The organism is Capnocytophaga sp. oral taxon 878 (assembly GCF_002999135.1).
Taxonomy (GTDB): domain Bacteria; phylum Bacteroidota; class Bacteroidia; order Flavobacteriales; family Flavobacteriaceae; genus Capnocytophaga.
This window is the reverse complement of the sequence record NZ_CP027229.1, coordinates 1,490,687-1,548,357: the sequence shown is the minus strand read 5'-3', so window position 1 is coordinate 1,548,357 and position 57,671 is coordinate 1,490,687. Positions and strand designations below refer to the sequence as shown.

Here is a 57,671-nt window from a genome sequence, read left to right as displayed (position 1 = left end):
GATGATCCTCGCCGTAGTCATCGTTGTAACCCTATCAATCCCAACTTTATGAGTGATATTTCTGATGCTTATGAATCTGCTTATACGATTATGCTCAATCTCAACCGCTCGTGGATTCAAAAGCAAGGTGATTTCTTTGTAGAGTCGCCTATCATTCTATTGGCTGCTATTATTTGGTTTTTGAAGATTTACAAAGGTGGTAAGTACTGTACTTTTCCACACGCCATCGAGCTATTGAACAAGCCTTATGCTGATGTTTTTACTATTCTCACCTCGTATCCTGAACTTGAGAATTACCTATCGCCTTTTATGGATGCTTGGCAAGGTGGCGCACAAGACCAGCTACAAGGGCAGATAGCCAGTGCTAAAATTCCTCTCTCCCGAATGATTTCGCCTCAGCTCTATTGGGTGATGACAGGTGATGATTTTTCGTTGGATATCAATAACCCCAAAGAACCTAAAATCCTCTGTGTAGGCAACAATCCTGATAGGCAGAATATCTATTCGGCAGCTTTGGGTTTGTACAATTCACGTATTGTAAAGCTCATCAACAAGAAAGGACAGCTCAAATCCTCTGTGATTATTGACGAGTTGCCTACCATTTATTTCAGAGGCTTAGACAACTTGATAGCCACAGCCCGAAGCAATAAAGTAGCCGTTTGTTTGGGCTTTCAGGATTTCTCACAGCTTACCCGCGATTACGGAGATAAAGAGAGTAAAGTAATACAAAACACTGTAGGGAATATCTTTAGCGGACAAGTAGTAGGGGAAACTGCTAAAACTCTTTCTGAACGTTTTGGAAAGGTATTGCAGAAAAGGCAATCTACTACGATTAACCGCAATGATACTTCTACTTCTATATCTACGCAGTTGGATAGTCTTATCCCTGCCAGCAAGATTGCCAACCTCACCCAAGGGATGTTTGTAGGAGCTGTTTCTGATAATTTTGATGAGCGTATCGAGCAGAAGATATTCCACGCTCAGATAATAGTGGATAATGAGAAAGTAGCCGTTGAGACCAAAGCCTACCAAAAGATTCCCGAAGTTCTCTCCTTCACCGATGCCAACGGCAACGACACCACCAAAGAACAGGTAGAAGCCAATTACCGCCAAATAAAGTTAGATATCATTGAAATTATTGAACGCGAAAAAGAACGCATCACCAACGACCCTGAGCTAAGGCATTTGGTGGAGAAGGAGGGAGAATAAACAAAAAAGGCTATCCACTTAAATTTTTGGATAGCCTTTCTATATCTTACTTAGTTATATCTACACTCTCTAAGGTTATTCTTGCTGTTGGTACTGACTTTCCCAAACTGCCTCTTCTTCTCCCTCTCCCTTGCGACCTTCTAATTGTATCACAAAACTCTTTGATGGGAAGTAAGGAGTAATATGAATATCCAACCATACTCTGTCTTTCTGTTTTTTATCCTGCTGGATACGAATCACCTTGAACTTCTCTATCAGCCTTGTTGGTCCCTGTATGCTATCAAGGAACTTTACAATCTGTCTACGCAAATCATCCTCTGTCTTTGAAGAAAAGTTCTCAAATGCTCTGCGGTTCAAAAAGTCTATCAGTACTTTGGCGATATAGTCAAATACCCTTACTACTGAATAGGTCTGTAAGCCTAAATTATCTCCATTGAACAAGGTCTTTCCTGAGAAAGCCATTACCTTGCTGTACTCATTGACCATTGGTATCAAACCTATTTTCTCTAATTCTGAAATCTCACTCTTCTTTAAATCAAAGCGTACACTCTCTACTTCATTAATGCTGCCGAACTTCTTTCCTGCAACGACTTGTGCCATCAGTGTGTTGTAAATCTTTCCTGCTAAGGCTGATGATCCTGGTACATATAAGTGCTCATCTTCTCCTACTCTTGCATTCATCTCTCTACCCAAAAGCCAATTACAAGTCATCAGTGTATTAGACTTGTATACATCACCTCCTGAGTGATTCGCATTGAAGAATATATCAATCACATCATCTGCACTTTCCAAGTCTGCAAAGTCAGTAACCAACATCACTTTATTCTTATAGGCTATCTTTGACCATTTGTCCAAAACTGCGTTAGAACCTAAATAACCTGGCACTACCAAGATGGAATAGTTATTACGCAAGTCCAAGCGATCGTAATTTCTATCTAACTCACTGCTGATATGGTCAATAAATAGGGTGTTATCCAAATCCTTAAGCTGGCTTATATCGGCATTTACAATAGATATATTCTTTACTTTAGGACTTTCTGTATTCTTGTAGAACAGTGCTACTGAACGGTAAGACCGTTCTAATTCTTTTACTCTTTCAAGTGACTTTTTAAGGTTAAAGTTTAGCAACTGTTCCATCTGTTCTGCTTTGCTATTAGCAGCATCGCGCATTTGCTCTACATTATTACTGTTCTTAAGCAAGTCTAACCAAACACTTAATCTATTGATAAGGTTTTTTCTCTCTGATGACCATTGTTCATCAGTAAGGAATATATTACGGCGTGCCTTTCTGGCGGGATTAAGGTTTGAGTAACCATCAATGAGGTTCTCTAAAAAAGCAAAACCTCCAAACTCTTTGAGAGCATCTAAAGCAGATGCTGAGGTGGCGGTTTCTTGTTTTACTACGGTTGTGGTAGCAGTACTTCTCTGTGCTTGTAACTTATTATCTGCCATAATTATCCTATTTTATTATTGCCTTCAGACTTTTCTAATTCTTCTAACGACCCTTCTAATACCTTCATAAGAGCTTCTTTACTCTCTGGGTTAGCTAATATTTTAGCTAACAATTTATTAGAGGCTGCTTGTTTAGCAATTTTAATGTTCTGCTCTTTTTCTGTATTTAGGCGGTTCATAAGTTCACTGCCTTCTTGAAGTGATTTAGCGGCAAAGTCAGCGAGATTCTTAAACTCAACTTTCTCTTTTATCTCATTGCCTGCTTCATCTTGGAGTTCTAATTCCACAGAGGGTTTGAAGTGCTCAAACACTTCTTCCACTGTCTGCAAACCTTCTACTGTCTCAGGAGTTACAGGAGCTTCATCTGTGAGTTTCTGAACCATAAGGGTTCTGTTGGAGGGAATGTCTGCAATGGATTCATTTGCATCGACTTCTACCTCATTGCCACCGATACCATAGTTGTATAATGCCATAGATTTTCGCTTTTAATTGTTTAGGAGCAAAAGTAGTAAAATTTCTCTGTCCCACAAAATTATTTTTGAAATATTTTGCGGGGTGTTTTGTTAGTGGTTGATTTTTAGAGGGTTATGGTTATTTTTTTGTGATTAGTTTGATGAGTGGTGAGATATTAACAAACTTATGGGTATTCTAAACAATATAAATATCTTGAGGAGTATTTATGGGAACTCTTATAATTAAATTATTTGCATTTTTAGCTTCGATAAAATCATCTATAATTGTGATATTAATAATTGGATCTATATTATCCATAAATAGAAACCATATTAAATTACCAATGTTATCTTCTAATAAAATTATCCCATCGCCTCCCCAACTTCCTTCACCTCCCCCTACAGTATATTTATTATTACTGTTCCTTACTAATATTTCAAATTTTGTAACATAATCTACCGAGTTGTATAAAAAATAGCTCTCAACAGTTGTTTTACAAACAACTCTTATTGATACATTATTTTTTTCAATGACCAAAATATCCCCATTTGGAAAAAATATACCATTTATTAAAGGACATTTAAAATTATTTATTAGTTTAACAATATCCATACATTATTCTTATTTATCTTTATAAGTATTTTTTTTATTAGAAATAGATGATTTAAGAACAGGTTTTTCTTTTAATCCTTTATCAGGTACAATACCTCCTGCTGCAATATTTCTATCATCTTTGTATCTTTCTTTAAATTTATCCCACCAAGTATTTTTTTCAGAAAGAGGAAATAGTTCATCCGCTTCGACAGTGTTTATTTCAAGTGTATTAAGTCCAGCATTCTGAGCAGCTAATAATCTCCTGTTATCATAAGTAACCATCTGTCCATCAACAATGATTACATTTATTGGTTTATATTTAGAAGGATCAAACACTCTTATTTCAGATACTGTTCGCTGTGAATAATTAATGTCATTTGGATTAACGAATATAAGTTCCAACCCCAGCAAATCCACCCAAGCATTGGTATCCCCAACATACGCGAAAAAGTTAGGTTCTCCAGATAAGAATCCTATTGGGTCTTCACTTATATACCTCCCCGTCTCAGGGTGATAATACCTAAACCTATTGTAGCAAAGTTCTATCTCAGGATCGTAATATTGCCCTTGATACTTGAACGGACATCTAAAGTTTTCTTTAGCAAAACCTTGACGAGAGTTGCCATAGAGGTCTTGTTCGCGTTCCCATATTAGCGCGCCTTCTTGGTTGTAGGCTTCTATGGGGGTACCTAAGTGGTCGGTGATGATGGAGTAATGTTTGCCGTTGGTGATTTTTCCACAAGGCACAAAAGAGCCTGCTTCAAAAATCCAAGTGATGGGACTGTGCTCAGTACCTAAATCATATAAGCCCGTGCTATAATTGAACTCAAAGGTTTCTTTCCATTCGTGCAAGGGCACATTGCCACTCCACAAAAAGTGGGTGGTGGTGCGGCTAAAATGCTTGGTAAGGCGTCTGCCAAGAGCATCGTAGGTAAAGGTTACTTTTTGCTTGTCAGGGCGTTTTACCTCCTTGAGCATTCCAAAAGCATCCCACTTGTACTGCCAACACTCCTCCTTAGCACTAAACCAACCCCCGCCACCTTTGTACTTCTCTATAAGTTTGCCATCGTCATCGTATTTAAACGTCCAGCCGTGCCATTTCTTTAAGCGATTGCCTTTCCCGTATTCTATTCCTTGCCTGTCTTCTGTATTGAAGAGGTTGCCTGTCTTATCGCTCTTGCGCCATTGCTGGGTGTGGTCGCCAAAGGTAGCGTGCTGAAGGTGTCCCACAAGGTCGTAGTTGTAATGGGTAGTTCCAAACTTACTGTCGTTAGTTTGTTGCAGGCGATTGCCCACGCCCCAAGTATAACGCCGTTGGTGGCGTATCTTGTAGTCGGTGAGTGTCTGTTGGTCTATAAGCCTGCCTATATCATCATACTTAAAGGTCTGTCGTATCTTCCCTGGCAGGTGGCGTTCCAACTCAAAACCTAAGCTGTCGTACTGGTGGGTACTCTCCCATTGCACGCCCTCTTGCTCTACGCTCATCCTGCTGAGCTGTCCAAAGCTGTCGTGCTCGTATTGCAAGTTCGCTCCCTTGCTACTCTCAGTGCTGATGCGCTGCCCTAAGTTGTTATAACTATGGGTGATTTGCTCCCCATTGCAGTATTCCTTGGTGAGCAGTCCTAAGTTGTTGTAAGAGAATTTAAGCTCACTGTTGATATTCACTGCACGGGCGAGTTTTCCTGAGGGGTAGTACTCAAAGAACTGCGATAGCTCCTCATCGCTGCCGCGCATCCCTGAGACCATCTCCACTTTGGTTACACGCCCTACTTTGTCGTAGTTATAAGCTCTTTGTTTGCCACTGGGCAGCGTTTCTTCAATAACCCTACCTGCAAGGTCGCGTTTGTAGCGTCTTAGCTTTTCAGCAAAGTTCGTTTCCTCAATAACATTCCCTACCTTGTCAAGTTCAAAGTAATGCCGCTCTCTCTTTTCATTGAAGATAGCTGTGAGCTGTTCTTCAGTGTTGTAGTCGAACTTCATCGTACCTCTGTAGTCGGTACGCTTGCCGAGCTTCCACATCCCCTTGTAGCTGTAGCTTACCTCGTTGATATTGTCGCGGTAGTAGGTCAGGTTGTCAATAGGGTCGTAAGCGAGTTTGATTTCATTGCCGTCAAAGTCCTTTACCCGAATGACCCTATTAAGCGCGTCAAAGGTTCGCTCTTGCTTCACTCCTTTGGGGTTGGTAATAGCGGTGCATCGCCCCCATTTATCATACTCAAAATAACTGCGGTTGCCTCTGTTGTCGCTCACCTCTGTGATGTTGTGCTCGCTATCGTATTTGAGGGAGGTGGTATTGCCCAGCGGATCGGTGATGGTCTTCAAAAGTCCCTCTTGGTATTCCATTGTGGTAATAGCCCCCTCGGGATTGATGCGGGTAATGACATTCCCGTGCTTGTCGTACTTCCAACGCCATACCCCTCCGTTTAAGTCTTTAAACTTCGTAGGTAAGTGCCCTAATGGCAGTATTGGGTGCGGGTATTCGGTTTGGGTATTACCACCCTCGGGGTCGGTTGCCCTTAGCGTATTGCCGCGCTCGTCATAGTCGTAAAAGTAGGTACTGCCTAATTGGTCGGTATAGGCGATGAGCTGATTGTTGGCATCGTAACGCCAATGCTGTTCGCCTCCCTCAGCATCTACCTGCTTGTATACCAGCCCGCCTTTGTGATAATAGGTGGTGTCGTGTCCTAAGCTGTTGGTAACGATGGTTTTTCCCTCTAAGAAAGTCAGGCGGTGGTTGTAGAGGTCTTTATCACCCCACGTATGCACGCAGCGCGCACCCGTCTTATTACCATCATAAACAAAGTGCCACGTAAGCCCTGTACGCCATACCTCTTTGGTGAGCAGGTGATTGTCGTACTCAAAGTGCATACTATCGCCCGCAGCGTTGGTCTCTTTGATAAGGTTGCCCTCAGTATCGTACTCATAAATAGCGACTGTCAGTGCATTATCTTCTGGTTTGCTTTGGTACTCAGGGTGAGGGGCGATAATTTTGGTGATATGCCCCTTGCTATCGTTTTCAATCCGCAGGGTACGCTTGCAGCTATCGATGATCTTTTCAAGATGCCCACTGCGGTTGTAGAAGAAGTCAATGCTAAAATCGTTGTTGTCTACAATACGGCTTAGCAGTTGTTGTTGTTTGTATTTTTCTTTGGTAAAGTAGTAATATAGGTCTTCTTTGCGGTTCCAGATATAGTACTCTCCCTCAGCGGTGCAACGCGCTTCCATTTGCTCAGCGATATTAAGCACAGGGTGGTCGGCAGTGGGCAGCACAAAGGCAATAGGGCGACCATCACTCATTCTAAAAGTGAGGCTGTGCTCGTCTACCACGATAGCCATATCATAACTGTGATGCCAGCCATAGCCCAAAGGACCGCGATAGTCGCTTTGGCTGTAATAGATACGCTGCCACGAGAAGGGAATTACCCCTGAGAGGAAGAAGTCTTCCTCATCAGTAAAGAAAGTGCCATCTGCCACGTCCACAGGGTGCCCTGTAACGGTACAGATAGCCGTATGTAGTCTGTCTTTGAGTTTATCAGATTGGATATGCTTATTGACTATCCCGTGAAGTTTATCTGAGAGTTTTTTCTTTGCTTTCTTAAACAAACGCCCAAAAGAGGATTTTATCTTCCCACTAAAAAAAGAGATAGGGTTAAGAGGGATAGGCACGGGGTTGGTAAGCACCTGTTTGCTCATTGGTATGGGGTTAATCACTCCTGTGGGCAAATACACAGGAATTCCTGTAGGTACTTCCTTGTGTTTGGCTACTTGTCCAGCGGTATGGGGAGAGGGGATGCCTACATCACAGCAGTTCATATGCAAGTGTGCACCGCCACCCGAGAGCGGGTCGCCATCTGCCAGCACGTTGAGGCTACCCATATAGGCGTGTCCTTTGTTCTTTTGAATGCCTGCTGCCACAGCGTGAAAGCCTGCTCCCATAGGAACGTGAGGGATATTTATCGTTGGGGTACCTGCCACCACACGCGGTAGCCCTCCGATGAGCACGGATGCCCCCAGATTGCCCAGCTTCATCGTGAGCAGGGTATGGGCTAAGTTCACTGCTTTATTGAGGTTTAAGGCTTGTTGCTCCGCCTCTGTGGGGTTGTCAGGGTCTTCAACATCAGGTGCTTCTGGTGGGGGAGGAATAAGCGACAAGATTGCCGCCGAGAGAAAGTCCTTAGGACGCAAGAGGATACCCATATAGGGATGAGGCATCGGCACAGGGGCGGGTGATGGCGGAATATTGACAAAGTGGATGTCTATACCCAGCACAGGGCTTAGCTGTATTGCCACAGGCAGACATGCCATTCCTTTAAGTCCTAAACCGCTAAGGGCAGTTACCAAGGCAGATTCTACCACCCCGTCCACAGCTCCTGTTACCAGCCCAAAAGCCTGCACACCTGCATCCACAGCGTCCAACACATTTGCCACAGTCTTGGTCTCTCCACTAAGGTTCTTATTGGAGTTCATCTTGGCATTCTCTATCTTCAACTGGGATAGCCCTTCCACCTGCTGTCCAACAGTGGACTGCAAGTGGTCGCTGAAGTTATCGAAAAAACTGTGTGAGGTGTCGGACATAGTACTTTATTAAGGTGATTTACGAGGCAAAAGTACTAATTATTTTCTGATTATACAAAAAAATAGCTCATTTTATTTGCGAAGCTGTTTAAACTTTTTAGAGAAGTAAAAGTTCCCGAAAATTAGTAATTTTGTGTTTGAAAAAAAAGAACACCAAAATTCAGGAACTTTGGGCAAAGATACAATAAATAATTGGATTATTCCCTTTTTAAGTGTAGAAAATTTAATAAAGGAGAGCAACCAGATGTTTATTTTGATGAAGAATTGTACAAAAATAGGTTTAAAATTGAACAAGCAAATGGTTGGCTTGACGGATATAAAGGTTTGATAATGAGATATGAGTATCTTGATGTAACTTGGATTGGAATACTCCTATTAGGATTTATATCCAAGTTCCTCAAAAAAGTTTAAACACGTTTAACGTCTATTATTTTTATAGTTTTCAGCTATACATATTTTCAACAACTCAATATGGTCTATTACGTAACATCTCTATAATTTCCTGTTCAGTTACTTCATATATGTTCATAGGAATAGATATAGATATCTTATAAGAAGCTATTTGTTTTAAAAAATCACTATCAAATAACTCTAAGCTGAGAAAACTTTTTGTATAGTATATGTTTGTAACAAAACAAGCCTTTTCCATCCCCAAAGTATAGAAAATATCAAAATACTCTTTTATGAAATCAGAGAACCAAGAAAGATAACCTACTAATTTATCGTCATCTATATAAACTTTAGGATACGATAAACCAATACAACCAAAGCTATATTTTAATTCATCGTCATCTATATAAACTTTAGGATGCAATAAACGAATCAAACCAAAGTCATATTTTTCACCTGTTTTAGGGTTCTTATCATTTGGATGGATGATTTTCCCTATCTTAATCTTATTACCTAATATTTTAAGTATTTCATCTATTAATAACTCTGTTCCTAATATTTCTATGTTGATATAATAAGCAATCATATTTATTCTAATTTATCTCCTGTGTTTATCCATATATTTTTTTATTAGTCCTATGGTCTATTACGTAACATCTCTATAATTTCCTGTTCAGTTTCTTTATATATGTCCATAGGAATAGATATAGATATCTTATAAGAAGCTATTTGTTTTAAAAAATCACTATCAAATAAATCTAAGCTGAGAAAACTATCTGTATAGTATATGTTTGTAAAAAAACAAGCCTTTTCCATCCCCAAAGTATAGAAAATATCAAAATACTCTTTTATGAAATCAGATAACCAAGAAAGATAATCTACTAATTCATCGTCAGCTATATAAACTTTAGGATGCGATAAAGAAATACAACCAAAGCCATATTTTTCATCTCTTTTAGGCTTCTTATCATTTGGATGGATGATATACTCTATCTTAATCTTATTACCTAATATTTTAAGTATTTCATCTATTAATAACTCTGTTCCAAATATATCTATGCTGATATAATAAGCAATCATATTTATTCTAATTTATCTCCTGTGTTTATCTATATATTTTTTTTATTAGTCCTATGGTCTATTACGTAACATCTCTATAATTTCCTGTTCAGTTTCTTTATATATGTTCATAGGAATAGATATAGATATCTTATAAGAAGCTATTTGTTTTAAAAAATCACTATCAAATAACTCTAAGCTGAGAAAACTATCTGTATAGTATATGTTTGTATAAAACCAAACCTCTTCCATCCCCAAAGTATAGAAAATATCAAAATACTCTTTTATGAAATCAGATAACCAAGAAAGATAATCTACTAATTCATCGTCAGCTATATAAACTTTAGGATGCGATAAAGAAATACAACCAAAGCCATATTTTTCATCTCTTTTAGGGTTCTTATCATTTGGATGGATGATATTCCCTATCTTAATCTTATTACCTAATATTTTAAGTATTTCATCTATTAATAACTCTGTTCCAAATATTTCTATGTTGATATAATAAGCAATCATATTTATTCTAATTTATCTCCTGTGTTTATCCATATTTTTTTTTGATTAGTCTTTAAGTAAATATCATTTGTATCTTTATCTATGTGAAAATCTGCATTAGTATCTCCTTTCATTTCTTTCTTAAAATTTCCTAAATAATCTGATTTTGCATTAGTTTTGTGCCATTTTTCATCACCAAAAAAACGAGCTATTTCTTCATCAGTCATTTCTCTAGTGTTTGCATAAATACTCCCCCCCAATCCCAGCACATCCACCCACGCATTGGTATCACTTACATACGCGAAAAAGTTAGGCTCCCCAGATAAGAATCTTATCGGGTCTTCACTTATATACCTACCCGTTTCAGGGTGATAATACCTAAACCTATTGTAGCAAAGTTCTATCTCAGGATCGTAATATTGTCCTTGGTACTTGAATGGACACCTGAAGTTTTCTTTTGCAAAACCTTGTCGGGAGTTGCCATAGAGGTCTTGTTCGCGTTCCCATATTAGCGCGCCTTCTTGGTTGTAGGCTTCTATGGGGGTACCTAAGTGGTCGGTGATGATGGAGTAATGTTTGCCGTTGGTGATTTTTCCACAAGGCACAAAAGAGCCTGCTTCAAAAATCCAAGTGATGGGACTGTGCTCAGTACCTAAATCATATAAGCCCGTGCTATAATTGAACTCAAAGGTTTCTTTCCATTCGTGCAAGGGCACATTGCCACTCCACAAAAAGTGGGTGGTGGTGCGGCTAAAATGCTTGGTAAGGCGTCTGCCAAGAGCATCGTAGGTAAAGGTTACTTTTTGCTTGTCAGGGCGTTTTACCTCCTTGAGCATTCCAAAAGCATCCCACTTGTACTGCCAACACTCCTCCTTAGCACTAAACCAACCCCCGCCACCTTTGTACTTCTCTATAAGTTTGCCATCGTCATCGTATTTAAACGTCCAGCCGTGCCATTTCTTTAAGCGATTGCCTTTCCCGTATTCTATTCCTTGCCTGTCTTCTGTATTGAAGAGGTTGCCTGTCTTATCGCTCTTGCGCCATTGCTGGGTGTGGTCGCCAAAGGTAGCGTGCTGAAGGTGTCCCACAAGGTCGTAGTTGTAATGGGTAGTTCCAAACTTACTGTCGTTAGTTTGTTGCAGGCGATTGCCCACGCCCCAAGTATAACGCCGTTGGTGGCGTATCTTGTAGTCGGTGAGTGTCTGTTGGTCTATAAGCCTGCCTATATCATCATACTTAAAGGTCTGTCGTATCTTCCCTGGCAGGTGGCGTTCCAACTCAAAACCTAAGCTGTCGTACTGGTGGGTACTCTCCCATTGCACGCCCTCTTGCTCTACGCTCATCCTGCTGAGCTGTCCAAAGCTGTCGTGCTCGTATTGCAAGTTCGCTCCCTTGCTACTCTCAGTGCTGATGCGCTGCCCTAAGTTGTTATAACTATGGGTGATTTGCTCCCCATTGCAGTATTCCTTGGTGAGCAGTCCTAAGTTGTTGTAAGAGAATTTAAGCTCACTGTTGATATTCACTGCACGGGCGAGTTTTCCTGAGGGGTAGTACTCAAAGAACTGCGATAGCTCCTCATCGCTGCCGCGCATCCCTGAGACCATCTCCACTTTGGTTACACGCCCTACTTTGTCGTAGTTATAAGCTCTTTGTTTGCCACTGGGCAGCGTTTCTTCAATAACCCTACCTGCAAGGTCGCGTTTGTAGCGTCTTAGCTTTTCAGCAAAGTTCGTTTCCTCAATAACATTCCCTACCTTGTCAAGTTCAAAGTAATGCCGCTCTCTCTTTTCATTGAAGATAGCTGTGAGCTGTTCTTCAGTGTTGTAGTCGAACTTCATCGTACCTCTGTAGTCGGTACGCTTGCCGAGCTTCCACATCCCCTTGTAGCTGTAGCTTACCTCGTTGATATTGTCGCGGTAGTAGGTCAGGTTGTCAATAGGGTCGTAAGCGAGTTTGATTTCATTGCCGTCAAAGTCCTTTACCCGAATGACCCTATTAAGCGCGTCAAAGGTTCGCTCTTGCTTCGCTCCTTTGGGGTTGGTAATAGCGGTGCATCGCCCCCATTTATCATACTCAAAATAACTGCGGTTGCCTCTGTTGTCGCTCACCTCTGTGATGTTGTGCTCGCTATCGTATTTGAGGGAGGTGGTATTGCCCAGCGGATCGGTGATGGTCTTCAAAAGTCCCTCTTGGTATTCCATTGTGGTAATAGCCCCCTCGGGATTGATGCGGGTAATGACATTCCCGTGCTTGTCGTACTTCCAACGCCATACCCCTCCGTTTAAGTCTTTAAACTTCGTAGGTAAGTGCCCTAATGGCAGTATTGGGTGCGGGTATTCGGTTTGGGTATTACCACCCTCGGGGTCGGTTGCCCTTAGCGTATTGCCGCGCTCGTCATAGTCGTAAAAGTAGGTACTGCCTAATTGGTCGGTATAGGCGATGAGCTGATTGTTGGCATCGTAACGCCAATGCTGTTCGCCTCCCTCAGCATCTACCTGCTTGTATACCAGCCCGCCTTTGTGATAATAGGTGGTGTCGTGTCCTAAGCTGTTGGTAACGATGGTTTTTCCCTCTAAGAAAGTCAGGCGGTGGTTGTAGAGGTCTTTATCACCCCACGTATGCACGCAGCGCGCACCCGTCTTATTACCATCATAAACAAAGTGCCACGTAAGCCCTGTACGCCATACCTCTTTGGTGAGCAGGTGATTGTCGTACTCAAAGTGCATACTATCGCCCGCAGCGTTGGTCTCTTTGATAAGGTTGCCCTCAGTATCGTACTCATAAATAGCGACTGTCAGTGCATTATCTTCTGGTTTGCTTTGGTACTCAGGGTGAGGGGCGATAATTTTGGTGATATGCCCCTTGCTATCGTTTTCAATCCGCAGGGTACGCTTGCAGCTATCGATGATCTTTTCAAGATGCCCACTGCGGTTGTAGAAGAAGTCAATGCTAAAATCGTTGTTGTCTACAATACGGCTTAGCAGTTGTTGTTGTTTGTATTTTTCTTTGGTAAAGTAGTAATATAGGTCTTCTTTGCGGTTCCAGATATAGTACTCTCCCTCAGCGGTGCAACGCGCTTCCATTTGCTCAGCGATATTAAGCACAGGGTGGTCGGCAGTGGGCAGCACAAAGGCAATAGGGCGACCATCACTCATTCTAAAAGTGAGGCTGTGCTCGTCTACCACGATAGCCATATCATAACTGTGATGCCAGCCATAGCCCAAAGGACCGCGATAGTCGCTTTGGCTGTAATAGATACGCTGCCACGAGAAGGGAATTACCCCTGAGAGGAAGAAGTCTTCCTCATCAGTAAAGAAAGTGCCATCTGCCACGTCCACAGGGTGCCCTGTAACGGTACAGATAGCCGTATGTAGTCTGTCTTTGAGTTTATCAGATTGGATATGCTTATTGACTATCCCGTGAAGTTTATCTGAGAGTTTTTTCTTTGCTTTCTTAAACAAACGCCCAAAAGAGGATTTTATCTTCCCACTAAAAAAAGAGATAGGGTTAAGAGGGATAGGCACGGGGTTGGTAAGCACCTGTTTGCTCATTGGTATGGGGTTAATCACTCCTGTGGGCAAATACACAGGAATTCCTGTAGGTACTTCCTTGTGTTTGGCTACTTGTCCAGCGGTATGGGGAGAGGGGATGCCTACATCACAGCAGTTCATATGCAAGTGTGCACCGCCACCCGAGAGCGGGTCGCCATCTGCCAGCACGTTGAGGCTACCCATATAGGCGTGTCCTTTGTTCTTTTGAATGCCTGCTGCCACAGCGTGAAAGCCTGCTCCCATAGGAACGTGAGGGATATTTATCGTTGGGGTACCTGCCACCACACGCGGTAGCCCTCCGATGAGCACGGATGCCCCCAGATTGCCCAGCTTCATCGTGAGCAGGGTATGGGCTAAGTTCACTGCTTTATTGAGGTTTAAGGCTTGTTGCTCCGCCTCTGTGGGGTTGTCAGGGTCTTCAACATCAGGTGCTTCTGGTGGGGGAGGAATAAGCGACAAGATTGCCGCCGAGAGAAAGTCCTTAGGACGCAAGAGGATACCCATATAGGGATGAGGCATCGGCACAGGGGCGGGTGATGGCGGAATATTGACAAAGTGGATGTCTATACCCAGCACAGGGCTTAGCTGTATTGCCACAGGCAGACATGCCATTCCTTTAAGTCCTAAACCGCTAAGGGCAGTTACCAAGGCAGATTCTACCACCCCGTCCACAGCTCCTGTTACCAGCCCAAAAGCCTGCACACCTGCATCCACAGCGTCCAACACATTTGCCACAGTCTTGGTCTCTCCACTAAGGTTCTTATTGGAGTTCATCTTGGCATTCTCTATCTTCAGCTGGGAAAGCCCCTGCGCCTGCTGTCCAAGAGTGGATTGCAAGTGGTCGCTGAAGTTATCGAAAAAACTGTGGTCTGTCTCTGCCATTGGTGCGTTATTTGTTAAAATATCCTGAATAATAAGCAAATAGAAATAAAGCTGCAATAGCACCTATGGTAAAACCAATCCCTTGATAGAGGCGCACGGCATTTCTACCTAACGAGGCAATGTAAAAGGTAAATCCTGATTTTCTTATAATAAAAACTGCCCAATCCTTATCTAAGATAATACCTATTACAAAGATAATAAGTACAATCGCTGCAATAAGGAAAATAGTAGCTGGATTTTCAAAAAATTTTGGTGTTAGATTTTCCATAACGTAATATGTTTCTATCTTTTAGTATATAGTATATCTTAGTTCTTTCTGTATTCTTTCACATAACTTCTCCATTCTTCTCCTAAAATTGGAGACAATACATTGTCCATTTCCTTATCAGATAGCTTGTCTAATCTAATAGTACTATCTAATAGCTTCTGAACAATTAGAGGATATGTTGAGTGTTTTGCTATCTCAGGTGTCATCTTATTTACTAAATAAAATGCCTTTGTATAATCATCTATAGCATCACTTTTCTGATTGTTTTGTTCTTTTACCCAAGCAGAGAGTCGGAGTGTTTCACACTGCATTAAATAATCACCACAACTTTCATAAGCCTTAGTAGCTTGTTCATATACCTTAACAGCTTTTTCCCATTGTTTTTGGATACACAAAATTGCTCCATTTCCTGTAAGTGTTTGCCCCATCAAACGATAGGACAATGTAGGGTCGATTTTTCCTTCAGATAAAGTAGCTGCTTCAACCGCTTTATCAGAGAAATATAAAGCCTCTTTATAATCTTTTAGACGCAATTTATCACCATAAATTACGGTATAAACAGTTACTATTTGTGAAATCCAATTGACATCATTCTCAATTTCTTTGCTGATTATATCTAAACAATTTTTAGCCTCTTGCATTATTCCCTCAGAATCTTTTGCTTTTGCCTTATTAAATAAACGCATCAAATACATTCTATAAAGGCTATCTGCACTTCCTTCATTGACTTCTTGCGATGCAAGTTGTTCTGCAAGACCAGCTATATCCATTGAAGGAATGATGGTTTTAACCTCTGTTGAATATTGTGATGATAGTTTATCATACAAAGTACCCTCTTTATAATCTGCTACCGTAAAACGCAAATTACTCACTAAATCTTGTTTTAGAATCTCTGAAAAAAACTCAGTAGCCTCTTTTTTAGTAAAAGCAGGTTGCTTTAAGACCAAACATATTTTTTGCTTTTCATCTGGTGAGACGTATCTACTAAAACTATTTAGGTTCTGTGTCAATAGTGTTATAGGATCTTCAATTGTAAGATCTGCTTTCCAATTGATTTCTGAATGAGGTATATCCTCTGGGATATTTGCTGTATTCCAAATCTGTACTTCTTCCTCTATTTCTTTGACAATAGAGTGACAAAAAGCATTTGTATCTGTATATTCCGTTTCACTACAGAATACAAAAGTATCACTTTCTATATCTATCGCTAAAAGATAATCAAAAAAAGTATCTATCAGACTTTGGTTTTCATATTCTGATAAAATTCTAACAAGTCTTACATCAGCTTGTTCAACAGCTAATGACCAGTCCTCAGTTAGTTGTTCTATACTATTTTCAATAGGATTACTTGCCATATTAGTTTATTTTTACAATAGTACCATCAATAACAGTCGTTCCTGAAGAACTTACATTTGTAGTGGCATTTCCTGATACATTAACACTTGCTCCATTAATGTTTGTAGAATTTTTACCATTGATAGCGACTTCTTCTCCTCCTGATATTGCGACCTTAGGAGATGTATTACTTATAGAGCCAGAACTTTTTACTTCAATCTCAACTCCTTCTATTGTAATTTTCCCTTCCTTATTTATTGTTATAGAGCTACTACCTACCGTCAAATTAATTGAAGTCTTAGAGGACATTAAAATATTCTCCTTTCCATCTAATAAAACCTGACTTCCACTGGGGTCTGATATTGTTATGCTCTTATCAGCATCATTAAGAGATACTGTATTTCCACTGCGAGTTGTGATACTTTTTGTTTTGTTATCACTACCACCGCCGCCACCGCTTTTTCCATTGAAGAGGCTTCCTAATACAAAGGGACGATTAGGGTTGTTATGCCTAAAACCTACTAATACTTGGTCGCCTTTTTCAGGAATAAACACCATACCTCTATTAGAACTTACTGAATCACTGCTTCCTGCATCAGGGGTCATTACTCGTATCCACGAAGTTTTCATATCCCCACTCTGCCAATTCATCTTTACTTGTACACGGCCTTTCTTTTTAGGATCATCATTACTCACCACTGTTGCCATTTGTACTTGTGCTATAGGCATTTCTACTTCTGGTTCAGGAAGTACAGCAATCTCAGCAGGCAAGGCTTTAAATTCATTTTGATAATACTTATCAAAGTCTACTTCGTGTTTTATCTCTGTTATAATATATTTCCCTTTGGTTTCAATATTATCCCTTTTTAAAGGGTCTGCTGAGGCTATTTCGATAACACTCCCTATAGTCAGTCCTTTACAGGTTGATGTTACCTCTATATAATGTGTTTGAGAAGCTATACTCTGTTGTCTACGCTTCATCAATTTGTCTAATGTTGATTGGTCAGGAATACGAGCTAAGGGAAACTCATTGTGTCCTTCAGGATAAATCTGCAACGAAGTTTTAAAGGCAAAATCTCCTAAATCATTTAATCCTGATACATTATCTGGACTTTGTGCTGAATAAGTGTTATTATTTGAGGAACTAAATGAAGTCGATTTTGATTTCCTTGCATCTGTTGTAATATGTGTCTTGATTTTAGAAATATCTATACCTATCAGTAATTGTTTTGCCTCTGGCTTTTCAGGCTTACCCAGCATAAGAGTTTCTCCATCATAAAACATCCATTCATAATACTGTTTACAAAGGCGTTGTATAAAATGAAAATTGCTCTCTGTATATTGAGCTTCATATTCTATAGAGCTTGTATACTCTGGGGTTATTTTCACATTTAAGCGTCCATTATTAGTAAGCGCCTTAAAAATATCCGCTAACGTTTTTCCTAACCATGATTGTGATTTGTTACCATCTTCTAATAGAATTGTCGGAGAGAAGCCTTTTACTACTATATATTTATCCTCATTATAAGAGTCTTCAAAAGAAATATCAGTAACAACCCCTACAAAATCCTTCCCTGTAGTGCTAATAACAATTGTTTTTCCTAACCATTCCTTAGCCTTATTTATAGCATCTGTATTGAGCTTATCAGATACACCACTATCTAAATGAAGTGTGAATTTATGATGATCATTAATAGTCTGTTCAAGTTTCAATTTTTTATAGCTATCAATAAACTTACCATCTATACTGATCTGTTTGCTGTCAAATATATCTAAAATCATAAAAAATTACTTTTATATTTTAAGGTATTAGTTCGTCTATTTTTGAAAAAAGCTCTCGAATGAAAGATACACCCGAGAGCTCATTGTCTTTTACCATAGTTGAGACAAAAATATCCAACTATGCCTTTGGCCAACGATTGTCTAATGACGCATCTCCGATGATGATTTCTTCAGCAGAGAATGTTACATCAATGGTCATCGGTACATCATTGTTAACATCCAAAGTCTCTTTGTAATTAACAACATAAGCGTTCTTGAACTCAACCTCTTTCATCTTGGCATCCTCGTCTGTCTTTTTGAAGACGATTTTACCCTCAACAGGTTTGAATTGTCCATTGAGCATAGACTCAACAACAGCGGTGTCTTCTGTTGACTCTATGATTAAACGCACTCTGCCTCCTAATACATTAGAAGAAGGCTTACCCTTTGAGTCTGTATTTCTACTAAACTCAAAATTAGAAAACAATACATCGTATTCTTTTCCAGAAAATTCGAATGAAGCTCTAAAAGATCCCATACGCAATTTAAATTAATTGTTATTAAAAAAATCCCAAAAAGAGACTCGACTTAATTCGCTATAATACCAAAAGAAGCGAAGTCTCCTCAGACAAAACCCTGAAATACTTCCTCCTTTTGTAGACAACTATTCTATTTTGGAAAAAAGAGAAAGATTCTAAAATATTGTCTATGGCGCAAAGCTAGCACTATTTTGTGAACCTACCAAATGTTTTTCACTCTTTCTGCTAAAATATTTTACAAAACACTGATTTTCAAATTATTACTAAATGTTAAATAAAACCTAAAAAGGCTATCCACTTAAATTTTTGGATAGCCTTTCTATATCTTACTTAGTTATATCTACACTCTCTAAGGTTATTCTTGCTGTTGGTACTGACTTTCCCAAACTGCCTCTTCTTCTCCCTCTCCCTTGCGACCTTCTAATTGTATCACAAAACTCTTTGATGGGAAGTAAGGAGTAATATGAATATCCAACCATACTCTGTCTTTCTGTTTTTTATCCTGCTGGATACGAATCACCTTGAACTTCTCTATCAGCCTTGTTGGTCCCTGTATGCTATCAAGGAACTTTACAATCTGTCTACGCAAATCATCCTCTGTCTTTGAAGAAAAGTTCTCAAATGCTCTACGGTTTAAGAAGTCTATCAGTACTTTGGCAATATAGTCAAATACCCTCACCACTGAATAGGTCTGTAAGCCTAAATTATCACCATTGAATAACGTCTTTCCTGAGAATGCCATTACCTTGCTGAACTCATTGACCATCGGTATCAATCCAACTCTTTCTAATTCTGAGATTTCACTCTTCTTTAAATCAAAACGTACACTCTCTACCTCATTGATACTACCAAATTTTTTACCAGCTACCACCTGTGCCATTAGGGTGTTGTAAATCTTCCCTGCCAAAGCTGATGAGCCTGGCACATATAGGCTTTCTTCTTCTCCTACTTTTACATTCTTATCTCTTCCTAAAAGCCAATTGCAGGTCATTAGTGTGTTTGACTTGTATACATCTCCTCCTGAGTGGTTCGCATTGAAGAATATATCAATCACATCATCGGCACTTTCTAAGTCTGCAAAGTCAGTAACCAACATCGCTTTATTCTTATAGGCTATCTTTGACCATTTGTCCAAAACTGCGTTAGAACCCAAATAACCTGGCACTACCAAGATAGAATAGTTATTACGCAAGTCCAAACGATCGTAATTTCTATCTAACTCACTGCTGATATGGTCAATAAATAGGGTGTTATCCAAATCCTTAAGCTGGCTTATATCGGCATTTACAATAGATATATTCTTTACTTTAGGACTTTCTGTATTCTTGTAGAACAGTGCTACTGAACGGTAAGACCGTTCTAATTCTTTTACTCTTTCAAGTGACTTTTTAAGGTTAAAGTTTAGCAACTGTTCTATCTGTTCAGCCTTGTTATTGGCTATATCTCGCATTTGCTCTACATTATTACTGTTCTTAAGCAGGTCTAACCAAACACTTAATCTATTGATAAGGTTTTTTCTCTCTGATGACCATTGTTCATCAGTAAGAAATATATTACGGCGTGCCTTTCTGGCGGGATTAAGGTTTGAGTAACCATCAATGAGGTTCTCTAAAAAAGCAAAACCTCCAAACTCTTTGAGAGCATCTAAAGCAGATGCTGAGGTGGCGGTTTCTTGTTTTACTACGGTTGTGGTAGCAGTGCTTCTCTGTGCTTGTAACTTATTATCTGCCATAATTATCCTATTTTATTATTGCCTTCAGACTTTTCTAATTCTTCTAACGACCCTTCTAATACCTTCATAAGAGCTTCTTTACTCTCTGGGTTAGCTAATATTTTAGCTAACAATTTATTAGAGGCTGCTTGTTTAGCAATTTTAATGTTCTGCTCTTTTTCTGTATTTAGGCGGTTCATAAGTTCACTGCCTTCTTGAAGTGATTTGGCTCCAAAGTCAGCAAGGTTCTTAAACTCAACTTTCTCTTTGATCTCATTACCTTCTTCATCTTGGAGTTCTAATTCCACAGAGGGTCTGAAGTGCTCAAACACTTCTTCTACTGTCTGCAAACCTTCTACTGTCTCAGGAGTTACAGGAGCTTCATCTGTGAGCTTCTGAACCATAAGGGTTCTGTTTGAGGGAATGTCTGCAATAGATTCATTTGCATCGACTTCTACCTCATTACCACCGATACCATAGTTGTATAACGCCATAGATTTTTGCTTTTAATTGTTTAGCTGCAAAAATACTATAATTCTTCTATTCCACAAAATTATTTTTAAAATATTTTGCGGAGTATTTTGTTATTTACTGATTGTTAGAGGGTTATGGTTGATATTTTTTTGTGATTAGTCTGTTAAATGATAAGATGTTGGTAGTGTTACAACAAATTATCCTTAATGTTTAAGCTGTCTATTTTTCTTTATTACTACCTCAGTTGAAGCTATTTCTGACATTTATGTAATCTCCATCTAATATTCTATAAAAATAGATTTTTTATTTGTTACGAATGATAATTCATCAAGTAAATCGAACCCAATATTTTTACTATATTCTATTAAAATATCTTTATTCAAACGATTTTTAATTTCTTTTCGCCTATAATATTCTGTTTTTTCAAATTTTAAAGGTTTTCCTTTAGAGAAAAATTCCCATTTTTCCTTTTCATTAATAATATTTTGTATAATTCTACTATGATCATCTTTTTCAAATTTAAAAAAACAATTTCTTTGTATAGGAGATTTATCTGTATTAAATTCTATAAAATAATTATCTTTATTTTGTTTTTTACAAAAATAATTTATTAATGTAATCCAACCACCAAGAGCTATACTTTTACCTAAAAAAGTTATAGATTCAAAAATAAGGAGCTTAGATGTAGGATTTAAACTTATATTATTTTTAAAAAAATTATCTATATTAATTGTCTTATATTTAAATTCACGATTTTTTGTAAAATCATCATTTTTTATAAAATTTAAAATATCTTCTAAAGGTGAGTTAATAATTGTTATATAAAAACTATCTAATTTATTTATTTCCATATTATTAGTTTTTAAATTTTTGAATAACTTCCATGCCCAGAAGAGTCTTGTCTTACATTTCCATTCATATCAATAAGCCAAAAAGTATTTCTTGCATTGGGATCATTTACTGGTATGACACTTGAATGATTAAGCCGCCCATTATCAGTTGTATCAACTTCTATATTATAGTGATTACCAAAAATATCATTATATTGTAAATCTGGCCTATTAGAACCAACTTTATTTCCATTAAAATCTACTTGTTCTTGATTTTTTCTTACAGAACTTTGATCTACCGTTGGATCTGACTTTAGATCTTTTACTATATCATCTATAAAAGCATTATGTGCGGAATTTCCATGTTGAGCACTAATTCCATTATTATTTGGTGCTACCAACCCCAACACATCTAACCACGCATTCGTATCACTTACGTAAGCAAAGAAATTCGGCTCCCCAGATAAGAACCCAATAGGGTCTTCACTTATATACCTCCCCGTTTCAGGGTGATAATACCTAAACCTATTGTAGCAGAGTTCTATTTCAGGATCATAATACTGTCCTTGGTACTTGAACGGACATCTAAAGTTTTCTTTGGCAAAGCCTTGACGGGAGTTGCCGTAGAGGTCTTGTTCGCGTTCCCATATCAGCTCACCTTCTTGGTTGTAGGCTTCTATGGGCGTACCTAAGTGGTCGGTGATGATGGAGTAATGCTTGCCATTGGTGATCTTTCCACAGGGCACAAAAGAGCCTGCTTCAAAAATCCAAGTGGTGGGGCTGTGCTCAGTACCTAAATCATATAAGCCTGTGCTGTAATTGAGCTCAAAGGTCTCTTTCCATTCGTGCAAGGGCACATTGCCACTCCACAAAAAGTGAGTAGTGGTGCGGCTAAAATGCTTGGTGTGTTTTGAGCAGCTGAAAACCTTTTAAGCAGCTCAAAACTACTTGTGCGCAAGGGAGCGCAGAATGCAGAACTCCGAAGTCGTTAAGATAAGCAATTTAACCATTTTTATAAACAAGACAGCTTTACTAATTAAACATCTATTTACCTATAAAATAAGAAAGGCCAATATTAGTTATGGATAACTCTTAATATTTGGTCGTTTTTAGACAAAGTAATATACATCAGATAGAATAGTCTTTAAAATGTGATTTTATAATAGGTGTTTTATGATATTCTTTTTAAATATATGTAATTCTCTTCAGGTTCAATGCTATATCTAAAAGTGAATGATTTTTCCTCAACTACTTGAGGAAATGGAAATCCTTTATTTATTGTATTTTCAATATTTTTATTCAAAGATTTTTCTAAATAACAATTTATATAGGTAGCTACTCCCTCTCTTGAAATACAAAGAATTTTATTATCAACTATATACGAGAAAATATAGATTTCATCTTTGTTATAAATAGATTTTACTGTATTATTTATTAAGTCGATTAGCATTACTTCTCCTCCACTATATGGATAAAGAAGATAATTATTACCAAATAAGCAACAAGTTATATTGAATGATTCACTTATATTAACACCAAAGACATCATTAGTGTAATCTTCATTTAACACTAATTCTTTATTAAACTCTAAGTTAGAGTACTTATGTATTTGGATATTAAGCGGTGGATACCCTCCATAAATAATAAGTTTATCAGATGTTTTATCTATTATGATTCCACTTATGGCAAAAAAAGTTTTTATTTGTATATTGTATGGAATAATATTTATTCCTTCAACTTTATAAAATAATAGAAAACCTGTATCTTCTGATTCACAAATACAAATAATAAGGAGATTAAGTTCTCTGTCAAAATAGAGTTGTTTAACACCATATCCTACTCTAAAATGATAAACATAACTAAAATGTTTATTATATATTTTGATAGTTTCAGAAATATCATCTGCTATCAGAAAGTAATCATTTAGTATTAAAATTGCAGATCCTTCTATTTTATTTGTATGAGATAAAACTATTTTAGAATATTGATTTGTTTCTAAATTGTAAATTAGAAAATCGATACCCATACCTACTATATAGAGTTTATTATCTACTAACAATATATCAGATATATATTGAAAAGGTAAGTCCCTAATAGTTTTTATTACTTTAGCTTCAATAACATCTAAAATAGTAATAGTATTGTTATTAATATTGGCAACGAGATGTTCATTAAGGAATTTTGCTTTAGTAATATCTGTAATTCCTAATTCTATTTTTTCACACTTCATTTTAAAATAAATAATTATGAGTTACGATATTGATTTGCTTTTTTACTTTTCTCCCTTACATTATCACGTCGTGCTTTTTTGTTCTCTTGAGTTTTGTCTGATATAGGATAAGGATAACTAAACATTACAATTTGATCTTTAGGTAATTTATCATCTAATTTACCATAACAATTAGGCATTCCATGACCAGAACATGGCTCCAATTCTGTATAAAGATGCCTTACATCATTTAAAGCATTTCTTTTTTCTAATTCCTCTAATAAATATTTTTCAGAATGCCCATGTTTATCAGAGTGAGTTATAATGATATCTCCATTATTTAATTCAGCTATAGCAACATTTCTTCCTCCTGAAATATCAGGATTTTTTCTTCTAAAATCTTCTACCCTATCAGATAAAGGATGGTTGTCATATGGGACTTGCTGCAAAATTATTAACCCCAGCACATCCAACCACGCATTGGTATCACTTACATAAGCAAAGAAGTTAGCCTCACCAGATAAGAATCTTATCGGGTCTTCACTTATATACCTACCCGTTTCAGGGTGATAATACCTAAATCGGTTGTAGCAGAGTTCTATTTCAGGGTCGTAATACTGTCCTTGATATTTGAAGGGGCATCTGAAGTTTTCTTTTGCAAAACCTTGTCGGGAGTTGCCATAGAGGTCTTGTTCGCGTTCCCATATCAGTTCGCCTTCTTGGTTGTAGGCTTCTATGGGGGTACCTAAGTGGTCGGTGATGATGGAGTAATGTTTGCCGTTGGTGATTTTTCCACAAGGCACAAAAGAGCCTGCTTCAAAAATCCAAGTGATGGGACTGTGCTCAGTACCTAAATCATATAAGCCCGTGCTATAATTGAACTCAAAGGTTTCTTTCCATTCGTGCAAGGGCACATTGCCACTCCACAAAAAGTGGGTGGTGGTGCGGCTAAAATGCTTGGTAAGGCGTCTGCCAAGAGCATCGTAGGTAAAGGTTACTTTTTGCTTGTCAGGACGTTTTACCTCCTTGAGCATTCCAAAAGCATCCCACTTATACTGCCAACACTCCTCCTTAGCACTAAACCAACCCCCGCCACCTTTGTACTTCTCTATAAGTTTGCCATCGTCATCGTATTTAAACGTCCAGCCGTGCCATTTCTTTAAGCGATTGCCTTTCCCGTATTCTATTCCTTGCCTGTCTTCTGTATTGAAGAGGTTGCCTGTCTTATCGCTCTTGCGCCATTGCTGGGTGTGGTCGCCAAAGGTAGCGTGCTGAAGGTGTCCCACAAGGTCGTAGTTGTAATGGGTAGTTCCAAACTTACTGTCGTTAGTTTGTTGCAGGCGATTGCCCACGCCCCAAGTATAACGCCGTTGGTGGCGTATCTTGTAGTCGGTGAGTGTCTGTTGGTCTATAAGCCTGCCTATATCATCATACTTAAAGGTCTGTCGTATCTTCCCTGGCAGGTGGCGTTCCAACTCAAAACCTAAGCTGTCGTACTGGTGGGTACTCTCCCATTGCACGCCCTCTTGCTCTACGCTCATCCTGCTGAGCTGTCCAAAGCTGTCGTGCTCGTATTGCAAGTTCGCTCCCTTGCTACTCTCAGTGCTGATGCGCTGCCCTAAGTTGTTATAACTATGGGTGATTTGCTCCCCATTGCAGTATTCCTTGGTGAGCAGTCCTAAGTTGTTGTAAGAGAATTTAAGCTCACTGTTGATATTCACTGCACGGGCGAGTTTTCCTGAGGGGTAGTACTCAAAGAACTGCGATAGCTCCTCATCGCTGCCGCGCATCCCTGAGACCATCTCCACTTTGGTTACACGCCCTACTTTGTCGTAGTTATAAGCTCTTTGTTTGCCACTGGGCAGCGTTTCTTCAATAACCCTACCTGCAAGGTCGCGTTTGTAGCGTCTTAGCTTTTCAGCAAAGTTCGTTTCCTCAATAACATTCCCTACCTTGTCAAGTTCAAAGTAATGCCGCTCTCTCTTTTCATTGAAGATAGCTGTGAGCTGTTCTTCAGTGTTGTAGTCGAACTTCATCGTACCTCTGTAGTCGGTACGCTTGCCGAGCTTCCACATCCCCTTGTAGCTGTAGCTTACCTCGTTGATATTGTCGCGGTAGTAGGTCAGGTTGTCAATAGGGTCGTAAGCGAGTTTGATTTCATTGCCGTCAAAGTCCTTTACCCGAATGACCCTATTAAGCGCGTCAAAGGTTCGCTCTTGCTTCACTCCTTTGGGGTTGGTAATAGCGGTGCATCGCCCCCATTTATCATACTCAAAATAACTGCGGTTGCCTCTGTTGTCGCTCACCTCTGTGATGTTGTGCTCGCTATCGTATTTGAGGGAGGTGGTATTGCCCAGCGGATCGGTGATGGTCTTCAAAAGTCCCTCTTGGTATTCCATTGTGGTAATAGCCCCCTCGGGATTGATGCGGGTAATGACATTCCCGTGCTTGTCGTACTTCCAACGCCATACCCCTCCGTTTAAGTCTTTAAACTTCGTAGGTAAGTGCCCTAATGGCAGTATTGGGTGCGGGTATTCGGTTTGGGTATTACCACCCTCGGGGTCGGTTGCCCTTAGCGTATTGCCGCGCTCGTCATAGTCGTAAAAGTAGGTACTGCCTAATTGGTCGGTATAGGCGATGAGCTGATTGTTGGCATCGTAACGCCAATGCTGTTCGCCTCCCTCAGCATCTACCTGCTTGTATACCAGCCCGCCTTTGTGATAATAGGTGGTGTCGTGTCCTAAGCTGTTGGTAACGATGGTTTTTCCCTCTAAGAAAGTCAGGCGGTGGTTGTAGAGGTCTTTATCACCCCACGTATGCACGCAGCGCGCACCCGTCTTATTACCATCATAAACAAAGTGCCACGTAAGCCCTGTACGCCATACCTCTTTGGTGAGCAGGTGATTGTCGTACTCAAAGTGCATACTATCGCCCGCAGCGTTGGTCTCTTTGATAAGGTTGCCCTCAGTATCGTACTCATAAATAGCGACTGTCAGTGCATTATCTTCTGGTTTGCTTTGGTACTCAGGGTGAGGGGCGATAATTTTGGTGATATGCCCCTTGCTATCGTTTTCAATCCGCAGGGTACGCTTGCAGCTATCGATGATCTTTTCAAGATGCCCACTGCGGTTGTAGAAGAAGTCAATGCTAAAATCGTTGTTGTCTACAATACGGCTTAGCAGTTGTTGTTGTTTGTATTTTTCTTTGGTAAAGTAGTAATATAGGTCTTCTTTGCGGTTCCAGATATAGTACTCTCCCTCAGCGGTGCAACGCGCTTCCATTTGCTCAGCGATATTAAGCACAGGGTGGTCGGCAGTGGGCAGCACAAAGGCAATAGGGCGACCATCACTCATTCTAAAAGTGAGGCTGTGCTCGTCTACCACGATAGCCATATCATAACTGTGATGCCAGCCATAGCCCAAAGGACCGCGATAGTCGCTTTGGCTGTAATAGATACGCTGCCACGAGAAGGGAATTACCCCTGAGAGGAAGAAGTCTTCCTCATCAGTAAAGAAAGTGCCATCTGCCACGTCCACAGGGTGCCCTGTAACGGTACAGATAGCCGTATGTAGTCTGTCTTTGAGTTTATCAGATTGGATATGCTTATTGACTATCCCGTGAAGTTTATCTGAGAGTTTTTTCTTTGCTTTCTTAAACAAACGCCCAAAAGAGGATTTTATCTTCCCACTAAAAAAAGAGATAGGGTTAAGAGGGATAGGCACGGGGTTGGTAAGCACCTGTTTGCTCATTGGTATGGGGTTAATCACTCCTGTGGGCAAATACACAGGAATTCCTGTAGGTACTTCCTTGTGTTTGGCTACTTGTCCAGCGGTATGGGGAGAGGGGATGCCTACATCACAGCAGTTCATATGCAAGTGTGCACCGCCACCCGAGAGCGGGTCGCCATCTGCCAGCACGTTGAGGCTACCCATATAGGCGTGTCCTTTGTTCTTTTGAATGCCTGCTGCCACAGCGTGAAAGCCTGCTCCCATAGGAACGTGAGGGATATTTATCGTTGGGGTACCTGCCACCACACGCGGTAGCCCTCCGATGAGCACGGATGCCCCCAGATTGCCCAGCTTCATCGTGAGCAGGGTATGGGCTAAGTTCACTGCTTTATTGAGGTTTAAGGCTTGTTGCTCCGCCTCTGTGGGGTTGTCAGGGTCTTCAACATCAGGTGCTTCTGGTGGGGGAGGAATAAGCGACAAGATTGCCGCCGAGAGAAAGTCCTTAGGACGCAAGAGGATACCCATATAGGGATGAGGCATCGGCACAGGGGCGGGTGATGGGGGTATATTGACAAAGTGGATGTCTATACCCAGCACAGGGCTTAGCTGTATTGCCACAGGCAGACACGCCATTCCTTTGAGTCCTAAACCGCTAAGGGCAGTTACCAAGGCAGATTCTACCACCCCGTCCACTGCTCCTGTTACCAGCCCAAAAGCCTGCACTCCCGCATCCACAGCGTCCAACACATTTGCCACAGTCTTGGTCTCTCCACTAAGGTTCTTATTGGAGTTCATCTTGGCATTCTCTATCTTCAGCTGGGAAAGCCCCTGCGCCTGCTGTCCAAGAGTGGATTGCAAGTGGTCGCTGAAGTTATCGAAAAAACTGTGTGAGGTGTCGGACATAGTACTTTATTAAGGTGATTTACGAGGCAAAAGTACTAATTATTTTCTGATTATACAAAAAAATAGCTCATTTTATTTGCTATAACAGCAACTTATTAGGTAGGAAATAGGTGTTATTCTCTGTCTTTTCTATCTTATTTTCTAAGAATAGCTTTTCAAGTTGATTCACTTTATCAATGAGTTTGTGATAGAAAGTATCAAAACCTTGCTTCTGTGCTTTTTTAGTATTCACTTCGTTACTATTGTAGCTATTAAATTCCTTTGCGTCATTTACAAAGATACTTGTCTTTCGCGAGAAGAGTTCTGATAAAGGAGCCCCTCTGCGAATCACCTTGCGATTGTAAATGCGATTGATATTGCGTATTTGCTGCATATAAAGTCGTTTGAGTAGCTTTTTGTTTGTACTATTAAGCTCGTTAAAATCAGGTAGCAAACTTCTGTAATTGTCAATAAGGTCGGTGATTTCCTCTTTGGTAAGTTCTAAACCTGCGTCTAAATAAAGGTTTTTATCTGTCTGAAAGCGATCAAAGAATATCTCATTGATATTGTCTTTCTTAATCTGAGAGAGTTTAGTTCTATCTCCCTTTAAAAAGCATTTAGCAGCTACTGAGGGTTCAGAGTAAATCACTCCTAAGTTATTTTTGTAATTCTCCAATGAAGTGATAAGTTTCTCTTGGGTGAGTTTGCTATGCACTAAAATAGAATCCATAGCTGTATTGAGTGCCGCTGGTGTTAATCGCTGGTAGAGTTGAGGAAAGACAAGTCCACCGTTAAACAAGCTATTTTTAGGGGCATCATACACATAGATGTTCATCTGTTCATCTGCAATGTTTTTGAGGCTATTATCCTCTGTTATCAGCTGGTTATCTACTATATAGTTCTCTAAATGTGCTGTGCGATATTTGCCAATCTTAGAGAGAATTTCTTTGGCATATAACAAAAAGTTCTGAGAAGCACCATCAGGGTTGTTTTCTATCTGAGCAAATAAAACAATGGCTGAGTTTTGCGCCATCTTAGAGAGTAGAGGATTTTGTTCGCTTATCTTATGTAGCTCATTGGTGCCCACAATAATATAAAAGTTACTCTCAAAACTATTGGGACCGTAGTTAGGTAAGGTCTTTAATAGTGCTTCTGCAAGGTCTGTTTTTGACTGTGTAGTAGTGCCACTAATAGTTTTTGTAGGGTTTTCAATAAAGTAAAGCCACTCTTCAAAAGAAGTGGTTTTAAGCAGACTATAAGAGGTGTTCTTCCCTATGCAAACCGCAGAGAAGGTAGGAGTTATATCCTTCATTTCTGAGAGAGAAAGCCAAGTGTTTTGTAGGGCGTTGAGCAGTGGTTTTACGCGCTGTACATCTTCTGCATCAAAGAAAAAATGAAAGTTTATTTTTTTTCTTTCTTTATCCATTCGTGCAATTTCAGTAATAGGAAAATAATCTCCTTTTACATTGATGAGTTTACCCTTGGTGTGATCCCATACGTAGAAAGGCACACTTAGGGGATTCGTTTTCTGATGCCCTATAAGGCTGTTGGAAGTGTTATATACGTAATTTGACCGCACTGTTTGCTTTCCCAAAGAAAGAGAATCACACTCATCCGATGAGATGGTATGCTGATAGTCATTGACAAGTTTGTATACTTTGCCTTGTCCTACAGGGCTAATAGCCTTTGCAGAGACCCAGCCTATCAGTTGAGAGATCGTATCTCTTACTATAGGTTTATTGGAGATAAGTACCGCTTCCTTGTTTTGACTGTATTTAAAAGCATATACAGTTTCATTTATTTTGATTTTTTGCTTACTCTTTCCCTTTAGGGTAGGGTCTTTAAAGAGCCACAGCGAATCATTTGCAAAATAGAGTTGCTTTTCAAGTAATCCCTCTGGGCTACTGACACCAACTTTGTATTTAATGGGCTTGTTATTGCTAAAATCTGTAAAAGCAGAGTGGTGTAATAAGAGTTGCTGCACTGGTATCCAACCGATATATTCCACAGATTTAGCATCCTTAAAATGGCGTTTGCGCCCCATAAGAGGCGAAAAGAACCCTTTGGGCTTACCTACCTTTGAAGAGTCAGCCTTGACAAGTTCAAAGCAGCCATTCTTACGACCTATTACAAAGTAAGGAGTGAGTAGTTTTTGACTGCTGAGCTTCTTTTGAAAATAAGCATTGGTATACGCCTTATTATCATTCCTATCAGAGTAGACTACAAAAACATCCTTGTCTTTTTTCCAGCGTCTCTCAGGGGCTACGTAATTGAAATTATAAGCTCCCGTCTTTTCTATCTTTTGGTATTTAGCAATTTGAGAAAAAGCCTCTGATGTGATCAAAAAAGCACCTATTAAAATCAGAAGGTATGTAGTTTTATTGTAACGCATTATTCTACTCCGTTTGTGATACATTAATCCGCTTTACACAGTTGAAAGTGTCTATTTCCACTTTGGTGATATTTACTTTCTGTTTTTTCTTAGCTTCAAGGTAGTGCAATCCTTGACAATAACTATACAGGTCGTTGTACTTATTCTGATTGATAACCACAACTACTTCACTGAGGTCATGGCATATATAGCGTTGTTTGATATAATTGAGTTGTTTATAAAAGTTATTTCTGTCGCCCACCTCTGTGTTGGCAATACTTTGTAGGTGTTTCTTTATATCATCTTCTGCCAAAGCCAATGAATCAACAGTGATAAGGTCATTTACTTTTTCAAATTGGGGCAAAATTTCTATTTCGTGAAAGATAGGAAAGGCAGTGGTGTTAGTGGAGAGTTTTACTTTATAGGTACCTGGCTCAGAGTAAGCATATACGGTTTGCTGTTCGTAGGCGTCTACCGTGCCTGATTCTCCAAACTCCCAATACCAAATCTTAGCTCCTGGACCCTCAGCGTAGAAAACGAGTTCTTCCCCTACATAACCAATATCAGGACCTAAAAGGCGAGGAATAGAGTCCAAAGCCTGTTTTTGTTCAGTAGGGATAACCTTGATATACTTAGAGACTTTATTGTTTTTGCCAACCTCTAAAGTGATGAGGTATTTGCCAGCAGATTTATAGTCGTATTTTACACTATTTTTGCCCTTTGCCATATCACCGTTGCCGAACTTCCAGACAATCTGATGGTTTTTTACCATAGTGCTGTCACTTATGGTAAACTCTAAAGGTTCTCCTACTTCATAGTGATTGTTGTTATTGGAGTCAAAGATATAGAAATCCAAATTCTCTGATTTTGAGGAAGGAGTGAAGAAAACATACCCTAAAATGAGTAAAATCAACAATAGGGAACCTCCAACGATAATAGCGGTCTTTTGATTCATCGTATTTATATGTTAAATATTGGCTTTACACTCATCTAAGTTGCTTTTGAGTTTTTTGTTGTTTGTCTGAATTTTATTGAATGATTCTCGCGCTTCAAAATAAATTCTCAGTACCCTTGCCGATTGCAGACCAAAAATGTACTTTGCATCTTTGTTTTCCTTGTAAACATCTTCAAGGGATTGTATTTCTCTTTTTATCTCCTCTAAACGCTGTTGCTGATTGATTTGAAAGTCAATTCCTTTAATAGTATCGCAAAGTATACGCACCTTGTGAGTGTATTCTTTCTGCTCTTTGAGGATTTTCTCTGAGTTTTGAATCTCCTTCATTACCTCATTGCCTTCAATAAAAGGAATAGGTCGTATGAGTTTGACTAACACCAAAAGTAGGAGTGAAGCCAAGAGTACGAATATCATTGCAAAGCGTATTTTCTTCCAAAATGTTTCATTCATAGTTATTATTTTCCTGTTGCTTTGTTATTACTACTTCTCTGACGGCTCAGGTCTTGATAAATCTGCTTGCATTTCTCTAACTGCTCTATATAGTAAGACCTTTTGTTGTCCTCTATTTCATAGAGATCCATTACAGTTTGTATTTCTCTCACTTGAGAGAGCAGTTGGCTATAGATGGTATAGTGTTCATTTCCTACCTTAGTGGTGTCAATATCTTTTTCCAATTCCTCTCGTGCCTCTGAGATGATCTTTTGTAGCTGCTTGTGCTCACCAGCATTACGTTTTTTACTGCGCAAAGCAAAGAGTTTTTTGTTTAAGTCATCCAACATAAAATTAAGCTCTGCTTGCTGTTTGAAAACTTGTTCATACTTATTCCTCTTTTCCTCTAACAAGTTAATTCCCTCCTCAGCTATGGATATGGTAATGTAACAGCACAGAAAGAACATCACTATCAGCATAGTGAACGAAATAGAGAAATCTCTAATATTTTTAGCTCTTACCTCTTGAGATACTGATTTCATAGAATAAACTGTTGTGCCTTAAGATTAAAAAATCGAGTACAAAAATAGAAAATAATTTCTAAATAGCACTGATTTTGTTGTAAGTTTTTTTTGTCTTAATTCAATTAGAATGCTATTTATCAATATATTAATCAAACATAGACCATATAGAACTATTTTTACCTTTTTCCTTTTGAGTAGGTAATTCTTGGCTCACTACAATATTGTCTCTTCTTTGCCCAATGTATTCTAAACCACTCATCTTTTCAAACAGTTTATGTATCATTGAGATGAATAGTTGGAGTGTGTTTAAAGTGGGAGCTATATTCATATGATTATAGTGCAGATTAATAACATTCTCTATAGTAGCTGTAAACTCAGAGGGTTTTACATCTATCCATTCGTAGTAATACTGCAATAGTTCTTCTTGTGCTCTATCTTCCATAAGGTTTATAGAAATAGAGAGTTGATGTGCCCAATGCGTTATTCGCTCTACAAGAGCAATTGGAGGATATTCAGAGGCTATATTGTTAAAGAAGAAGCTATTTTGAGTGTAAAAATCATTGCTATTTTGGCATAATAAACAAGTGTTTGTCCCTAAGTGATTGGTGCGTTCATTACCCTTGTTCTTCTTTATAATTCCAATAGCATTTTTGTTAATATCACCAATAGTCTTACAGAGATCCGCCCTGAATTTTTCAGTCTCAGTATGATAAGCTACTTTTTTCACTGCTGGTATGTAAGTCTTATTTTCTGCTAAAATCTTTTCCTTAAGGTGTATTTCCCCTACCACTAAAAAATAGTTATCAAGAAAACTCGTATTTATTTGCTGATAAGGAATGATTTCTAATTTTATTTTTGGTAGAATATAAGGGTGATGTAAGGGTACTTCTTCAGGATTCGGGACTCCTACAGGTATCCCCTCATAAGGATTAACAGAGAGAATGATAAAAAAACCTTCTGTGTTAGCGTCTACATCGGCAAGATTTACAATAGCAAAAGGGCGCTGTTCGGCTCCATAGAGTTCATCGTAAAACAAAATACGATAACCCAATTTAGTAATAAGATGGCACGATTTGAGTGTTACTCTCAGTGTATTAGATTCGTTTGAAAATTCTAAATCCAAATTGCCATTATTGGTATCAATAGGCTCTAATAAGCCGTACTCAAAACTATTCTGATTGGTAGCGTTGTAATCTTTTATAAGTTCAATGGTATGGAAATAATCATCACAAAAATCTTTTTGAGTGATTTTCATCCCATCTTCCCAATTCACTGGCAAATACTGTATTTTCTTCATTTTTATTATATTTTTTATGTATTAAATACCTTTTTCTAATTTCACCCTACGGATATAAATTATCTGTCGGTTCTTAATCCTATTGTCATAAGCCTCATTCTCTGGATCTAAAAACCTTACAAAAAGTGGTATAGTAAACCACTTAGGAGTGTAAAATACCCAGCCAATATCCTCGTCTTCATCTTTGGTGAGTATAGGACTTTCTGGAAAGCGTACATTCTGGTCTTCAATAAAACGATCAAACCATTTTCCTATCGGAACTTCCATAGGTAACTTTACAACATAAGAAGAATAATTCTCAGCATCAGGGGTTTTCTTGATGCGAACAGTAACTTGTATAAGGTTAAAGGTATCTACACGCTCCCAATAAGAACTATCCGTAGCATCAGACTTAACCACCCAAGGAGTACGAAAAACAGGAGCAAATTTTAGATAGTAATCCCTTGCTATTACGTATAGCAAAGGCATTACAAACCACAGGACAATAAACATTGCAGTGCTTGCATAAGGAAGCGTGCTTAACAAGTTAAAGAAGAGGTAATAGGCCCAACCTGAGACTAACATTGCAATACACAGCACTAAAAAGAAAATTGCCTTATCTTGTAAATCATCTTCAAAACCCAGTGTTTTAGCGTAATAACTGCTCTTTACATAGTACACCAAACCTATTCCTAAGATGAGGTAGGAGATGATACTAAGTACCAAACCACCCCACACAAACTCATTTTTGAGCAGTGCAAAAAGTGAAGGTAGCGTTAAGATAAGCACCACAATAAGCACAAAGATGATGACTTTTTTAACCTGTATCTTCTTTTTTATACCTGCTAATTTATTAACCACAAAAAGCATTACCACTGCCAAGAGCGGTACAAGTAAGTATTTTACAAAAAATGAAATTAACGCTTCCATATCTTCTTAATTTTCTTATCTCTATTTACAAAATCACAGAAAAGTATCCAACCCCAAATGTCCTTTTCCTATTACTAAATCTATCTTTTGTTGTTTCTCATAAGAGAAAATAACTTCTCTTGCTGCCAATAGCAAAAAACTGAGTATTTTTCTGATATTGTCTGTATGCTGAGTATATAGTTCATAATCTATTGCTTTACTTAAAAATAAGGTTATTTTTACATCTTCTATTTCACTCTCCATACTACCATCTAAACCGAAATTCACGCCTATACGCGCCTCACCTAATGGGATAAAAGGCAGTTTTTCGAACTTTTTAGGTATGTAACAGAGTTTTAGAGGTAGTTCTAATACAAGCTCTAACAGACGCTCAATAACAGGGAGATTTTCTTTGAGTTGCTCACTATGGCATAGCTCCAAAAATAGTATCTCTAACTTCTTTTTAGGAATGGTAAGCCCTACATTTAACAACTGTTTAGCAATATTTAAAAAATTCTCTTTGGCTTTATCATCAGTAAGCAGGTTTAAATGTCTGCTGAAAATATGTGCGCGTTCTTTAAACAGCTGTGTATCAAAAGCAGAAAAGAAATACAGATTGTTTTTCTCCCGTTTGCGATTCTTGCGTACCGCCTCTACAATCTCTCTATTGCTCATTGAAGGGCGGCTGACTACCAAAGGATGAAAGAGTGCTTCTGGCAACTGGTGGTACATACTGTTCCTGCTGAGGTGTAAGACCAAAAATTCCCTATATCCCAATCGGGTAGCTTGGTAATCAGTAGAGATATTGAGCACATCCTTTGAGTGTACACGAGCGTTCATACCGTATAGCTTTAGTTTGAGTAGGGTGTCAAGCTCCTCTCCTAAGATGAATTTAAGCTCATCATAGAATACCTCTGCGATAAAATCAGCAGCTTCACTTTGCTTTAGTTCTGATATGTTGTACTTGTCTTCTAACATTCTTAAAAAAATCCCTTACTCAACACTCCATATAAGTTGGTTATCTTTATAATCTACCTTTAAGGTTTCACCTTCTTTTACCTGCTGCGCCACGATAAACTTGGAGATCGCTTTTTTCAGGTAATTCCTGATAATCCCTGCAATGGGGCGTGCGCCATATTTTTGTGAGTAACCCTTGTTAGAAAGGTAATGCAATGCTTCTTCTGTAAGGGATAAGGATATGTTCTTTTGCACTTGTAATTGCTGTTGTAATTTTGAGAGGTGCAATAAGAAAATATCCTGAGCTACCGCTTCTGTAATAGGTGAAAAAGGCACTACCTCTGTAAGGCGTCCTAAAAACTCAGGTCTGAAATACTCACTCATCACCTCAATAAGCTCATTAGAGGTAGGCGTATGCCCCTTGCTAATTTCTTCTGCTATCCAACTGCTGGCAATGTTTGAGGTAAAGATAATAATTGCATTAGAGAAATCACCACTGCGCCCTAACTTATCGTGAATAGTACCCTCATCCATTATTTGCAAAAAGACGTCATACACAGAGCTGTGGGCTTTTTCTATCTCATCAAAGAGCACTACTGAATAAGGTTTCTGTCGTATTTTAGTTACAAGCATACCGCCCTCTTCATAACCTACGTAACCTGGTGGCGCTCCATAGAGCAAAGCTGCTGAATGTTCTTCCTTGAACTCAGACATATCAAAGCGTATCATCGCATTTTCATCGTCAAAGAGCAGCTCTGCCAGCGATTTGGTAAGCTCTGTCTTTCCTGTCCCTGTAGGACCTAAGAAGAAAAACGAGCCAATAGGTTGCTTGGGATTGCTCAGTCCACTACGCGATTCTATAATGGCATCGGCAAGGGTTTGTATAGCCCTATTCTGACCTTTTACCCGTTCTTGCAAACGGTTTTCTATGTTGAGCAAACGATCCTTTTCATCGGCTTGTATCTTACCGATGGGAATACCTGTAATCACCGCAATGATAGCTTCTATCTCAGTAGGCTCTATACAAGTGATCTTATGAGCTGATAGTGCTTCAAGTTCTACAAGAAGGGCTTCCATTTTAGCAATACCCTCCTCATAAGGAGTTTCCTCAGTAAGTACATAGCTACCGATAAGCCTGCTACTGATAATAGCACTTAACTTGCTTAAAAGAGTATTTTGCCAGAGTTGTAGTTTTGAAAAGTCTTTTTCTTCACTGGTTTTAAGTTTTTCTAATTTCTTTTTAAAAACTGTTATCGTTGTAGAGGTATTGGCATTGCTCATCTTCACTGCTGCCAAGGTGCGATCAATAAGGTCAATAGCCCCATAAGGGAGTTTACTCTCCTTAAAATAACGCCGTGATAGGTAAATTGCCTCAGCAAGTGTAGCCTGAGAAATCTCAATCTGATAGGCTTTCTGAAAGTGTTCTTGGTGTCGCTCTAAGCATTTGAGCAGGTGAAAATGGTCTAATTCTTCTAATTGTAGTACCTCTAACTTAGTATGGATAGGGTGTTTTTCTAAATACTTGTGGTAAGCATCTGAAGAAATACACATTATCAGGTTGGTAGCTCCTTCACTAAGCTGGGAGTTAAGCACATTGATCATCAAATTGGATTTACCTGTGGCATTCTCTAATAGCACTTGCAGATCATCAATAACTAAGATAGATGTATTTTGCAGTTTGTTTAGTTTTTCAAAGAGTTCAACCGTTTTCTTAGAGAGTTCATTCTCAGAGGTGCTACCTGATAGCAATTTGGACACATTTAGCCCAAAAACCAAGGTGTTTTGCAGTTGGTGATCTCTATTTTCATTCAGTTCTTTTACAAAGGCTTTTACAATGGCTGTTTTACCTATACCAGAATCACCCACCAATAAAGTGGCTTTGTTCTGGGTACGCTCTAAGTTCTCCAAGATATTTCGTACTTCTTCTTCACGACCTATCACAAGACTGCCCTCTGTGATAATCTTATCGGTTTTAAGGTTTACAGCAAAAGCAAATCCAGAGGTCATTTCCTCTATTGCCTGGCTATCGGATGCGCTTAGCTCAAAGGAGGAGATACTAAACTGATTTAAAAACTCTTTTTCTTCTACGCCCAATAGCTCTATTTGCGCAGCAGAATATATCACGCCTTCTCTTACAATTGCCATAAACACACATACGGCATCTATCGTATCCGCTCCTAATTTGATTTTGGAACGGACAGCCTCTTCCCACAGCTTTTTGATCTCTCTATCCTCAAAGGAATCGTCAAAGGGTATTTCTTCTGACTGATAGGACTCTTTGCGCATCTCAAACCACTCTATCATATAGGCGATATCCTTACCCAAGCCTTCCAAGACCTCACGAAGTCCTGAGGGTTCATAAAGCATTGCCAATGCCAGATGTGCCACTCCAAAGCTCGTGTGGTGCTCGGCTATTGCCATATTTTTAGCCAACTTCAACGCGGCGTTTAATCCTGTGCTAAACGTATCTTCCATAGTATTATGCGTTATTTGATAAATACCCTATAGGGAATATTACTGATTGATTTTTCGGTAAGTTGCTGCTGCAAAAACAAAGCCAAACGCCCTGCATTTTCTTCTGTAGGGCGATGGGAAAAGCTCAGATGTACCTCTGTGGTACGAATAATACCCCTCCGTTTTTCTTTGGCAATCTCTGCTCCTGAACAAATCTTAATCTCTATGAGTTCCTCTCCAAATCGCTGTTGTAGGTAACTTCGGATATCTTGCTCTGAGACGATACGCTCCTTAGAGAGTAAGCCGTAACGCAGGTTGTTGATTTGAGCGCGCTCCGTGTGACGGGTAGCCCCTCCTATGGTAGGGGTAATAAGCCTGCTGCGTTGCATATCAAACTCATTGGTAGTGTGTTGATGGAATACAGAGTGCTCATCAAACCCATTGCCTTCTTCTGCATTGGTAGTCCAATAGCTAAGCTCATAGGTTGTCGCTTTGGGGTATGGAGTTGTCAAAAGAAATGTTTTATCGTTAAACTCATCGTTATTACCCCATTCGGAGATCATCTTACGCTCTAAGGTATCCAAACGGCGCATTAGTTCCTCTAAATCGGTGTTGAGCTTCTCTGGGTTCATCGCTGCAAACGCGCTGCCTTCTTCTCTTACTAAGTACATCGTCTTTTGAAGAATGGTCTTGGCGTTGCGCACATCGAATTTCTCTAAATCACCAAAATACAATGAGTAAGTACCTTCTGGGTGCTCTTTGTAGTTGTTCAGGATATTTTGGTATATATGTCCGTTGTTATCCCATATAGAATTCAGATTCAAAAGGTAATTCTTACCTTCACACGGCAAAGAAGCGATGCGCCCATTGCGTTTTACATTGTGCTGCTTGTAAACCTGCTGGCGATTGACCACAGGAATGGTATTGAGGGTAAAACGGATGTTTTGCAGCTCAGCAGTGGTAAAGAAATTAGGGAAGACTATTTTTATCCATAATAGCTTTGTGTCGTAGTCAATACCTTCTAATTCAAGGTTTATTTCAGGTGAAAATTCTCTAAGGGATAGAAGTTTTTGACTGCTAAAATCAGTGCTAAGACTGTAAAAATGGTCTTGGTAGTAGCTGATAATATCGGGATAATAGTGTTCTTCTGTGATTAGTTGCTTTTTAAAAACATCTCTGCGCACATTTATCTCATTGCTATCAATATCGTAAAAACGAATCAGATGAGCATAACTGTAAAGAGATGAATGCTTTATGAGAATGGTAAGCAATAGCTCATCCATAGCGGCATAAACAGCAGGAGTGGCTTCAATACCTATCCAACATGCATTTTCGTTGCTAATAGGTGATAAGGAAGATATTACTTGCTCTTGCCTAATGAAATTCTCATAGTAACTAATATGATTGCCAGATAGGGTGTATTTTACAGAAGCGTTATAAAGAGTTTGTGTAACTAATGGGGTGAAATAGATAGGCGTAGGGCTTAATCCCAAACCTCTTTTAGTGGTATAAAAATGATTAGTAGGCTGTACCGTTTCTACTTCTTCGTTAGGAAAGATGCGAAAAAGTCCGTGTGAGGGTAACGGCAGTGTCCATTTGTTATCTACTAAGATAGAGGACAGCCTATGTAGCAATTGGGCGTTAGAGACCTCTACCTCTTGGTAGAGTTTAGAGAGTTCATAAGCAAAGATGTCGGTTAGTAGGTCTAATACAGGATCTGCATTTTGTAGGTCTTTTACGCCCCATAGATCCATCGCATTGTGCAGTATCCTATTTTTCAGCGTATAGAAAAAATCGTCTCTCATAAAGTATTGCTATGCTTGTTGTTGAGAAAGGGGACTAATGTAAATGGCAGTTGTAAAGTAAAACGGCAATTGATTGGTAACAAGCTGTCCTTTTACAGTTATATCAGCCTTGCGCCTTATGTGTACTTTGCTATGGTGCGAATAATCCTCAATTTCAGAGAGGGTAACCTTTACCTCTACCTGCTTCAAACGCGGTTCGTATTTGTTAATAGTTGCCAGCAAAGAGGCACTGACCTCATCCTCCCATACATCTGCTCTCACTAATTGATGAAATTCTAACTCCCATATAGCAGAACCATAATCCTCACGTGAGACCACCTCCCCATAATGAGAAGTGACTATCATCATTATATGCTGGGCGATGGACTCCTGTGTGCTACAACGCGCCAGTTGCCTACCTTGAAGCAACTGAGAGAAATCAATAGAGGTTTTTAGGTACTCCATACATTCATAATGGCTATAATTGCGCAAATGTACTGCTTTTTTTTTAAAACGACATACTTTTTAAAGCCTTTTTTTTTGACAGAATTGTAAAAGTTTGATAATAAGAATTTTAAAAGAGTAAAATAATCATACATAATGAGTTATATTTTAAATTTCACCCCTGATTTCACCTCCTGCTTCTCAGGAGTATCGTGCTGCTCCTGTGCCATTGGTGTTACCTGCTCTACCGCCTCTCCTTCCTCAGTAGCACCACTCTCAGGAGTAATAGACAAGAGTATTCTTCGGTCAATAGCGGCAAGATCGGTTTTAAGCTGGGTAAGTTCTGCTTCTTTGTTCCAAGTACCAGAGAGGATCTCTTGAAGTACAGGTAGGTCTTTTTGGATGTCAGCGATTTTTTGTTGTTCTTTATCAATGAGGGTAGGGAGCTTCTCTAAAGCACGGATAAAGTAAGAGGCTGCCTTTAAAAATAAAGAAAACCAGCAAAACATCAGTTCTGCTGATTTTCAAAATGGAGATATACAGGTTCTTTAAGGAATAAATGCTACATTTTAAACCCTCGTGAGTTTCTGTTAAGAGTCTCTCTTACAAACTCCTTCGTGGGAGTTGGGACTTCTTGAGTTTCGCTTTTTTGACTCTCTTGTGATAGCTCTTTATTGAGTTCTTCTGCCTCTTGTGAAGTATCGGAGGAGAGCGAAAGTTGTATTTTCCTATCGAGGGCTGAGAGCTCAGTTTTAAGTTCGGAGAGCTGTGTTTCTTTACCCCATACTTTCTCGATGATTTCCTTTAGAAGAGGAATGTCCTTTTGGATAAGGGCAATCTCTTTTTCTTCCTTTTCCATCATTGCAGGGATTTTCTCAATGGCATTGACAAAATTCATCACAGCCAAGTTAGGGTCACTTGCCAATCGTCCGTTGTTATAGGTGTACTTGATACCACCTTCTCCTTGTACAAAAAAGCGGTTTTCTTTTAGGTCAAGTTCGTCTTTTTTGGAGACTTCAGTCTTTACCAATATCTGAAAACCATAGATACTTCCTATTTCTTGATATTCGCCTTTGGTACGGGCGTTTTGGGCATAATCTTGTAACTTTTGCGCTAACTGCTTTACACTGCTCTTTTCGTCTAAGCCTTCCAAATGCAATGTATTGACTACCGAGCCATCTTCTCGGCGCACCGCTTTATCTGAAAAGTTTTGCCAATCCGTCTGAAAACGATGTAAGCGGTCTTGTAGGGCTTTCAAATCGCTACAGAGGTTATCTAAACGGTTTTTAGAGGTATATTTAGAGCGTAAGAACGTTTGTTTTTCACTCTCTAAAGCTCCAATCTTCTTTTCCAACTTCGCTTTTTCGAGTAAATCGGTATTTCCTGAGAGGATAGCCACATATTCAGAATAGTTCATTCCCGACTTTTCGTCCATCGCTCCCTCATCAATGGTTCTTTTGCCCAACTTATTGTTCTTAAGCTGGTCGATAAAAAGCTGTTTGTTAAACAGTAGGTTGAACTTGTAAGAGTCCAAAGACTTTTCAACAGCATAGATAATTACATCCACCTTATTATCAGCAAAATATTTGGCCACTTCATTACCCTTGCGAATGGCACGTCCGTCCCTTTGTTGCAAATCGCTGGGTCGCCAAGGGGTATCCAAGTGATGTACAGCAACGGCTTTTTTCTGCGCATTGACTCCTGTGCCAAGCATATCGGTAGAACCAAAGAGTACCCGTATCTTGCCCTCGTTGGTGTCACTGATGAGTTGTTTGCGCATTTTATCGTTTTTAGCCTCTTGGATAAAACGGATTTCGTGGGCAGGAATGCCATAGTCTTCTACTAATTTGCGTTTGATTTCAGTGTAGGGATTCCACTCGTTGGGCTTGTAAGTACCCAAATCAGAAAAGACAAACTGAGTCCCTTTCTGTGCTTTGTACTTTTGATAATATTCATTGATTTTCATCGCACAATGAGAGGCTTTGTTATCGGGATGATCTTCGTACTTATCGGAGATCATTCGCATATCTAAGGACATTTTACGGGCATAATCAGTTGCGATAAGCATTTTGGCTTTTTCCTCAGATTCGGATAGTGGCGCACGTCCCAAGAGGGTTGCATTACCCGTTTTGGCAAACTCCATTAGTTTTTGAATAAATACCTCTTGATCGGGTGTAGGGGGTATATTGTGTAAAATTTCGTTCTTTTCGGGTCTGTCTATCCCAACATCCTTTGCGGTTCTATAATCGGTTATTTCGGCGTAAAACTGCGCTAATTCGGGTACTTTGATAAAGTAGCGGAAGCGTTCTTTCTGCACAATGTTGTTAGCCACTGAAAATTCGTAATCGGTGGTCTTACGGGCATAGATCGCTGCCCACGCATCGAAACAGTGAATTTGTTGCTTTTCTAAGGCTTGAGGACGCAGGTACTTAAAGAGCAAATAAAGCTCAGTAAGTGAATTGGAAATAGTAGTCCCCGATAAAAAAGTAGCCCCCATATCCTTGCCAGTGCGCTCTTGAATAGTTCGCAAGGCAAAAAGCAGGTTGAGGGCTTTTTGACTGCCTTGAGAGTTTCCCAATCCTGCCACTCTATCGTGCCTTGTATTGAACATTAAGTTTTTGAACTTATGGCTTTCATCTACTAAGAGGTGATCAATGCCCATCATCTTAAAATCTACTGTATCATCGGTGCGCTCATTGATGTCGTGTTCTAAGGTTTTGAGCTTTACTTCTAGGTTTTCTTTACGCTTGTACATTCCTTTAATCATCGCACGAGAGACTTCACTGCCTTGTTTTTCCAACTGCCAAAGACTCTCTTCAACATCTTGGAGTTCTTCTTGCAAAATGCTCTGTTGCACCTCGGGGGATTGCGGTATCATCTTAAACTGGTCGTGGGTGAGAATTACGCAATCCCAATCATTGTTTTTGATGTCTCCAAAGATACGCAAACGCTTTTGAGGGGTAAAATCCTCCTTGCCAGGGTAAAGGATTTTAGCAAAAGGATAGGCACGGCGATAGGTCTCGGCTATTTCGTGTACATTGGCTTTAAGCCCTATAATCATCGGTTTATGCGCTAATCCTAAACGCTTCATCTCTTGAGCAGCACAGCACATAATAAGGGTTTTACCAGCACCTACCTCGTGGTCGCAAATCGCCCCATTGTTGAGCTTTATCATCCAAATAGCATCTTTCTGACTATCATACAAATCCTCTATGCCTAAACTCTCTCTATCAAGTCCAGGGAAGGACTGAAAAGAACCATCATATTGCGGACGTACAAAACAGTTAAAAGACTGATTGTACTGCTCAGCCAAGCGGTCTTTAAACTCCTGACTCTGCTCTAAGAGCCACAGAGGGAAAGCATTGCGTATTTCATCAATCTTGCTGTTTGCCAGTTGAATTGCCTCCATATCGCGCACCTTGACTTCCTTGTCGTCTATCTTTATTTTCTTGGTAATATCAGGGGTGGTATTTACCAAGGCGTTTTTGAAGAGGGCAATACCATCGTAGGTTCTGCTCTCACTTTTTACAGCGTATTTCTCCCAGATATGTAAGTTCTTTTGTCGGCATTCCACTGAAAACTCATCGGTTTGAGCACTGTATTGCACACCTACCTTGGTATCGAAAAGCGAAGAGGCAAAATCACTATAGATTTGTGGGGAGATCCAACGCTCTCCCAAGTTAAAATCCAACTCTTCAAAAGGAATAGGGGTAGGAATTACCTGCCTGAGTCCCTCTAAAGCGTGCTCAATTTCTGATTGCTTAGGATGTTCAGGGTGAGTATTTTGATATGCTTCTACGGCTTTGATTTTAGTAAAGACATCCCCCGCTTGCCACTTTTGGGCAATTTGGTATTCGTCCTCTATAGGATTGTAAAAGAGTTTGCCCTGTAACTGCGCTTTGACTTCTTCCTCATTGGTGTTAGAAAGCTCAGCTATGTAGGGAATATCCACCCGCCCCAATTCACTTAAGGAAGTGAGTAGCGCCTCTTCAGTAGAAATGTTTTCATTCTTCCTCAGAGAGAATACCACAGGCTTTTGAAAGATATCTGCCTTTTGATAAACACCGTTTTTGATATGTTCTAAGTAAGGGATTTCAGCGCCTGAGGCATCGGTTTTTATTAGCTTGATATTATCAGCACTATTTAGCCGACCATAGTTCTTGACAAAAGTATCGTAAAGGGCATTAAGATTTTCTCTTTCCGTAGGATAAGGGATATAGGTGGTAGCCTCTTTATGGTACAAGTCAGAATAAGCATCACGCAGAGCGATATAGGCAATGGCTTTTTGTCTTTCCAAAGAAGAAAGCGCAAGAGGCACAAAGGTAGCAGCTGTTTTGTTCTTATTGAGATCTTGCAAAAAGCCCACCGTATCGGCTTGTACTACCAAAGTATCTTCTCTGAAATGAGGTAAATATTCTCCCTCAAAAGGTACAGGTTCTTTTAGTAATGATACCGCAGGAGGCGTGTAATACAAAGCAGGAGAAGCTTTTGAAAGCACCTCTATTTCATTCCCTTGATTGATAGGATAAGTAAAAGAAAACAAGTCTAACTTTTGAGCATTCCCTAATTGAGAGGTAGTTGTTTTCTTCTTTGTTTTCTTTTTAGCTCCTGTGGGTATAGTAGGGACTGTTTTTGCTGAAATGTTGGGAGGGCTCGCTAAAGTAGCGGTGGCTTCCTGCTCTGATAGAAAATCAAAGAGACTTAGCTGAACGACTTTGGGTTCAACTTTTTGATTCTTAATTTCTTTTGACTCTTTAGAGGTGAGATTAGTATTGAAAATAGCAAAGGAAGGCTCGTTGATTTTGCTTTCAATTTCAATAAATTCCTGCCGTTCAACCTTTTTTACCTCAATTTCCTTTACCTCAATTTCTTGTGAATTAACCTCTTGTAGCTTAATTTGTGTTGTTTGGCTTTGTTGTGCTGTTTCAGGCGATAGATAATGTGCTTTAAAATCGCTTAGGATTCTTTCTTTTACCTCCTTGGCAATGCCTTCTACTCCTTCACTATGGGTATAGACCATTGCAGGCTGTCCGTATAGGTTGGTGCCTGCAAGAGCTTCGGTGCATATAACGTTTTCTCTTTGTAAAAGATACTCGTTCTGTATCATCCCTTGTGGTAGCTTTATTGTATTGCAGAATTGCTCTTCTATAGGGTTTAAAGCGCCTCTTTGACTGTCTTTTTGAAGGATGATAAGATCGCTTCCTGCTTCGGTACCTGCGTAATCGGTAAAGAGGTTGTTAGGCAGGCGCACGGCAGAGACAAGACGTGCATTGGAGAGCATCGCTTGGCGGATAATCTCATTTTGAGGGCTATCGGCTACCCCTTGAGAGGTGATATAGGCAAGGAGTCCTCCTTCCTTTACCATATCCAAACCCTTTAAGAAAAAGTAGTTATGCACCCTGCGGGAGGCTTGTACCTTAGCAGGGTCATTGCTGCGAGAGTAACTCAAATCAAAGACAGCGGTATCGGAAAAAGGGATGTTGCTGGTTACTAAATCAAACTGGTTCCTTTTCAGTGGACTGATTTGTTCGAAGCCATCAATATGTACCTGCTCCTCTGGGTAAAGATGAGAGAGCACCTTGCCTGTGAGCAAGTCCTTTTCAAAGGCAGTGACAGCAAGAGAGGGGTGCTCTTCTTTAAAAGCACGGATAAAATTGCCGCCTCCTGCCGAAGGTTCTAACATTGTTTGCAGAGGTACGCCTGTTTCCTTTATTGCTGAAGCGATAGCCGAGGTAAGACGCATTGGGGTATAAAAAGCCGTTAGCACAGAATTTCTAAGGCTTTGTACATAGTTTTGGTATTGCCTTTCATCAGTGGAATGTTCTCTAATAAGGGCATACAGACTCCTTACATCTTGCCAAAAGACTTGGTCAGCTTTTGCCCAGTACTTTAAATCAGCTTCAGACTGGTGGGGATTGAGGATAAACTTCAATCCCCCGAAGCCTGAATAGTGTTGCAAGAGTTCTCGCTCTTCTTGGCTTAGAAGCGTGCGCTTTTGCTTCTCTAAATCGAAAGCCAATGCCAGTGCACGAGCATTACGATTAAAGCTCAGTCTTTTAAGATATGCCATTTTCTTCTATCCATAGTTCGATGGCACCCGTAAGTTCTGTGTAGAGGGATTGATAGGCAGCGGAGTGCTGAAAATCCTCATCGATTTCATTCTCGTACTTTTTAAAGTAAGGAACCAGTTCTGGGAAGATTTTTAAGGCAAAGGGGCGCAAATCCTCATCAGCTAATTGAGTATCGAACTCCTGAGAAACGACCTCAAAAACCATATCAAAGGGTGAGAAGAAGAGCCCGTCGAAGAGTACTCCTGAGGCTATTTTATCACATTCAGGAATACTGATACCCGACTCAAAAGCCTCTTGGTAGGCTTGGGCTGCATACTCACTTCTGTCCTTGATAAAGACAGTGTCTGCTAAAAGATTAGGAAAACTCGTTTGTAACAGCTCTTTGAGTCTTAACTCGTAATAAGACAATGACCCTAAGGTACTGTCAGTGATCTGGGGTTTGGTTTGTGTTTCTTTCATTGTTAAAATTACTTTTAATGGGTTCAACAAATTTTAATTTTTACAAAGTGTCGTTCTGCAAAGATATATTTACCACGATTTTCCAAATAGGGCAAAAAGGCTCTCCTCCCTTTTCAGGGACATCTGTTTTTAAAAGGGTTCTTCTAAATTTTTTCCCTGTGCTAAGAACTCTCTCTTTGAGCCCCTCAGCCAGTTCTTCCTCCTTGATAAAAGAAAGAACATAGCCCAAACGTTGGAAAATAGAAACAGGTGTAGAGAGGATTACCTCTGTAGGAAGCTCTTGCCAACTCAGGTGGTTTTTAATCCTTTGAATTACCTCTACCGATTTTTGAATGCCTCCTATCTCTTTTTCATAGAGGAGCAAATCAACCGCAGTGAGCTCCAAAGAGGCTACCCGCAAAGTTCTTTCCTCTATAGAAAAAGGTAAGGTTTTTCTTTTTACTCCTATTTCTCTTAAGTTTTTGATATCCTTTTTGACAAGGTAACGAATTTTACTTTGTTCCCTAAAGGAATCTCTCAGCGGAGGTAAGGAGGTTATCACTGTAATTTCATTTGCCTGTAAAGCCTCTTTGGGAGATAGATGTACTTCTACTGCACTGAGCAGGGCTACATAGTATTCCCTTTTTAGGTGTTGCATCAGTGTTTCAATGTAGAAATAAGGTTTTCCCTCTTCTCTGATAGCTTTGTTATCAGTAGCATTACCAATTTCCACAAAACGGACGATGCTATAGATGCCATTCCTAAGAGGCAGGAGCTTTCCTTGCTTTTTAAGTGTCCCTAAAGTATTGAGAATAGTTTTTTCTTTAAGGAGAGGAAACACCTCTTTTAGCTCCTGCATAGAAAAGCTGTAAATACCCTTTTCCTCCAATGATTGTATCCACTTTCGTATGGTTAGTCCCTTCATATTGAAAATATATATCGTTGCAAAACATTTGCAAAAGTACTATATTATTTCTAAAGAGCAAATATATTGAAACAAAAGTTATCAACAGGAGGACTAAACTTCACTTAGGCTATGGTACATAATCAGTTGTGTTAGCTCACAGACTTTCTTTACTGAAAGTTTACCTAACCTTTGTTAGTATTTTCGCTTTTTGGAAGTTTTCTCAGGAAACTCAAAGGCAGTTTCACCATTTTCTTTCAAACGTATATAGGCATCGAAAGTGCTGCCTGACTTGCTTTTCATTCCTTTTATCAGAGGTGTTTTTCCTTTTTCAAAGAGCGTTTTGAGCAACTCATCAGTAAGAGGTTTGCCACATACATTCCTAAAAAGCACATAACCACAGTCCTCATCAGGGCATTTGGCTACCTTTTCAAACAGTAATAAGGAAGCATTTCTACATTTAGGACAAGTGATTTTGAGTTTTTCTTTTTGGGGTATGTCCATAGCCAAAAACGTATCAGTAAGACTATGGGTATAGGCTTCCATATCCGAAGAAAAACTATCGGGAGAGAGCTCTCCTTGTTCTATCTTTTGCAATTGACTTTCCCATTCGCCTGTAAGGGCAACATCGGCTATAGTAAGTGATTTTACCCACTGATATACCTGCATTCCTTTATCGGTAGGAATAAGAGACTTTTGTTTGCGCTCAATATAATTACGCTTTAAAAGCGTCTCGATAATAGCGGCACGTGTGGCTGGAGTACCTATACCTGCTCCTTGTAATAGTTCACGTTGCGCCTTATCTTCTAAGGTCTTTCCAGCTGTTTCCATAGCCCCCAACAGTCCTGATTCGGTATATAAAGCAGGAGGTTGGGTGGTTTTAGAAAGGATTTCAACGGCTTTAATCTTTATACTTTCCCCTTGTACAAGTTCAGGCAGCACTTGATTGCTATCACCTTCATTGTCTTTTTCACTGTCTTTGGCAGTTTCATCAGAGTAAAAACCACCGATAGCGCGCCAACCCGCTTGTAACACTTGAACACCTTTTACCAAGAAGTCAGTGTGCAGAGCCTCCAGTAGAGTCTTTTGCACTTCTTTTACACAGGGTTCAGATACCGCTTCCAAAAGTCGGGTGGCAATCATTTTGTAAATAGTGTTTTCTTTTGCCGTAAGGTTGGTAGGAAAGCGCTCTGTAATAAGAAGTCCGTGATGGTCTGTTACTTTCAAATCATTAACCATCTTCTTATTCAGCGTCCCAATTTTTACAAGTCTAGCTTCGTTAGCGTATGCCTCACTTTCTTGTAACAAACGTATCAGCTGTGGGATTTCTTCCCATACATCCTCTGAGATGTACTTACTACCAGTACGTGGGTAAGTAATGTATTTTTGCTCGTAGAGACTTTGAGCGATTTGCAGGGTCTCATCGGCTGAAAAGTTCCATTTTTTATTAGCTTCTTTCTGAAGACCTGTTAGATCATAGAGCAAAGGAGGTTGTTCTTTTACCACTTCTTTTTCAGTGGAAATCACCTCGGCCATAGGAGACTTTTCTAATTGTTTTTGTAAGGCTTCAGCTTCCTTTTTGTCCTCAATTTTAGCTGAGATACTGAAAAAATCAGTATAGCTTTTTTGGTGCTTGAGTCGCAATTGGTAAAAAGGTTTTTTTTGAAAATGTGTGTGCTCTAAAAATCTTTTACAAACCATTGCTAAGGTAGGTGTTTGCACCCTACCTAAGGAATAAATCCCTTCACCTACGGCTATACTTAGGGCTTGGGTAGCATTGATACCCACCAGCCAATCAGCCTCACTACGCTTTTGAGCAGAGGCATACAGCAAATCAAAAGCACTTCCTTCTTGCAGATTGGCAAGTCCTGTTTTGATACCTTTTTCGGTTAAGGAGCTAATCCAAAGCCTTTGAAAAGGTTTTTGACAGTGCAAATATTCATAGATATAGCGGAAGATCAGTTCTCCTTCACGACCTGCATCGGTGGCTACAATAATGGAACTACACTTCTTAAAAAGGCTATCAATGATTTTAAGCTGTTTTAAAGCCATAGGGTCTGACCTGTAACCTTTCTTATCCTCAGGAATTTGTTTGGGTACCAAGATAAAGGGGCGAGGTAGAATAGGTAGGTGTTCTCTGTGGAATCCTACACAACCATAAGCCTCTGGAAGGGCTAATTGCACTAAATGTCCCAATGCCCAAGTAACAGCATAATCATTACCTAACAAATATCCATCTTGTTTTTCACTTGCCCCCACTATAGCGGCAATCTCTCTTGCCACACTGGGCTTTTCTGCTAATATAACTTTCATTTTTCTACGTGTATTGAGGTTAAAAATTAGAGTTATACTTTGCGTCCCTTCGACTTCTTAGCAGTTTCTTTTTGAGCTGTTTTTTCTGATTGCTTTTGAGGGCGTTTTTCTTCTTTGGCTTTAGAAGTTTCAGCTTTTTGCTTGGTAGAAGAAACTTTATCAGTAATGTCCTTTTGAGGATTGTTAAAGCTCATCTCTACCTTGCCTTTGTCCTTGTCAAAAGTAAAATAACCGCTATAAGTTTTACCGGCTTTGCTCTGTAAACCTTCTAAATAAATAGGATTACCCTTGCTCAGTTCCTTGTGTTGTTCTTCAGTAAGAGTTACCCCTCGTATGACTGTAGGAGCCTCAGTGAGTTTCTCTTGATTAGCAAGTTTAGGAGCTTTGTCTTCAAAAAGAAATTCCACATAACGCTTGTCGGCATTGAACTGCACAGTTGCGTTAAAAGGCTCTCCTTTTTTAGAGGTCATTCCCTCAACAAACAGAGGCTTGCCTTCTTTGAGCGTTTGTTTTTGCTCCTGGGAGAGTTTGACTCCTTTGATTTCATCGGGGACTTTGATATGTTCACTGCGCAAGGCAATGATTTCATTGGTGAGCTTGTCAATACTGATGATAGAAGGGATTTTCTCCCCTGTTTTACTATTGGTAAGCTCAACTGTACGTCCCATATTTCCTGTGGTAAGCAGGTTCTTTTTATCCTCTTCTGAAAACTCGTGACCAAAGAAAGGATAATCCAATTGTGGTTCCTTGCGCATCCCGTGAATGGCTACTGCTACTTTTCCATCAACTTCTCTTAGGGACAGACGAGCATCAAAGCGGGTTACTGTAGAGCCTAAATTGAAACTAATAGGTACCAGTTCATTGGTTTTATAACCTTTTAAGAGGGGCTCTAATAGGTTCCTCTTCTCTAAAGACTCTCGACTCACCCCTAAGTTTTGTAGCGTTTCCCAATCAATAGCATCAGGGTTGTACTTGAGTTCCTCTTGGGCAGGAGTACTTTGAGATTGTGCCTGAGCAGGAGCTTCTTGTGCTTGCGTTTGAGCAGGAGCTTCTTGTACTTGCGTTTGAGCAGGAGCTTCTTGTACTTGTGCTTGAGCAGGAGCTTCAGGAGGGGTCTGAGCAACGGCAGTCTCTCCTTCTTGTTTTAGAGTAGCTGCTTTTTGCTCTTGTTTGATATACTGCTCAGGAGATACTTCGTACTTCTTGAGGTATTCCTTACCCTTTTCAGTGAGCTTTGCCAGATGGTTTTGAAGTTTTTCTATCGTATTTACCGATTTTTCTATCGGTATTTTAAAGAAAGAAAAACGAGAAGGGTTCTGGGCTTGGCGCATAAAGTTGCTAAAGAAATTAGACAGCATATTACCTTGCTTGTCTACTTTCATAAAGTCATCCAAGGATTTGCTGTCAGCAGGAGCCATTTTTAACTCTCCTTTCTCATCAATTCCTTTTACAGCCTTAAGCTGTTTTTCTTCTTTGTCAAATACCAGTAGGATATCAGATAGTTGTTCATCCACTGGGATTTGATTGTCGTAATTTGCCGTATCGGCGTGTTGATTTTCTGCCATTATTTAAACATCTTTTTTAATTTGGGGGTAAAATTACTCCCTTTGTAAGACGTCTAAGAGAGGCTGTCCTTTTTAGGCATAGTATTTCCGTTTTTGGCTTTTAAGGCTGTTACTGGCACACTAAAATGTTCTCGGATAAATTGATGTACATCCGAGAGCTTGTAGTATATTTTGCCTGATATGGTATAATAAGGCAGTTTACCATTGGAGCGATACCTTTGCAGGGAACGTGCAGAGATTTTAAAGGTGAGCATCAAGTCTTGATTGTCCAAGAGTTCCTCACCATCCAAGCTATTTTTGCGTTTTTCAGCTTTGTCTATTTGCTCTTTAAGCAAATCAAAACGATCCATAATGCGTTCCATCCACGCTATAAATTCTATTCTGTCGATTTCCATTTTTTATATTTGTTTAATACTTCGATTGTTAGATCTTAATCTTAGAATATCTAAAAGTTCTTCTTATCCTTGTGAGTTCTTGTTATCCTCCAAAAGTTCTTTTAGCACACTGCCCATTCCTAAGAGTTGGTCATTACCCTCTTGAGGAACTAAAATGCCCATTTCTTTTAAGGTGCGGATATAACCTTTTGCGGTGCGTTCCTTTACATCAGTTCGTTTTTGAATTTCTATGTTCAGCTCTTGAACTGTCCACAAAGTTCGCTCTTTAAAAAGAGGAGAAACTAACGAGGCTAAGGTACTGGCTTTATTGGGTTTTTGGTCTTCGTTTTTCTGATTACCTACATAACTGTGCATTCCCAGCTCATTGTTCCATCTAAAAAGTATTTGTGGGGTATCGCTAAGACTGCCATTGCGGATTTTCATCGGTTTGACCGCTGAGATAGGACTGTTCTTCTCCCTTTCGATAGAAAGCACTGCCGTTGCTTTGCGTTGTAGTTCAGAGCCTAAATGACCTCGGAGTTTAAGTCCGCTGGGGGTGAGGTGCAACACGCATACAATACAGGTTTTGTAGTTACCTGCCAAAAGGTAAAGCTCTTCTATGAGTTCCACGCTTTCTTGCTCGTTATTCACAGCTCCAATAAGGTCGGCTATACCATCGATGACCACCAAATGCACTCCTGCACATTGGTAGTAAAAACTCTCCAAGCCCTCACGAATGACCTTTAATCGCTCTCTGCGAGGGAGTTGGGTGAGGCAAAAGGCGTGTAGCAAATCAGGAAGAGAGGTTAGTTTAGCTCTTTTAAGCAGTTTGCTAATGTTTTGATAGAGCTGGTCTTGAGACTGTTCTGTATCGAAAAATAGCACCACTTTATCTTTTGGGCAAGGCAGTAGCGTTGTGCCCAATGTGTCAATAGGAAGGTTCTTACTGTTAAGACAACCTGCAATGAGGGCGCTTACATAATGGCTTTTGCCTGTACCTTCGCCTCCTGTAATACCCAATAAACTACTCTGTACTCCTACAGGAGTTCTGCCAATCGAGATGATTGTTTCTTGTTTTTGGGGAGGTTTATCCCATTGGATTTCGCAGTTTTTAAGCAGGGATAGGCTTTCTTCATAGTGTTTGCTAAGGGTCTGATAAAAGAGTTGCAATAGGTCTCTACCCGTTTTACCTTGCGCAAAATAATCGGATATATCTTTATCCTTTTTAGTACCTGAAAGAGGTAAAACTAAACGAAATACTTCTAAAGGTGCTAATTGGGCTTGTTGCTCTAAGGAGGCTCTTTTACCTGTTTCGTCGCTATCAAACAAAAGGACTAAATGTCGGAATCGCATTTTTAGCTTTTGGAGTTTTTGTAAAGGAATGTGGGCTGTTTCACTATTAAAACAGATAGCCGAAAAGCCTCTACTGGCTAAGCTCATTACATCTTTTTCACCTGCGGTGATAAAGAGAATGTCGCCTTGTAGAGGTAGCTGAGACTCACCAAAGCAATAGTTTTCGGGATTACCTCCATAGAGAAAGCGCAGTTTAGAAAAGGGACGATAGACCTTTAAATGCTTTTTAAAAAGGTAAGCAAACATCCACTCATTATAGGTGGAGGTGATAGTGTAAGGTTTGCCGTCTTTATTGGTGTTTGAATAGCTTTGCAGAGAGATTACATTGTACCTGTTTAGGATGTCTTGAGTGATACCATATTTTTGCCAATAGGCTAATTCTTCTTGGGTAAAAGGTTTTTGGGTGAATTGGTAAGAGATAGATTTTTTGGTTTCTACTTGAGTACTTTCTATGGTGATAGTAGGTGGTATTTGAGGTTTTTGTGTAATTATAGAGGTGGATTCCTCTAAACCCAGATGTAAATCTCTATTGATAATTTTTAGGATTTCGATAAAATCAGAGGCATTTCGAAAGTCCAATTGATAGAGGTAACCTACCAAGAAAAAACAGTCACCCCTGAAAGTATCATTGCCAAAATCTTTCATTTTATAAATGCCTTGTTTGTCCTTATAGATATTGCAGGAAGCATTTTTATCGTCATAGAAAGGGTTTTTAAAGTTTTTACCTACTCGCCAGTTGCCTTGTAGATAGTGCTGGAAGACCTGTAGTCCTCCTTCGGTTCTACTTAAAATATCTTGCTTTTTCAACATAACCTTTGGCTTTTTGAGTGAGGGATTGCAGGTAGCTTTCAGTGTTTTCTACCGATTGACTGATAAGGAGTTTGCGAATGCTTCCCAAGGTATAGAAATATTGTCCATAGATTTTGGAGTAGGTGATTTCATTGCGTTTGCGCATTCGCCATAGGGTTTTCTCACTTAGGTGGAGATATTGACAAATTTCTTTTTGGTTAAGCCACAAACTATCCCACTCAATAGGCTCTTGCTTGAGTCGATTTTCAATGCTTTGGAGTTGCTCCATAAGGGCTTTCCAAGCGGATTCTTCAATGGTGATTAAATTCATTACGTATAGGATTAAATTCTCGGCGGCAAAGTTCTGACAAATACAAAACATAAACTGCCAAGTACTACCCATTGAAATGTGCATTTTAACGCAGTTGAAGTGATTTTTATTTATTACGTTGATTATAAAGAGATTAATAGGTGTTTTGGAAGATATTAGAGATGTTTATAGGAAGAAATGTCTAAAAAATGCCAATGGGCTATAATGGGCTTTTTTTCAGAAATAGAGGAAAAAGTGTGTGTAGGGAGTTTCTATAGAAGAGTTAAATTGAAAATAATGAATATAATATTTGATTATAAATCCTTCTCCCTAAAAAAGGGAAACTGTCTATTTCCCTAAAAAACTGATTAAATAATGTTTAAACGTTTTTATTTGAAGTTAGCAAAACTACTTTTGGTCGGAGTTGTTTATATAAACCAGTAAAGAGGCTTTTACTTCATCAAGGAAAGGGGTGAGACTTTTTGAACGTCCTTTCATACGATGGAAAACATGGTACTGCTCTGCTAATTCTACCTTAAAGAGCTTCTCAAAGACTTTGGTAATCTGACTAATAGGGAGTTTTCCATAAGAGATACATCCAACAGAATGTAATCCATAGATGAGTTCTACTAGTTGGCTTTTTTTGCCTGTCCACTGAAGATTTAGTGCTTCTAAAAGTAGTTTTTCTTCTTTAACTTCAGTACGAAAAAAAAAGATAATCGGAGAGTTCCTTGGCAGCCCCTATCTTAGCAACTTCAAAGCTACGAAAAGTAGAAAAGGCTCCATCAAAAGAAAACAAATACCCCTCATTGCTTTGAGGAAGGTAGTCGTAATTGCGAGTAAAATACTCTACATCACGATTGGTTCTTCCTAAAGCAATGTAGCTGAAGAAATCGGTTGCTTCTAAAGTCTCTGACTCTTTAAACCATTGGGCTTCTTTGTCTTTTAGAAACTTTTTAGCAGCCTCAGTAGAGAGTAAAGTTGCTTTACTTTCTATCTGGTAGATCTCATTATAGAAAATGAGTCTGCTAACAATTTGAGGTTGTACTTTGCGGAAGAAATGTATCTCTTCTGCTTGGTCCGTAAAACCTCGTTGCTGTACCTCTTCCTTAGCCTTCTTTAAGAGGTCTTTTAGGAATTGTACCATTTCTAAAGATTCTTTAATCACGGCGGATCCTTCCAGCGTGGTTTGGCGTTCTCTTACAGCCAACTGATTCAAAATTTGTTGAAACATAAATTAATTATTTAAATGATTTATTGCGCTATATTACAAAAAAACAATGATATACGCAAACTAAAAAAAATCTTCATTTTTTAAACAGTTGGTTTGCAGGAGATTTACAATTAGCTCCACGCAAACGTGCGCTGCTGCATAGGCTTCTACAGAAGCCTATGCAGCAGCGCACGTTTGCGGGTGCAAAGGTAAAATTTTTTGTTTATATTGTCAAGATGTTGTACCTTTGCACCCAGAAGTTACTGAGAAAATAGGTATAATCAAATGAAATAAGAACCATTACTAAATCGTTACCTACTCTTATTGTAATTCCTGTATCTTCTTTATTTTGAATATATTATAAAAGTAGTTTCAATTTTTTATAAAAAATATTGCCAAAACTACGTAAGTAGCTCTGGCAATATTTTTTTTGCTAATTCTCTAATTTGCTAATTTATTCAAAGCACTTCCTGCTCTGAACCACTCTATTTGCTGGGCATTATAGGTGTGATTGCAGCATATAACATCTTTACTGCCGTCTTTGTGTACAAATTCCAAATGTAAAGGAGTGCTAGGCGCAAAGGCAGTGAGGCCGAGGAAGTTGATTACATCGTCTTCTTGAATCTTGTCGTAATCGGCTTCATTGGCAAAGGTGAGGGCAAGCATTCCTTGTTTTTTAAGGTTGGTTTCGTGTATCCACTCAAGGCGACCATCGCGACGGATGGCGTCGTTCACAGGGTTAAGGCTATCGCCAGTAATAGCATAGACTCTTTTTACGCCTGCTTGTACTAACATTTCGACCAATTGGTCGGATACATTTTTGCTCATATATGTTTTTTTTATTAATGACAGCAATAATACCAATGTATCGTTTTTGAATAGAAATTAGGGGATAGGGGATTTAAAACATAAGAAGTAAATATAGCAGCATAATAAAAATATTCGTTTTGTTTTATTTTTTATTAAAATATATTTCGAAATATTTTTATTTTACGAGAATATTTTATTTTTTCAAAAAAGCCTTCTATTAATTTGCAAGAAAACATTGTTGATCTAAAAAGACTCGTTGCTGCTTAAATCGAACTCACGTTAAATAATTTTCCTATTAAACAAAAAAAGCTGCTAAGCGAGATGCTCAGCAGCTTTTTATTATCAAAATTAATTCCTAAAACACATCTTTGATGTGCTTCATACTGTTGGCAATACTGTCTTTGGCTTCTACAAAGTCTCCTTGTCCTATTTTTTTGATGATATTGGTCGCAAAACCTTTCATCTGTTCAAAAGTGATGTGAGGGGGCATTGCTAAAGTATCGCGATTGGTGTAGATATTCACCAAAGTAGGTCCGTCGTGCTCGAAAGCTGCTTTTACAGTGGCTTCAAGATCTTCGGTTTTGCGTACTTCATAGCCTTTGATGTTCATCAACTCGGCGAGTTTATCAAAAGGCGGGTTTACCATATTGGTTTGCCAATCGAGGTAGCCCGATACTTCCATTTCGAGTTTTACCATTGCGAGTGAACGGTTGTTGAACACAAATATCTTCACAGGGTATTGGTATTGCATTAGGGTAGCCAAGTCGCCCAAGAGCATCGATAGACCGCCGTCACCACACATTGCTACCACTTGTCTGCCATTGGAAGAAGCTGCTGCGCCAATTGCCATTGGGAGGGCGTTTGCCATAGAACCGTGGTTGAAAGAGCCAGTGAGGTAACGTTTGCCCGTACCTTTGATAAAACGCGCTGCCCACACTACATTCATACCTGTATCTACGGTGAAAATAGCATCGTTGGCGGCGTATTTATCCAAGAGTTTAGCCGCATATTCGGGGTCTATTTGGTTCTCT

Annotated in this window: 42 protein-coding genes and 1 pseudogene (2 of these 43 running past the window's edge); 2 read left to right on the top strand and 41 right to left on the bottom strand. The window is 39.4% G+C overall.

Annotated features, from left to right (window positions below):
• On the top strand, positions 1–1,209 hold the 3' portion of the coding sequence (gene mobC / locus C4H12_RS06975) for a conjugal transfer protein MobC (RefSeq protein WP_106098278.1). 804 nt of this gene lie to the left of the window's left edge; the window shows 1,209 of its 2,013 coding nt (coding positions 805–2,013); the start codon falls outside the window, past its left edge; its stop codon occupies positions 1,207–1,209.
• Between the two features lie 75 nt (positions 1,210–1,284).
• On the opposite strand, the gene C4H12_RS06970 is transcribed toward mobC, so the two are convergent.
• From C4H12_RS06970 to C4H12_RS06955, 4 genes are all read right to left on the bottom strand, one after another.
• On the bottom strand, positions 1,285–2,661 hold the full coding sequence (locus C4H12_RS06970) for a DUF5458 family protein (RefSeq protein ID WP_106098277.1): 1,377 nt from the start codon (positions 2,659–2,661) through the stop codon (positions 1,285–1,287).
• Between the two features lie 2 nt (positions 2,662–2,663).
• Positions 2,664–3,134, bottom strand: a complete 471-nt coding sequence (locus C4H12_RS06965) for a hypothetical protein (protein WP_106098276.1) — start codon at positions 3,132–3,134, stop codon at positions 2,664–2,666.
• Between the two features lie 175 nt (positions 3,135–3,309).
• Positions 3,310–3,726, bottom strand: a complete 417-nt coding sequence (locus C4H12_RS06960) for a hypothetical protein (protein WP_106098275.1) — start codon at positions 3,724–3,726, stop codon at positions 3,310–3,312.
• Positions 3,727–3,735: 9 nt separating this feature from the next.
• Positions 3,736–8,283 (bottom strand): DUF6531 domain-containing protein, encoded by a 4,548-nt coding sequence (locus C4H12_RS06955; protein ID WP_106098274.1) that lies wholly within the window; start codon positions 8,281–8,283, stop codon positions 3,736–3,738.
• Positions 8,284–8,416: 133 nt separating this feature from the next.
• On the opposite strand from C4H12_RS06955, the gene C4H12_RS13755 reads away from it, so the two are divergent.
• On the top strand, positions 8,417–8,611 hold the full coding sequence (locus C4H12_RS13755; protein ID WP_174688410.1) for a hypothetical protein: 195 nt from the start codon (positions 8,417–8,419) through the stop codon (positions 8,609–8,611).
• Between the two features lie 138 nt (positions 8,612–8,749).
• On the opposite strand, the gene C4H12_RS06945 is transcribed toward C4H12_RS13755, so the two are convergent.
• From C4H12_RS06945 to C4H12_RS06765, 37 genes and pseudogenes are all read right to left on the bottom strand, one after another.
• Positions 8,750–9,259 carry a hypothetical protein gene (locus C4H12_RS06945; protein ID WP_106098273.1) on the bottom strand — a complete coding sequence of 170 codons (510 nt, stop codon included), beginning with the start codon at positions 9,257–9,259 and terminating at the stop codon, positions 8,750–8,752.
• A 50-nt stretch (positions 9,260–9,309) separates the two neighbouring features.
• The gene (locus tag C4H12_RS06940; protein ID WP_106098272.1) at positions 9,310–9,753 is read right to left on the bottom strand and encodes a hypothetical protein; all 444 of its coding nucleotides are present in this window, start codon (positions 9,751–9,753) and stop codon (positions 9,310–9,312) included.
• A 51-nt stretch (positions 9,754–9,804) separates the two neighbouring features.
• On the bottom strand, positions 9,805–10,248 hold the full coding sequence (locus tag C4H12_RS06935) for a hypothetical protein (protein ID WP_106098271.1): 444 nt from the start codon (positions 10,246–10,248) through the stop codon (positions 9,805–9,807).
• A gap of 2 nt (positions 10,249–10,250) precedes the next feature.
• Positions 10,251–14,660, bottom strand: a complete 4,410-nt coding sequence (locus C4H12_RS06930) for a DUF6531 domain-containing protein (protein WP_106098270.1) — start codon at positions 14,658–14,660, stop codon at positions 10,251–10,253.
• Between the two features lie 7 nt (positions 14,661–14,667).
• A complete protein-coding gene (locus C4H12_RS06925; RefSeq protein WP_106098269.1) occupies positions 14,668–14,928 on the bottom strand; it encodes an immunity 17 family protein in 261 nt (86 codons plus the stop codon).
• Positions 14,929–14,966: 38 nt separating this feature from the next.
• Positions 14,967–16,283 (bottom strand): tetratricopeptide repeat protein, encoded by a 1,317-nt coding sequence (locus C4H12_RS06920; RefSeq protein ID WP_106098268.1) that lies wholly within the window; start codon positions 16,281–16,283, stop codon positions 14,967–14,969.
• A gap of 1 nt (position 16,284) precedes the next feature.
• Entirely contained in the window at positions 16,285–18,045 is a 1,761-nt protein-coding gene (locus C4H12_RS06915; protein WP_106098267.1) for a type VI secretion system Vgr family protein, read from the bottom strand.
• A 118-nt stretch (positions 18,046–18,163) separates the two neighbouring features.
• Positions 18,164–18,562: a type VI secretion system tube protein TssD gene (gene tssD, locus C4H12_RS06910; RefSeq protein WP_106098266.1), complete on the bottom strand. Its 399-nt coding sequence runs from the start codon at positions 18,560–18,562 to the stop codon at positions 18,164–18,166.
• Positions 18,563–18,918: 356 nt separating this feature from the next.
• Positions 18,919–20,295 carry a DUF5458 family protein gene (locus C4H12_RS06905; protein WP_106098265.1) on the bottom strand — a complete coding sequence of 459 codons (1,377 nt, stop codon included), beginning with the start codon at positions 20,293–20,295 and terminating at the stop codon, positions 18,919–18,921.
• A gap of 2 nt (positions 20,296–20,297) precedes the next feature.
• Positions 20,298–20,768 carry a hypothetical protein gene (locus C4H12_RS06900; RefSeq protein ID WP_106098264.1) on the bottom strand — a complete coding sequence of 157 codons (471 nt, stop codon included), beginning with the start codon at positions 20,766–20,768 and terminating at the stop codon, positions 20,298–20,300.
• Between the two features lie 258 nt (positions 20,769–21,026).
• The gene (locus C4H12_RS06895; RefSeq protein WP_106098263.1) at positions 21,027–21,599 is read right to left on the bottom strand and encodes a hypothetical protein; all 573 of its coding nucleotides are present in this window, start codon (positions 21,597–21,599) and stop codon (positions 21,027–21,029) included.
• Between the two features lie 11 nt (positions 21,600–21,610).
• Entirely contained in the window at positions 21,611–22,435 is an 825-nt protein-coding gene (locus C4H12_RS06890; RefSeq protein ID WP_164997594.1) for an RHS repeat domain-containing protein, read from the bottom strand.
• A gap of 314 nt (positions 22,436–22,749) precedes the next feature.
• Positions 22,750–23,808: a hypothetical protein gene (locus tag C4H12_RS06885; RefSeq protein ID WP_106098261.1), complete on the bottom strand. Its 1,059-nt coding sequence runs from the start codon at positions 23,806–23,808 to the stop codon at positions 22,750–22,752.
• Positions 23,809–23,822: 14 nt separating this feature from the next.
• Positions 23,823–28,418, bottom strand: a complete 4,596-nt coding sequence (locus tag C4H12_RS06880; RefSeq protein WP_106098260.1) for a DUF6531 domain-containing protein — start codon at positions 28,416–28,418, stop codon at positions 23,823–23,825.
• 79 nt (positions 28,419–28,497) lie between these two features.
• Positions 28,498–30,741: a type VI secretion system protein TssR domain-containing protein gene (tssR, locus tag C4H12_RS06875; RefSeq protein WP_129588213.1), complete on the bottom strand. Its 2,244-nt coding sequence runs from the start codon at positions 30,739–30,741 to the stop codon at positions 28,498–28,500.
• Between the two features lie 52 nt (positions 30,742–30,793).
• Positions 30,794–31,723 (bottom strand): PKD domain-containing protein, encoded by a 930-nt coding sequence (locus C4H12_RS06870; RefSeq protein WP_106098258.1) that lies wholly within the window; start codon positions 31,721–31,723, stop codon positions 30,794–30,796.
• Positions 31,724–31,735: 12 nt separating this feature from the next.
• Positions 31,736–32,173, bottom strand: coding sequence for a type VI secretion system TssO (tssO, locus tag C4H12_RS06865; protein WP_106098257.1), 438 nt, complete (start codon positions 32,171–32,173; stop codon positions 31,736–31,738).
• A 5-nt stretch (positions 32,174–32,178) separates the two neighbouring features.
• Positions 32,179–32,694: a hypothetical protein gene (locus tag C4H12_RS06860; RefSeq protein WP_106098256.1), complete on the bottom strand. Its 516-nt coding sequence runs from the start codon at positions 32,692–32,694 to the stop codon at positions 32,179–32,181.
• A 127-nt stretch (positions 32,695–32,821) separates the two neighbouring features.
• Positions 32,822–33,973 carry a hypothetical protein gene (locus C4H12_RS06855; RefSeq protein ID WP_106098255.1) on the bottom strand — a complete coding sequence of 384 codons (1,152 nt, stop codon included), beginning with the start codon at positions 33,971–33,973 and terminating at the stop codon, positions 32,822–32,824.
• Between the two features lie 21 nt (positions 33,974–33,994).
• Positions 33,995–34,882 (bottom strand): TssN family type VI secretion system protein, encoded by an 888-nt coding sequence (locus tag C4H12_RS06850; RefSeq protein ID WP_106098254.1) that lies wholly within the window; start codon positions 34,880–34,882, stop codon positions 33,995–33,997.
• 33 nt (positions 34,883–34,915) lie between these two features.
• Positions 34,916–35,839: a hypothetical protein gene (locus tag C4H12_RS06845; RefSeq protein ID WP_106098253.1), complete on the bottom strand. Its 924-nt coding sequence runs from the start codon at positions 35,837–35,839 to the stop codon at positions 34,916–34,918.
• Between the two features lie 15 nt (positions 35,840–35,854).
• The gene (locus C4H12_RS06840; protein WP_106098252.1) at positions 35,855–38,293 is read right to left on the bottom strand and encodes an AAA family ATPase; all 2,439 of its coding nucleotides are present in this window, start codon (positions 38,291–38,293) and stop codon (positions 35,855–35,857) included.
• A gap of 11 nt (positions 38,294–38,304) precedes the next feature.
• The gene (locus C4H12_RS06835; RefSeq protein WP_106098251.1) at positions 38,305–40,077 is read right to left on the bottom strand and encodes a hypothetical protein; all 1,773 of its coding nucleotides are present in this window, start codon (positions 40,075–40,077) and stop codon (positions 38,305–38,307) included.
• Positions 40,078–40,086: 9 nt separating this feature from the next.
• Complete coding sequence (locus tag C4H12_RS06830; RefSeq protein WP_106098250.1) at positions 40,087–40,521, bottom strand: GPW/gp25 family protein; 435 nt, start codon at positions 40,519–40,521, stop codon at positions 40,087–40,089.
• A gap of 140 nt (positions 40,522–40,661) precedes the next feature.
• Positions 40,662–41,009, bottom strand: a complete 348-nt coding sequence (locus tag C4H12_RS06825) for a hypothetical protein (RefSeq protein WP_106098249.1) — start codon at positions 41,007–41,009, stop codon at positions 40,662–40,664.
• Between the two features lie 53 nt (positions 41,010–41,062).
• Positions 41,063–46,570, bottom strand: a complete 5,508-nt coding sequence (locus C4H12_RS06820; RefSeq protein WP_106098248.1) for a helicase-related protein — start codon at positions 46,568–46,570, stop codon at positions 41,063–41,065.
• The gene (locus tag C4H12_RS06815; protein WP_106098247.1) at positions 46,557–47,030 is read right to left on the bottom strand and encodes a DUF1896 family protein; all 474 of its coding nucleotides are present in this window, start codon (positions 47,028–47,030) and stop codon (positions 46,557–46,559) included. Before C4H12_RS06815 ends, C4H12_RS06820 begins: the two co-directional genes overlap by 14 nt.
• 40 nt (positions 47,031–47,070) lie before the next feature.
• Positions 47,071–47,934 carry a type IV toxin-antitoxin system AbiEi family antitoxin gene (locus C4H12_RS06810; RefSeq protein ID WP_106098246.1) on the bottom strand — a complete coding sequence of 288 codons (864 nt, stop codon included), beginning with the start codon at positions 47,932–47,934 and terminating at the stop codon, positions 47,071–47,073.
• A 174-nt stretch (positions 47,935–48,108) separates the two neighbouring features.
• Entirely contained in the window at positions 48,109–50,226 is a 2,118-nt protein-coding gene (locus C4H12_RS06805) for a type IA DNA topoisomerase (protein ID WP_106098245.1), read from the bottom strand.
• A 32-nt stretch (positions 50,227–50,258) separates the two neighbouring features.
• On the bottom strand, positions 50,259–51,791 hold the full coding sequence (locus C4H12_RS06800) for a DUF3945 domain-containing protein (protein WP_106098244.1): 1,533 nt from the start codon (positions 51,789–51,791) through the stop codon (positions 50,259–50,261).
• Positions 51,792–51,844: 53 nt separating this feature from the next.
• A complete protein-coding gene (locus C4H12_RS06795; protein ID WP_009389008.1) occupies positions 51,845–52,186 on the bottom strand; it encodes a helix-turn-helix domain-containing protein in 342 nt (113 codons plus the stop codon).
• A gap of 63 nt (positions 52,187–52,249) precedes the next feature.
• Positions 52,250–54,328: a bifunctional DNA primase/helicase gene (locus C4H12_RS06790; protein WP_106098243.1), complete on the bottom strand. Its 2,079-nt coding sequence runs from the start codon at positions 54,326–54,328 to the stop codon at positions 52,250–52,252.
• On the bottom strand, positions 54,300–54,710 hold the full coding sequence (locus tag C4H12_RS06785) for a helix-turn-helix domain-containing protein (protein ID WP_106098242.1): 411 nt from the start codon (positions 54,708–54,710) through the stop codon (positions 54,300–54,302). Before C4H12_RS06785 ends, C4H12_RS06790 begins: the two co-directional genes overlap by 29 nt.
• Positions 54,711–55,025: 315 nt before the next feature.
• On the bottom strand, positions 55,026–55,334 hold the full coding sequence (locus C4H12_RS13880; protein ID WP_164997606.1) for an RteC domain-containing protein: 309 nt from the start codon (positions 55,332–55,334) through the stop codon (positions 55,026–55,028).
• The gene (locus tag C4H12_RS06775; protein ID WP_106098240.1) at positions 55,315–55,851 is read right to left on the bottom strand and encodes an RteC domain-containing protein; all 537 of its coding nucleotides are present in this window, start codon (positions 55,849–55,851) and stop codon (positions 55,315–55,317) included. The genes C4H12_RS13880 and C4H12_RS06775 overlap by 20 nt, the downstream gene beginning before the upstream one ends.
• Before the next feature lie 420 nt (positions 55,852–56,271).
• A pseudogene (locus tag C4H12_RS06770) lies at positions 56,272–56,526 on the bottom strand (aconitate hydratase); the annotation flags it as partial.
• Between the two features lie 469 nt (positions 56,527–56,995).
• Positions 56,996–57,671, bottom strand: partial view of a thiamine pyrophosphate-dependent enzyme gene (locus C4H12_RS06765; protein WP_106098239.1) — the 3' portion only. Its footprint extends 1,070 nt past the window's final position; 676 of the gene's 1,746 nt are visible here — the last part of the coding sequence; its start codon lies beyond the right edge, outside the window — the gene reads right to left on this strand; it ends in the stop codon at positions 56,996–56,998.

Excerpts from the sequence above, each read along its gene's own strand:
- C4H12_RS06970 (WP_106098277.1), bottom strand. The coding sequence starts at position 2,661 with ATGGCAGATAATAAGTTACAAGCACAGAGAAGTACTGCTACCACAACC.
- C4H12_RS06965 (WP_106098276.1), bottom strand. The coding sequence starts at position 3,134 with ATGGCATTATACAACTATGGTATCGGTGGCAATGAGGTAGAAGTCGAT.
- C4H12_RS06960 (WP_106098275.1), bottom strand. The coding sequence starts at position 3,726 with ATGGATATTGTTAAACTAATAAATAATTTTAAATGTCCTTTAATAAAT.
- C4H12_RS06955 (WP_106098274.1), bottom strand. The coding sequence starts at position 8,283 with ATGTCCGACACCTCACACAGTTTTTTCGATAACTTCAGCGACCACTTG.
- C4H12_RS06945 (WP_106098273.1), bottom strand. The coding sequence starts at position 9,259 with ATGATTGCTTATTATATCAACATAGAAATATTAGGAACAGAGTTATTA.
- C4H12_RS06940 (WP_106098272.1), bottom strand. The coding sequence starts at position 9,753 with ATGATTGCTTATTATATCAGCATAGATATATTTGGAACAGAGTTATTA.
- C4H12_RS06935 (WP_106098271.1), bottom strand. The coding sequence starts at position 10,248 with ATGATTGCTTATTATATCAACATAGAAATATTTGGAACAGAGTTATTA.
- C4H12_RS06930 (WP_106098270.1), bottom strand. The coding sequence starts at position 14,660 with ATGGCAGAGACAGACCACAGTTTTTTCGATAACTTCAGCGACCACTTG.
- C4H12_RS06925 (WP_106098269.1), bottom strand. The coding sequence starts at position 14,928 with ATGGAAAATCTAACACCAAAATTTTTTGAAAATCCAGCTACTATTTTC.
- C4H12_RS06920 (WP_106098268.1), bottom strand. The coding sequence starts at position 16,283 with ATGGCAAGTAATCCTATTGAAAATAGTATAGAACAACTAACTGAGGAC.
- C4H12_RS06915 (WP_106098267.1), bottom strand. The coding sequence starts at position 18,045 with ATGATTTTAGATATATTTGACAGCAAACAGATCAGTATAGATGGTAAG.
- tssD (WP_106098266.1), bottom strand. The coding sequence starts at position 18,562 with ATGGGATCTTTTAGAGCTTCATTCGAATTTTCTGGAAAAGAATACGAT.
- C4H12_RS06905 (WP_106098265.1), bottom strand. The coding sequence starts at position 20,295 with ATGGCAGATAATAAGTTACAAGCACAGAGAAGCACTGCTACCACAACC.
- C4H12_RS06900 (WP_106098264.1), bottom strand. The coding sequence starts at position 20,768 with ATGGCGTTATACAACTATGGTATCGGTGGTAATGAGGTAGAAGTCGAT.
- C4H12_RS06895 (WP_106098263.1), bottom strand. The coding sequence starts at position 21,599 with ATGGAAATAAATAAATTAGATAGTTTTTATATAACAATTATTAACTCA.
- C4H12_RS06885 (WP_106098261.1), bottom strand. The coding sequence starts at position 23,808 with ATGAAGTGTGAAAAAATAGAATTAGGAATTACAGATATTACTAAAGCA.
- C4H12_RS06880 (WP_106098260.1), bottom strand. The coding sequence starts at position 28,418 with ATGTCCGACACCTCACACAGTTTTTTCGATAACTTCAGCGACCACTTG.
- C4H12_RS06870 (WP_106098258.1), bottom strand. The coding sequence starts at position 31,723 with ATGAATCAAAAGACCGCTATTATCGTTGGAGGTTCCCTATTGTTGATT.
- tssO (WP_106098257.1), bottom strand. The coding sequence starts at position 32,173 with ATGAATGAAACATTTTGGAAGAAAATACGCTTTGCAATGATATTCGTA.
- C4H12_RS06860 (WP_106098256.1), bottom strand. The coding sequence starts at position 32,694 with ATGAAATCAGTATCTCAAGAGGTAAGAGCTAAAAATATTAGAGATTTC.
- C4H12_RS06855 (WP_106098255.1), bottom strand. The coding sequence starts at position 33,973 with ATGAAGAAAATACAGTATTTGCCAGTGAATTGGGAAGATGGGATGAAA.
- C4H12_RS06850 (WP_106098254.1), bottom strand. The coding sequence starts at position 34,882 with ATGGAAGCGTTAATTTCATTTTTTGTAAAATACTTACTTGTACCGCTC.
- C4H12_RS06845 (WP_106098253.1), bottom strand. The coding sequence starts at position 35,839 with ATGTTAGAAGACAAGTACAACATATCAGAACTAAAGCAAAGTGAAGCT.
- C4H12_RS06840 (WP_106098252.1), bottom strand. The coding sequence starts at position 38,293 with ATGGAAGATACGTTTAGCACAGGATTAAACGCCGCGTTGAAGTTGGCT.
- C4H12_RS06835 (WP_106098251.1), bottom strand. The coding sequence starts at position 40,077 with ATGAGAGACGATTTTTTCTATACGCTGAAAAATAGGATACTGCACAAT.
- C4H12_RS06830 (WP_106098250.1), bottom strand. The coding sequence starts at position 40,521 with ATGGAGTACCTAAAAACCTCTATTGATTTCTCTCAGTTGCTTCAAGGT.
- C4H12_RS06825 (WP_106098249.1), bottom strand. The coding sequence starts at position 41,009 with ATGTTTTGCTGGTTTTCTTTATTTTTAAAGGCAGCCTCTTACTTTATC.
- C4H12_RS06820 (WP_106098248.1), bottom strand. The coding sequence starts at position 46,570 with ATGGCATATCTTAAAAGACTGAGCTTTAATCGTAATGCTCGTGCACTG.
- C4H12_RS06815 (WP_106098247.1), bottom strand. The coding sequence starts at position 47,030 with ATGAAAGAAACACAAACCAAACCCCAGATCACTGACAGTACCTTAGGG.
- C4H12_RS06810 (WP_106098246.1), bottom strand. The coding sequence starts at position 47,934 with ATGAAGGGACTAACCATACGAAAGTGGATACAATCATTGGAGGAAAAG.
- C4H12_RS06805 (WP_106098245.1), bottom strand. The coding sequence starts at position 50,226 with ATGAAAGTTATATTAGCAGAAAAGCCCAGTGTGGCAAGAGAGATTGCC.
- C4H12_RS06800 (WP_106098244.1), bottom strand. The coding sequence starts at position 51,791 with ATGGCAGAAAATCAACACGCCGATACGGCAAATTACGACAATCAAATC.
- C4H12_RS06795 (WP_009389008.1), bottom strand. The coding sequence starts at position 52,186 with ATGGAAATCGACAGAATAGAATTTATAGCGTGGATGGAACGCATTATG.
- C4H12_RS06790 (WP_106098243.1), bottom strand. The coding sequence starts at position 54,328 with ATGTTGAAAAAGCAAGATATTTTAAGTAGAACCGAAGGAGGACTACAG.
- C4H12_RS06785 (WP_106098242.1), bottom strand. The coding sequence starts at position 54,710 with ATGGGTAGTACTTGGCAGTTTATGTTTTGTATTTGTCAGAACTTTGCC.
- C4H12_RS06775 (WP_106098240.1), bottom strand. The coding sequence starts at position 55,851 with ATGTTTCAACAAATTTTGAATCAGTTGGCTGTAAGAGAACGCCAAACC.